At 49.4% G+C, this 57671-nt stretch carries 51 protein-coding genes, 1 tRNA gene and 7 pseudogenes (2 of these 59 only partly in view); 38 read left to right on the top strand and 21 right to left on the bottom strand.

Annotation, left to right across the window (positions count from 1 at the left end; all coding sequences use genetic code 11):
• Both gcvP and ACJBF3_RS11060 read left to right on the top strand, forming a co-directional pair.
• Positions 1–1287: the final stretch of an aminomethyl-transferring glycine dehydrogenase gene (gene gcvP, locus ACJBF3_RS11065; RefSeq protein WP_045329223.1), read on the top strand. 1587 nt of this gene lie to the left of the window's left edge; 1287 of the gene's 2874 nt are visible here — the last part of the coding sequence; the start codon falls outside the window, past its left edge; the stop codon is at positions 1285–1287.
• A gap of 70 nt (positions 1288–1357) precedes the next feature.
• Positions 1358–2101: an SDR family oxidoreductase gene (locus ACJBF3_RS11060; protein ID WP_045329220.1), complete on the top strand. Its 744-nt coding sequence runs from the start codon at positions 1358–1360 to the stop codon at positions 2099–2101.
• Positions 2102–2177: 76 nt separating this feature from the next.
• Here the strand turns inward: ACJBF3_RS11060 and bglA are convergent, their stop codons facing one another.
• Positions 2178–3611, bottom strand: a complete 1434-nt coding sequence (bglA, locus tag ACJBF3_RS11055; protein ID WP_045329218.1) for a 6-phospho-beta-glucosidase BglA — start codon at positions 3609–3611, stop codon at positions 2178–2180.
• Between the two features lie 116 nt (positions 3612–3727).
• Positions 3728–4459 carry a MurR/RpiR family transcriptional regulator gene (locus ACJBF3_RS11050; RefSeq protein WP_045329216.1) on the bottom strand — a complete coding sequence of 244 codons (732 nt, stop codon included), beginning with the start codon at positions 4457–4459 and terminating at the stop codon, positions 3728–3730.
• 265 nt (positions 4460–4724) lie between these two features.
• Between ACJBF3_RS11050 and ACJBF3_RS11045 the strand changes: the two genes are divergently transcribed.
• Positions 4725–5384 (top strand): hemolysin III family protein, encoded by a 660-nt coding sequence (locus tag ACJBF3_RS11045; protein WP_045329211.1) that lies wholly within the window; start codon positions 4725–4727, stop codon positions 5382–5384.
• 84 nt (positions 5385–5468) lie between these two features.
• Here ACJBF3_RS11045 and ygfZ read toward each other — a convergent pair whose 3' ends face one another.
• Positions 5469–6449 carry a tRNA-modifying protein YgfZ gene (ygfZ, locus tag ACJBF3_RS11040; protein WP_045329209.1) on the bottom strand — a complete coding sequence of 327 codons (981 nt, stop codon included), beginning with the start codon at positions 6447–6449 and terminating at the stop codon, positions 5469–5471.
• 294 nt (positions 6450–6743) lie between these two features.
• Here ygfZ and sdhE point away from each other — a divergent pair, with 294 nt between their 5' ends.
• Complete coding sequence (gene sdhE / locus ACJBF3_RS11035; RefSeq protein ID WP_045329206.1) at positions 6744–7010, top strand: FAD assembly factor SdhE; 267 nt, start codon at positions 6744–6746, stop codon at positions 7008–7010.
• Positions 6991–7401, top strand: a complete 411-nt coding sequence (locus ACJBF3_RS11030; protein ID WP_032643262.1) for a protein YgfX — start codon at positions 6991–6993, stop codon at positions 7399–7401. Before sdhE ends, ACJBF3_RS11030 begins: the two co-directional genes overlap by 20 nt.
• A 6-nt stretch (positions 7402–7407) precedes the next feature.
• Here ACJBF3_RS11030 and fldB read toward each other — a convergent pair whose 3' ends face one another.
• A complete protein-coding gene (gene fldB / locus ACJBF3_RS11025; RefSeq protein ID WP_045329205.1) occupies positions 7408–7929 on the bottom strand; it encodes a flavodoxin FldB in 522 nt (173 codons plus the stop codon).
• Between the two features lie 101 nt (positions 7930–8030).
• Here fldB and xerD point away from each other — a divergent pair, with 101 nt between their 5' ends.
• The 5 genes from xerD to lysS all read left to right on the top strand — a co-directional run bounded on the left by xerD (position 8031) and on the right by lysS (position 14124).
• Positions 8031–8927, top strand: a complete 897-nt coding sequence (gene xerD, locus ACJBF3_RS11020; RefSeq protein WP_032643259.1) for a site-specific tyrosine recombinase XerD — start codon at positions 8031–8033, stop codon at positions 8925–8927.
• A 28-nt stretch (positions 8928–8955) separates the two neighbouring features.
• Entirely contained in the window at positions 8956–9669 is a 714-nt protein-coding gene (dsbC, locus tag ACJBF3_RS11015; protein WP_045329203.1) for a bifunctional protein-disulfide isomerase/oxidoreductase DsbC, read from the top strand.
• Positions 9670–9674: 5 nt separating this feature from the next.
• Positions 9675–11408, top strand: a complete 1734-nt coding sequence (gene recJ / locus ACJBF3_RS11010; protein ID WP_406545047.1) for a single-stranded-DNA-specific exonuclease RecJ — start codon at positions 9675–9677, stop codon at positions 11406–11408.
• 90 nt (positions 11409–11498) lie between these two features.
• Positions 11499–12597, top strand: a protein-coding gene (gene prfB / locus ACJBF3_RS11005; RefSeq protein ID WP_096151315.1) for a peptide chain release factor 2 whose coding sequence is annotated in 2 segments (ribosomal slippage) — positions 11499–11573 and positions 11575–12597 — 1098 coding nt in all. Because the reading frame shifts where the segments join, the coding sequence is not laid out codon by codon here.
• Between the two features lie 9 nt (positions 12598–12606).
• A complete protein-coding gene (gene lysS, locus ACJBF3_RS11000; RefSeq protein WP_021242046.1) occupies positions 12607–14124 on the top strand; it encodes a lysine--tRNA ligase in 1518 nt (505 codons plus the stop codon).
• 37 nt (positions 14125–14161) lie between these two features.
• Here the strand turns inward: lysS and idi are convergent, their stop codons facing one another.
• Entirely contained in the window at positions 14162–14704 is a 543-nt protein-coding gene (gene idi / locus ACJBF3_RS10995; RefSeq protein ID WP_047717606.1) for an isopentenyl-diphosphate Delta-isomerase, read from the bottom strand.
• Positions 14705–14867: 163 nt separating this feature from the next.
• On the opposite strand from idi, the gene actS reads away from it, so the two are divergent.
• The 4 genes and pseudogenes from actS to ACJBF3_RS10975 form a co-directional block, all read left to right on the top strand.
• Complete coding sequence (actS, locus tag ACJBF3_RS10990) at positions 14868–15611, top strand: amidase activator ActS (protein WP_045329198.1); 744 nt, start codon at positions 14868–14870, stop codon at positions 15609–15611.
• A gap of 80 nt (positions 15612–15691) precedes the next feature.
• A tRNA-Gly gene (locus ACJBF3_RS10985) sits at positions 15692–15765 on the top strand.
• A gap of 195 nt (positions 15766–15960) precedes the next feature.
• Positions 15961–17154: a phage integrase central domain-containing protein gene (locus tag ACJBF3_RS10980; protein WP_191599845.1), complete on the top strand. Its 1194-nt coding sequence runs from the start codon at positions 15961–15963 to the stop codon at positions 17152–17154.
• A 68-nt stretch (positions 17155–17222) separates the two neighbouring features.
• Positions 17223–17312 (top strand): annotated as a pseudogene (locus tag ACJBF3_RS10975) (integrase); the annotation flags it as partial.
• A 243-nt stretch (positions 17313–17555) separates the two neighbouring features.
• Here ACJBF3_RS10975 and ACJBF3_RS10970 read toward each other — a convergent pair.
• Positions 17556–18071 (bottom strand): annotated as a pseudogene (locus ACJBF3_RS10970) (epoxide hydrolase family protein); the annotation flags it as partial.
• Here ACJBF3_RS10970 and ACJBF3_RS10965 point away from each other — a divergent pair.
• The 10 genes and pseudogenes from ACJBF3_RS10965 to ACJBF3_RS10920 all read left to right on the top strand — a co-directional run.
• Positions 18070–18210: pseudogene (locus ACJBF3_RS10965) on the top strand (IS66 family insertion sequence element accessory protein TnpB); the annotation flags it as partial. The pseudogenes ACJBF3_RS10970 and ACJBF3_RS10965 sit on opposite strands and share 2 nt — an antisense overlap.
• Before the next feature lie 606 nt (positions 18211–18816).
• Positions 18817–19332 carry a GNAT family N-acetyltransferase gene (locus ACJBF3_RS10960; protein WP_406545046.1) on the top strand — a complete coding sequence of 172 codons (516 nt, stop codon included), beginning with the start codon at positions 18817–18819 and terminating at the stop codon, positions 19330–19332.
• 87 nt (positions 19333–19419) lie between these two features.
• Positions 19420–20055, top strand: coding sequence for a DUF2268 domain-containing protein (locus tag ACJBF3_RS10955; protein WP_191599849.1), 636 nt, complete (start codon positions 19420–19422; stop codon positions 20053–20055).
• Between the two features lie 741 nt (positions 20056–20796).
• On the top strand, positions 20797–22035 hold the full coding sequence (locus ACJBF3_RS10950) for an IS110 family transposase (protein WP_191599850.1): 1239 nt from the start codon (positions 20797–20799) through the stop codon (positions 22033–22035).
• A gap of 155 nt (positions 22036–22190) precedes the next feature.
• Positions 22191–23036, top strand: a complete 846-nt coding sequence (locus tag ACJBF3_RS10945; RefSeq protein WP_191599851.1) for an ABC transporter ATP-binding protein — start codon at positions 22191–22193, stop codon at positions 23034–23036.
• Positions 23033–23866 (top strand): ABC transporter ATP-binding protein, encoded by an 834-nt coding sequence (locus ACJBF3_RS10940; protein ID WP_191599852.1) that lies wholly within the window; start codon positions 23033–23035, stop codon positions 23864–23866. Before ACJBF3_RS10945 ends, ACJBF3_RS10940 begins: the two co-directional genes overlap by 4 nt.
• Positions 23867–23892: 26 nt before the next feature.
• Entirely contained in the window at positions 23893–25137 is a 1245-nt protein-coding gene (locus ACJBF3_RS10935; RefSeq protein ID WP_191599853.1) for an MFS transporter, read from the top strand.
• Between the two features lie 10 nt (positions 25138–25147).
• Complete coding sequence (locus ACJBF3_RS10930; protein ID WP_191599854.1) at positions 25148–26674, top strand: ABC transporter substrate-binding protein; 1527 nt, start codon at positions 25148–25150, stop codon at positions 26672–26674.
• Positions 26675–26693: 19 nt separating this feature from the next.
• Entirely contained in the window at positions 26694–28469 is a 1776-nt protein-coding gene (locus tag ACJBF3_RS10925) for an ABC transporter permease subunit (protein ID WP_191599855.1), read from the top strand.
• Between the two features lie 183 nt (positions 28470–28652).
• Complete coding sequence (locus ACJBF3_RS10920; RefSeq protein ID WP_191599856.1) at positions 28653–28883, top strand: hypothetical protein; 231 nt, start codon at positions 28653–28655, stop codon at positions 28881–28883.
• Positions 28884–29284: 401 nt separating this feature from the next.
• Here ACJBF3_RS10920 and ACJBF3_RS10915 read toward each other — a convergent pair.
• The 4 genes and pseudogenes from ACJBF3_RS10915 to ACJBF3_RS10900 form a co-directional block, all read right to left on the bottom strand.
• Positions 29285–29562, bottom strand: a pseudogene (locus ACJBF3_RS10915) (helix-turn-helix domain-containing protein); the annotation flags it as partial.
• Positions 29563–29781: 219 nt separating this feature from the next.
• Positions 29782–30199: pseudogene (locus ACJBF3_RS10910) on the bottom strand (IS66 family transposase); the annotation flags it as partial.
• A 49-nt stretch (positions 30200–30248) separates the two neighbouring features.
• On the bottom strand, positions 30249–30596 hold the full coding sequence (tnpB, locus tag ACJBF3_RS10905; RefSeq protein WP_191599857.1) for an IS66 family insertion sequence element accessory protein TnpB: 348 nt from the start codon (positions 30594–30596) through the stop codon (positions 30249–30251).
• On the bottom strand, positions 30593–30883 hold the full coding sequence (locus ACJBF3_RS10900) for a hypothetical protein (protein ID WP_406545065.1): 291 nt from the start codon (positions 30881–30883) through the stop codon (positions 30593–30595). Before ACJBF3_RS10900 ends, tnpB begins: the two co-directional genes overlap by 4 nt.
• 194 nt (positions 30884–31077) lie before the next feature.
• Here ACJBF3_RS10900 and ACJBF3_RS10895 point away from each other — a divergent pair.
• A pseudogene (locus ACJBF3_RS10895) lies at positions 31078–31152 on the top strand (IS3 family transposase); the annotation flags it as partial.
• A 122-nt stretch (positions 31153–31274) separates the two neighbouring features.
• Here the strand turns inward: ACJBF3_RS10895 and mdtI are convergent.
• Complete coding sequence (gene mdtI / locus ACJBF3_RS10890; protein ID WP_224770506.1) at positions 31275–31616, bottom strand: multidrug/spermidine efflux SMR transporter subunit MdtI; 342 nt, start codon at positions 31614–31616, stop codon at positions 31275–31277.
• Positions 31591–31935: a DMT family transporter gene (locus ACJBF3_RS10885; protein WP_406545041.1), complete on the bottom strand. Its 345-nt coding sequence runs from the start codon at positions 31933–31935 to the stop codon at positions 31591–31593. Before ACJBF3_RS10885 ends, mdtI begins: the two co-directional genes overlap by 26 nt.
• Before the next feature lie 154 nt (positions 31936–32089).
• Here ACJBF3_RS10885 and ACJBF3_RS10880 point away from each other — a divergent pair, with 154 nt between their 5' ends.
• A complete protein-coding gene (locus ACJBF3_RS10880; protein ID WP_406545040.1) occupies positions 32090–32668 on the top strand; it encodes a TetR/AcrR family transcriptional regulator in 579 nt (192 codons plus the stop codon).
• Positions 32669–33003: 335 nt separating this feature from the next.
• Positions 33004–33642 carry a GNAT family N-acetyltransferase gene (locus tag ACJBF3_RS10875; RefSeq protein ID WP_191599860.1) on the top strand — a complete coding sequence of 213 codons (639 nt, stop codon included), beginning with the start codon at positions 33004–33006 and terminating at the stop codon, positions 33640–33642.
• Positions 33643–34393: 751 nt separating this feature from the next.
• Here ACJBF3_RS10875 and ACJBF3_RS10870 read toward each other — a convergent pair.
• Entirely contained in the window at positions 34394–35284 is an 891-nt protein-coding gene (locus ACJBF3_RS10870) for a LysR family transcriptional regulator (protein WP_191599861.1), read from the bottom strand.
• A gap of 274 nt (positions 35285–35558) precedes the next feature.
• On the opposite strand from ACJBF3_RS10870, the gene ACJBF3_RS10865 reads away from it, so the two are divergent.
• Complete coding sequence (locus ACJBF3_RS10865; RefSeq protein ID WP_191599862.1) at positions 35559–36839, top strand: amino acid permease; 1281 nt, start codon at positions 35559–35561, stop codon at positions 36837–36839.
• A gap of 11 nt (positions 36840–36850) precedes the next feature.
• Complete coding sequence (metC, locus tag ACJBF3_RS10860) at positions 36851–38032, top strand: cystathionine beta-lyase (protein ID WP_191599863.1); 1182 nt, start codon at positions 36851–36853, stop codon at positions 38030–38032.
• Between the two features lie 79 nt (positions 38033–38111).
• On the opposite strand, the gene ACJBF3_RS10855 is transcribed toward metC, so the two are convergent.
• Entirely contained in the window at positions 38112–38987 is an 876-nt protein-coding gene (locus tag ACJBF3_RS10855; protein WP_406545038.1) for a LysR substrate-binding domain-containing protein, read from the bottom strand.
• Between ACJBF3_RS10855 and ACJBF3_RS10850 the strand changes: the two genes are divergently transcribed.
• The 3 genes from ACJBF3_RS10850 (at position 38963) to ACJBF3_RS10840 (ending at position 42949) form a co-directional block, all read left to right on the top strand.
• On the top strand, positions 38963–40264 hold the full coding sequence (locus ACJBF3_RS10850) for an MFS transporter (RefSeq protein ID WP_318173680.1): 1302 nt from the start codon (positions 38963–38965) through the stop codon (positions 40262–40264). The two genes, ACJBF3_RS10855 and ACJBF3_RS10850, sit on opposite strands and share 25 nt — an antisense overlap.
• 928 nt (positions 40265–41192) lie before the next feature.
• Positions 41193–41900, top strand: a complete 708-nt coding sequence (locus ACJBF3_RS10845; protein WP_406545036.1) for a response regulator — start codon at positions 41193–41195, stop codon at positions 41898–41900.
• Positions 41901–41902: 2 nt separating this feature from the next.
• Complete coding sequence (locus tag ACJBF3_RS10840) at positions 41903–42949, top strand: ATP-binding protein (protein ID WP_406545034.1); 1047 nt, start codon at positions 41903–41905, stop codon at positions 42947–42949.
• Between the two features lie 51 nt (positions 42950–43000).
• On the opposite strand, the gene ACJBF3_RS10835 is transcribed toward ACJBF3_RS10840, so the two are convergent.
• From ACJBF3_RS10835 to ACJBF3_RS10820, 4 genes are all read right to left on the bottom strand, one after another.
• Complete coding sequence (locus tag ACJBF3_RS10835; RefSeq protein WP_406545032.1) at positions 43001–43525, bottom strand: type II toxin-antitoxin system RelB/DinJ family antitoxin; 525 nt, start codon at positions 43523–43525, stop codon at positions 43001–43003.
• 90 nt (positions 43526–43615) lie between these two features.
• Positions 43616–44707: a porin OmpC gene (gene ompC / locus ACJBF3_RS10830; RefSeq protein ID WP_406545063.1), complete on the bottom strand. Its 1092-nt coding sequence runs from the start codon at positions 44705–44707 to the stop codon at positions 43616–43618.
• 993 nt (positions 44708–45700) lie between these two features.
• Complete coding sequence (locus ACJBF3_RS10825; RefSeq protein WP_406545030.1) at positions 45701–48763, bottom strand: efflux RND transporter permease subunit; 3063 nt, start codon at positions 48761–48763, stop codon at positions 45701–45703.
• Positions 48760–49866 (bottom strand): efflux RND transporter periplasmic adaptor subunit, encoded by a 1107-nt coding sequence (locus ACJBF3_RS10820; protein WP_406545028.1) that lies wholly within the window; start codon positions 49864–49866, stop codon positions 48760–48762. The genes ACJBF3_RS10825 and ACJBF3_RS10820 overlap by 4 nt, the downstream gene beginning before the upstream one ends.
• A gap of 230 nt (positions 49867–50096) precedes the next feature.
• Here ACJBF3_RS10820 and ACJBF3_RS10815 point away from each other — a divergent pair, with 230 nt between their 5' ends.
• Both ACJBF3_RS10815 and ACJBF3_RS10810 read left to right on the top strand, forming a co-directional pair.
• Complete coding sequence (locus ACJBF3_RS10815; RefSeq protein ID WP_406545027.1) at positions 50097–51515, top strand: efflux transporter outer membrane subunit; 1419 nt, start codon at positions 50097–50099, stop codon at positions 51513–51515.
• A gap of 22 nt (positions 51516–51537) precedes the next feature.
• On the top strand, positions 51538–52428 hold the full coding sequence (locus tag ACJBF3_RS10810) for a Mig-14 family protein (RefSeq protein WP_406545026.1): 891 nt from the start codon (positions 51538–51540) through the stop codon (positions 52426–52428).
• A 282-nt stretch (positions 52429–52710) separates the two neighbouring features.
• Here ACJBF3_RS10810 and ACJBF3_RS10805 read toward each other — a convergent pair whose 3' ends face one another.
• Both ACJBF3_RS10805 and ACJBF3_RS10800 read right to left on the bottom strand, forming a co-directional pair.
• On the bottom strand, positions 52711–53898 hold the full coding sequence (locus ACJBF3_RS10805; RefSeq protein WP_213734441.1) for a cell wall metabolism sensor histidine kinase WalK: 1188 nt from the start codon (positions 53896–53898) through the stop codon (positions 52711–52713).
• A complete protein-coding gene (locus ACJBF3_RS10800) occupies positions 53895–54581 on the bottom strand; it encodes a response regulator (protein ID WP_406545024.1) in 687 nt (228 codons plus the stop codon). Before ACJBF3_RS10800 ends, ACJBF3_RS10805 begins: the two co-directional genes overlap by 4 nt.
• A gap of 104 nt (positions 54582–54685) precedes the next feature.
• Between ACJBF3_RS10800 and ACJBF3_RS10795 the strand changes: the two genes are divergently transcribed.
• Positions 54686–54877, top strand: a complete 192-nt coding sequence (locus tag ACJBF3_RS10795; RefSeq protein WP_406545022.1) for a hypothetical protein — start codon at positions 54686–54688, stop codon at positions 54875–54877.
• Positions 54838–55461 carry a MipA/OmpV family protein gene (locus ACJBF3_RS10790; protein WP_247751633.1) on the top strand — a complete coding sequence of 208 codons (624 nt, stop codon included), beginning with the start codon at positions 54838–54840 and terminating at the stop codon, positions 55459–55461. Before ACJBF3_RS10795 ends, ACJBF3_RS10790 begins: the two co-directional genes overlap by 40 nt.
• Positions 55462–55507: 46 nt before the next feature.
• Here the strand turns inward: ACJBF3_RS10790 and ACJBF3_RS10785 are convergent, their stop codons facing one another.
• Complete coding sequence (locus ACJBF3_RS10785) at positions 55508–56392, bottom strand: ATP-grasp fold amidoligase family protein (RefSeq protein WP_213734519.1); 885 nt, start codon at positions 56390–56392, stop codon at positions 55508–55510.
• A gap of 209 nt (positions 56393–56601) precedes the next feature.
• Between ACJBF3_RS10785 and ACJBF3_RS10780 the strand changes: the two genes are divergently transcribed.
• Together ACJBF3_RS10780 and ACJBF3_RS10775 are read left to right on the top strand one after the other, a co-directional pair.
• Positions 56602–57213, top strand: coding sequence for a GNAT family N-acetyltransferase (locus ACJBF3_RS10780; RefSeq protein WP_213734517.1), 612 nt, complete (start codon positions 56602–56604; stop codon positions 57211–57213).
• 419 nt (positions 57214–57632) lie between these two features.
• A pseudogene (locus ACJBF3_RS10775) lies at positions 57633–57671 on the top strand (IS3 family transposase) (its annotated part continues 648 nt past the right edge of the window); the annotation flags it as partial.

Raw genomic sequence — 57671 nt, 5'->3', positions numbered from 1 at the left:
TTCTCCGAGCTGCACCCGTTCTGCCCGCCAGAGCAGGCGGAAGGGTATCATGTGATGATCAACCAGCTTTCCGACTGGCTGGTGAAGCTGACCGGTTATGACGCGCTCTGCATGCAGCCGAACTCCGGCGCGCAGGGCGAATACGCGGGCCTGCTGGCGATCCGCCACTATCACGAAAGCCGCAACGAAGGCCACCGCGATATCTGCCTGATCCCAAGCTCCGCCCACGGCACCAACCCGGCCTCTGCCCAGATGGCGGGCATGGAAGTGGTGGTGGTGGCGTGCGATAAGAACGGCAACATCGACCTGGCTGACCTGCGTGCGAAAGCCGAGCAGGCGGGCGACAAGCTCTCCTGCATCATGGTGACCTATCCGTCCACCCACGGCGTATACGAAGAAACCATCCGCGAAGTGTGTGAAGTGGTGCACCAGTTTGGCGGCCAGGTTTACCTCGACGGTGCGAACATGAACGCTCAGGTGGGCATTACCTCTCCGGGCTTTATCGGCGCGGACGTATCTCACCTCAACCTGCACAAAACCTTCTGCATTCCGCACGGCGGCGGCGGCCCGGGCATGGGTCCTATCGGCGTGAAAGCGCACCTGGCGCCTTTCGTGCCGGGCCACAGCGTGGTGCAAATTGAAGGCATGCTGACCCGTCAGGGCGCGGTTTCAGCGGCACCGTTCGGCAGCGCCTCTATCCTGCCAATCAGCTGGATGTACATCCGCATGATGGGCGCAGAAGGGCTGAAGCAGGCGAGCCAAGTGGCGATCCTGAACGCCAACTACATTGCGACGCGCCTGAAGTCTGCCTTCCCGATCCTCTACACCGGCCGTGACGGTCGCGTGGCGCACGAGTGCATCCTCGATATTCGTCCTCTTAAAGACGCGACGGGTATCAGCGAGCTGGATATCGCCAAGCGTCTGATCGACTACGGCTTCCACGCGCCAACCATGTCGTTCCCGGTGGCGGGCACGCTGATGGTGGAGCCAACGGAATCTGAAAGCAAAGCCGAGCTGGACCGCTTCATCGACGCGATGCTGGCTATCCGCATGGAAATCGACCGCGTGCAGGACGGCGAGTGGACGCTGGAAGATAACCCGCTGGTCAACGCTCCGCACACTCAGCACGAGATGGTGGCAGAGTGGAACCACGGCTATTCCCGCGAGCTGGCGGTCTTCCCGGCAGGCGTGGCGAACAAGTACTGGCCGACCGTGAAGCGTCTCGACGACGTCTACGGCGACCGTAACCTGTTCTGCTCCTGCGTACCGATGAGCGAATACCAGTAATATTATTGGTGTAGTCATGTAGGCCGGGTAAGGCGAAGCCGCCACCCGGCTTTTTTATTGGGAGAAGAAAATGGCAATTGCACTGGTCACCGGCGCCAGCCGCGGCATCGGTAAAGCCACCGCGCTGCAGCTAGCCCGCGAAGGCTATACCGTGGCGGTGAATTATCACCACAATATCAAAGCCGCAAAGGACGTCATCAGCCAGATCGTTGAGGCGGGTGGAAAAGCATTTGCCCTGCGTGCAGACATTAGCGATGAGGCCCAGGTGCTGGCGATGTTTGACAGCCTCGATCGGGAAGGCGAGCCGCTGACCGCGCTGGTTAATAATGCGGGGATCCTGTTTGAGCAATCCACTATCGAGAATCTCTCCGCCGAGCGTATTAACCGCGTCCTGGCGACCAACGTCACGGGCTACTTCCTCTGCTGCCGGGAAGCGGTAAAGCGCATGTCCTTCAAGCATGGCGGGAAGGGTGGGGCGATAGTGAATGTCTCATCTGCCGCATCTCGTCTGGGGGCGCCGGGTGAATATGTTGACTACGCGGCCTCTAAAGGCGCGGTGGATTCGCTGACAACCGGGTTAGCGCTGGAGGTGGCGGCGCAGGGTATTCGCGTCAACTGCGTCCGTCCGGGGCTGATCTATACCGATATCCATGCCTCAGGCGGAGAGCCGGGGCGGGTGGATCGCGTGAAATCATTGCTGCCGATGCAGCGCGGCGGCCAGCCGGAAGAGGTGGCGCAGGCGATTGTCTGGCTGCTGAGCGAGAAGGCGTCGTACGTCACGGGCAGTTTTATAGAGCTGGCGGGCGGGAAATAAAAGCCGGGTGGCGGCTTCGCCTTACCCGGCCTGCTGTTCGTGTAGGCCCGGTAAGCGCAGCGCCACCGGGCAAAAATCACAGCGTCTCGCCGTTGCTGGCAATCACTTCCTTATACCAGTTGAAGCTCTTTTTACGGGAGCGGGACATGTCGCCCGTGCCGTCGTCGTGCTTGTTCACGTAGATAAAGCCGTAGCGCTTGCTGTACTGGCCGGTGGTGAACGACACGCAGTCGATGCAGCCCCACGGCGTATAGCCCATCAGATCCACGCCGTCGTGCGTCACGGCTTTGATCATCTCTTCCACGTGGGCGCGCAGGTAGTCGATGCGATAGTCGTCGTTGATGCTGCCGTCTTCTTCCACCTTATCGTAGGCGCCGAAGCCGTTCTCCACGATAAACAGCGGCTTCTGGTAACGCTCGTACAGTTCGCACAGGGAATAGCGCAGGCCTACCGGGTCAATCTGCCAGCCCCAGTCGGATGCCTTCACGTGCGGGTTCGGCACGCTGCCTTCGAAGCCGGAAATCGCATCGCCGGTGCCGCCTTCCGCTTTCACCGCGTTGGTCATGTAGTAGCTGAAGCCTAAGTAGTCGCAGGTACCTTCACGCAGGATCTGCTCGTCGCCCGCTTCCATTTTGATGGAGAACCCGCGGCGCTCCCACTCGTTCAGCACGTAGGACGGGTAGTAACCGCGCAGCTGGACGTCGGTAAAGACGTAGCGCTCGCGCATGGATTCCTGGGCGAACATTACGTCTTCCGGTTTGCAGGAGAACGGATAGAGCGCCACCATCGCCAGCATGCAGCCGACCTTCATCTCCGGGTTAATGCGGCGTGCCGCTTTCACCGCCAGGGCGCTGGCCACAAACTGGTGGTGAAGGACCTGGTACATGGTCTCTTCCGGGTTTTCATGTTCGGTATAGACCACGCCCGAGCAGCAGTAGCCAAACAGCGGGGCACGCCAGTTACGCTGGTTGTTGATTTCGTTGAAGGTCATCCAGTATTTGACCTTGTTTTTATAGCGCTCGAAGACCACTTCCGCGAAGCGCACAAAGAAATCGACCACTTTACGGTTGGTCCAGCTGCCGTACTCCTTCACCAGGTGCAGCGGCATTTCGAAGTGGGAGAGGGTGATCACCGGTTCGATGTTGTATTTCAGCAGCTCATCGAACATGTCGTCGTAAAACTTCAGCCCTTCTTCGTTTGGCTGGGTTTCATCACCGTTCGGGAAGATGCGCGTCCAGGCGATAGAGGTGCGGAAGCATTTGAAGCCCATCTCGGCAAACAGCTTGATGTCTTCTTTGTAGTGGCCGTGGAAGTCGATGGCCTCGTGGTTTGGATAGTATTTCCCCGGCACCACGTCCTGCGTGATTTCGCGCGGCACGCCGTGCGCGCCGCCGGTTAATACGTCACAAATGCTTGGCCCTTTGCCGCCTTTGTTCCAGCCGCCTTCAACCTGGTGAGCGGCAACCGCGCCACCCCATAAAAAATCTTTTGGTAAGGTTAATTTTTTCATCGCTGCTATTCTCAATAAATGGCTTATTGGCATCGAGTCTAGCAAAGCGAAATTAAATGTCACGATATAACAAGGTGTGCGTAATGTGATTTGTCACATCTAAAAAACAGGGTGTTTTATTCTGTGAGTTTCTTCGCCAGTTTACGTCCGAGAGACTCCAGAATATAAATGACGGGAATTTGCGTGGTAATGTCATAGACGCCTGCAATACGCGTCTGTGGGACATGCCAGGAAAGATTAAAGTCCGCCAGTTTGGCGAGACGCGAGTGCTCGTGGCTGGTAATGGAGAGCACCTTGCAGTGATGAAGGCTAAACTGGCTGGCGAAGCGCAGGATCTCTTCGGTCTCGCCCGAGACGGAAAGCACAATTGCCAGCGCATTTTTCGCCATATCATTGGTGACCGGGAAATAAGGGTCATCAATATGGTTACTGAATTTCCCGATATTCGAAAAGAAACGCGCGCCATATTTTGCCAGCGATCCGGAGGTTCCGGCACCGACAAATATAATGCGTTCTGACGATAGAATAATATCTACCGCATCATCCAATAACGCGTCGAACTCTTCATTATTCACGCTTTTAAAGAAGCTGATAATTTCGCTGGCACCGAAGTTCGCCTGCTGGGGCTCGTTCTGTTCAAGATAAAGCTTAAAGCGCACGCGAAATTCAGAATACCCCTCGCAGTTTAGCTTGCGGCAAAAGCGCAGAATGGTCGTCGTTGAGACGCCAGCCGCATCCGCCAGCTCGCGGATGGTCATGTACATCACTTTGTCACGGTTTTTGATGACATAGTTGTAGACCATCATTTCCAGATTATTGAGACTGGCAATGGCCGCGTGGCTGAACATACTCACAGTGGCATAACTCTCATTCTGAACACATCGTCACATCATAACATGCAGCCAGAGGGCAGGATCCATTTTTATGCCCTTGATTCATAATGATTAAATTTTTATGTGAACAATTGTTAGGTGAAAAATTTATTTATATCTATGATTTTTAGGTATAAATCCCGAAGTGAAATTATTTTAGCTAACAGGTGTTCACTGGAATCATTCTCAGTTAGCATAGCTATGCGATGAATAATCATCTTTAGTTTTCCCGGAGTTTTGTATGGTGAGCAGACCATTAATCGCACAGGGATATTCACTGGCTGAGGAAATAGCCAACAGCATCAGCCACGGCATTGGCCTGGTGTTTGGGATTGTCGGTTTAGTGTTATTGCTGGTTCAGGCGGTGGACGCCAATGCCAGCGCAATGGCCATTACCAGCTACAGCCTGTATGGCGGGAGTATGATCCTGCTGTTCCTCGCGTCGACGCTGTACCACGCGATCCCGCATCAGCGGGCCAAGACGTGGCTCAAGAAATTTGACCACTGCGCTATCTATCTTCTTATTGCAGGTACCTACACGCCGTTTCTGCTGGTGGGGCTCAACTCGCCGCTGTCGCGCGGCCTGATGATTGTTATCTGGAGCCTGGCGCTGCTGGGGATCCTGTTTAAGCTGACCATCGCGCACCGGTTTAAGGTGCTGTCGCTGGTCACCTATCTGACCATGGGCTGGCTGTCGCTGATTGTGGTGTATCAACTGGCCATCAAACTGTCGATAGGGGGCGTGACGCTTCTGGCCTTAGGCGGCGTGGTGTACTCGCTCGGCGTGATTTTCTACGTCTGCAAGCGCATCCCCTATAACCATGCCATCTGGCACGGTTTTGTGCTGGGCGGGAGCGTGTGCCACTTTTTGGCAATTTATTTGTATGTAGGGCAGGCGTAGCTTGTTGTCGGGTGGCGGCTTCGCCTGACCCGACCTACACGATCGGTAGGCCCGGTAAGCGCAGCGCCACCGGGCGATACGGCATCACTCTTCCAGTGAATACGGCAGCGGCTCGATGCTAAGCGTGTTCACATCATCACGCACGCGGAACACGCTGTCGGCTTCCATGTCGTTGTTCATTACTGCCTGCACCAGCAGACGGCCATCATCCAGCTGAACGGCGGCTAACACGGTGCCGGTACGGCGCCAGTTTTCACCCATCTTCAGCTCTAAATCTTCACCCGCTTCAGGTACTCGGCTGGCATGGCCCGCCAGCGTCCATAATGCACGCTTATTTGCCCCGCGGAATTTCGCGCGCGCGACCATTTCCTGGCCGGTGTAGCAGCCTTTTTTAAAGCTGATGCCCCCCAGCGCCTGCAGGTTGGTTGCCTGAGGAATAAACTGCGCGCTGTTTGCGGCGTCAATGATTGGCAGACCCGCTTCGATGTTCAGGGCCAGCCACTGCTGACTGTTATTGAGCTGCGCCTCGCCGCGAAGCGCCTCGGTCACGCGTTCGGCGGTATCGGCATCCGTGACTAACAGAAAACGCTCAGCCGGGTGTTCAAACCACAGGATGGAGGTTGCGCCTTCGCTGACCACCTGCTTTTCGGCATCCGGCAGTTCGCTGAAGAGATTTTTCAGCGCCGCACGCGCCTGGAAACCGGCCACACCCAGCAGGACATGTTCGTCGTCTGGCGCAATGGTCACTTTTGAGAAGACCGCGTACTTTTTCAGCTCTTTTAGCTGGGCCTCCTGCAGACTGCGGCGCTCAATAAAGGCAAAACCGTCCTGACGGCGGAAAAGACGCAGGTTGCTCCACATTTTACCTTTGGGGTCGCAGTGGGCGGCCAGCAGGTGCTGATGTTCGGTCATCTGGCTGACGTCGGCAGTTACCTGGCCCTGCAGGTATTTTTCGGCGTCGGCCCCGGTGAGCGTTGCCAGCGCCCAGTCATCAAGAGAAATAAGCGTCAGCGGCAGACGCGCAGAGGCGGCGGGCTGGCGAGGAGAAAATGGTGTAAAGGCCATAACGATATCCTGAATTGCTTAACGCTTTGATAATGCCTAATGGTAAAAGAGCCTGCAGGCAATGCAAGCGCTTTCAGCAGGCCATTTGTGCCATCAACCGGTTATGCGTAGCGCCACGCAAAGTAATGTAATCCGCTGTCTTTGTAGGGATTATTCTGGAAGCCAGCTCGGCGATCGCAATATTCCAGTAATGAAACGGTCAAAAACACGTTACACTAGCTGGTGTTCCCGTAGAGAAATAAAGAACATTGAACGGGGTACCGACTGTGCCAAACGTAATGCAGGAAACTGAACATGGATATTAACAACAAGGCCCGTATTCACTGGGCGTGCCGTCGCGGCATGCGTGAACTTGATATCTCCATCATGCCTTTCTTCGAATATGAGTACGACACCTTAAGCGATGAGGATAAGCGTCTGTTTGTTCGCCTGCTTGAGTCTGACGATCCGGATTTGTTCAACTGGCTGATGAACCATGGCAAACCCGCCGACACCGAGTTGCAACGGATGGTGCAATTAATTCAAACACGGAATCGGGAACGTGGTCCTGTGGCAATCTGATCTTCGCGTCTCGTGGCGCTCGCAGTGGATGTCTTTATTGCTCCACGGCCTGGTTGCGGCCTTTGTGTTACTGATGCCGTGGCCGCTGAGCTATACGCCGCTGTGGCTGCTGTTACTGTCGTTTGTCGTTTTTGACAGCGTACGTAGTCAGCGTCGCATAAATGCCCGTCAGGGAGAAATTAAGTTACTGATGGATTCCCGCCTGCGCTGGCAGGGGAAAGAGTGGGATATTCTCGGTATGCCATGGATGCTCAACTACGGCATGATGTTACGGTTACGCAACGTGGAGGGCGGGCGCTGCCAGCATCTGTGGCTGGCGGCCGACAGTATGGATGCCGCGGAGTGGCGAGACCTGCGCCGGATGCTGTTACAACAGACGACGCAGGGATAATGCGCGTTAGCTAAACTTTTCCGCCATTTCGCCCAGAATCTGCTCGCACCAGGTTTGCAGGCGTTCATCGCTGAGATCGTACTGGTTGGTTTCATCCAGCGCGAGTCCAACAAACAGCTCGCCGTCGGCAATAATCGGTTTTTTACTGGTGAACTCGTAACCTTCGGTTGGCCAGTAGCCGATAAACGATACCCCTTTCGGCGCCAGCTTGTCATGCAGCATGCCGAGCGCGTCCAGGAACCATTCCCCGTAACCCAGCTGATCCCCCATGCCGTACATGGCAATGATTTTGCCGTCGAGGTTGAGCGCATCAAGCTGGTCCCAGATAGCCTCCCAGTCTTCCTGTATCTCACCGAAATCCCAGGTCGGGATGCCGAGGATCAGCACGTCATACTGCTCCATCAGCGTAAGCGCGTCATCTTTCAGGTTATGCAACGTCACCAGTTCCGGACCAATGATGTCGCGAATTTTCTCTGCCGCCATTTCGGTGTAGCAGGTGCTGGAACCATAGAACAGACCAATATTCATCGCGTAACTATCTCAATTCTTGCGTTGACTTTGCGCGTAGTGTACCAGAAACCGGTCGCAATCAGGCATAATGGCCTGACTGCAGAATCAAAGGGGCTGATGTGGAAAAGGATCTCGCACTGATCGAACAGTTTCTCGACGCGCTGTGGCTGGAGAAAAATCTGGCCGAGAATACCCTCAGCGCCTATCGTCGCGACCTCACCATGCTGGTGGAGTGGCTGGCACACCGGGGGTTATCCCTTGCGAGCGCGCAGCATGACGACCTGCAGGCGCTGCTTGGGGAACGTATCGCGGGGGGCTACAAAGCCACCAGTTCCGCACGCTTGCTCAGCGCCATGCGTCGGCTGTTCCAGCATCTCTACCGTGAGAAGATTCGTGAAGACGATCCCAGCGCGCTGCTGGCCTCCCCTAAGCTCCCGCAGCGGCTGCCGAAAGATCTCAGCGAAGCACAAGTTGAGAGATTATTACAGTCACCGGCAGTTGACCTGCCGCTGGAGTTACGCGATAAAGCCATGCTTGAGCTATTGTATGCTACCGGCCTGCGCGTTTCGGAACTGGTTGGGCTGACCATGAGCGACATCAGCCTGCGTCAGGGCGTGGTGCGCGTCATTGGTAAAGGAAACAAGGAAAGGCTGGTGCCGCTGGGTGAAGAGGCGGTTTACTGGCTGGAAACGTATCTGGAGCACGGTCGCCCGTGGTTGCTCAACGGGGTGTCTATTGACGTCCTGTTTCCGAGCCAGCGCGCCCAGCAGATGACGCGGCAAACGTTCTGGCATCGCATCAAGCATTACGCCACACTGGCGGGTATCGACAGTGAAAAGCTTTCGCCGCACGTATTGCGTCACGCCTTCGCGACGCATCTGTTAAACCACGGCGCCGATTTACGCGTGGTGCAGATGCTGCTGGGGCACAGCGATCTTTCTACGACGCAAATTTACACCCATGTCGCGACGGAACGCCTGCGGCAGCTACACCAACAGCACCACCCTCGCGCGTGAGTGCCGACGAATTGTAACAGGATCAACTATGAAAAAGACTTTTGCGCTGTTCACCCTGCTGGCAGCCTCCTTTACCGGTTTCGCCCATGCGGACGACGCCGCCATCAAACAGTCGCTGGCTAAGCTTGGCGTTACCGGCAGCGATATTCAGCCTGCACCGATTGCCGGCATGAAAACGGTGCTGACCAACAGCGGCGTGCTGTACGTCACCGAAGACGGCAAGCACATTATTCAGGGGCCGATGTACGACGTGAGCGGCGCGCAGCCGGTCAACGTGACCAACCAGCTGTTGATGAAAAACCTGAACGCGCTCGAAAAAGAGATGATCGTCTATAAAGCGGCGCAGGAAAAACACGTCATTACCGTCTTCACCGACATCACCTGCGGCTATTGCCATAAGCTGCATGAAGAGATGAAAGACTACAACGCGCTGGGCATTACCGTGCGCTACCTGGCCTTCCCGCGCGCGGGCGTGCAGAGCCAGCCAGAGCAGGACATGAAGGCTATCTGGTGTGCGAAAGACCGCAACAAGGCGTTTGACGACGCGATGAGCGGCAAAGGCGTTAAGCCAGCCTCCTGCGACATTGATATCGCTAACCACTACGCGCTGGGCGTGCAGTTTGGCGTGAGCGGTACGCCTGCGATTGTCCTGAGCAACGGCTATGTCGTTCCGGGCTATCAGGGACCGAAAGAGATGAAAGAGTTCCTCGACGCGCACCAGAAACAGTTTGGTGGTAAATAATCCGCGTGAAAGCCCCGATAAAATTACGCCGCCGCGAGGCGGTTGAACCGGTTGATTTGCCAGACGATCTCCCGGCACTGCTGAAGCGGCTCTACGCCAGCCGCGGCGTGCGTCGCGCTGAAGACCTTGAGCGCAGCGTGAAAGGGATGCTGCCCTGGCAGCAGCTGAGCGGCATCGAAAAAGCCGCTGAGATGCTCTACAACGCGCTGCGTGAGGGAACGCGGATCGTGGTGGTAGGGGATTTCGACGCCGACGGCGCAACCAGCACCGCGCTGAGCGTGCTCAGCCTGCGCGCGCTGGGCTGCGATAACGTTACGTATCTTGTGCCAAACCGTTTTGAAGACGGCTATGGCCTCAGCCCGGAAGTGGTCGATCAGGCCCACGCCCGCGGTGCGCAGATGATCATGACCGTCGACAACGGGATCTCTTCCCATGCGGGTGTCGATCGCGCCCACGCGCTGGGGATCCCGGTGCTGGTCACCGATCACCACCTGCCGGGTGAAACGCTGCCTGACGCCGACGCGATTATTAACCCCAACCTGCGCGACTGCGATTTTCCCTCGAAATCCCTCGCGGGCGTAGGCGTGGCGTTTTATCTGATACTGGCGCTGCGTACCCTGCTTCGCGATAAGGGCTGGTTCGAATCCCGCGGTATTGCCGTACCGAACCTGGCCGAATATCTCGACCTGGTGGCGCTGGGCACCGTCGCAGACGTGGTGGCGCTCGACACCAATAACCGCATTTTGACCTGGCAGGGCCTAAGCCGCATTCGCGCGGGCAAGTGCCGTCCGGGGATCAAGGCGCTGCTGGAGATAGCCAACCGCGATCCGCTCAAGCTGGCGGCAAGCGATTTGGGCTTTGCCCTCGGGCCGCGCCTGAACGCGGCGGGAAGGCTGGACGATATGTCCGTCGGCGTGGCGCTGCTGCTGTGCGACAACATCGGTGAAGCGCGCGTGCTGGCCAACGAGCTGGACGCGCTGAACCAGACCCGTAAAGAGATTGAGCAGGGGATGCAGGCCGAAGCGCTGACCCTGTGCGAAAAACTTGAGCGCAGCGGCGACACGATGCCGGGCGGGCTGGCAATGTACCACCCCGAGTGGCATCAGGGCGTGGTCGGCATTCTGGCGTCGCGCATTAAAGAGCGTTTCCACCGTCCGGTGATCGCGTTCGCCCCCGCGGGCGACGGCACGCTGAAAGGCTCTGGCCGTTCGATTCAGGGTCTGCACATGCGCGATGCGCTTGAGCGTCTTGATACGCTGCATCCGGGGCTGATGATCAAGTTCGGCGGCCATGCGATGGCGGCGGGCCTGTCGCTGGAAGAGGCGAAGTTCGACGAGTTCCAGCGGCTGTTTGGTGAACTGGTCACCGACTGGATTGACCCGGCCCTGCTGCAGGGGGAAGTGGTGTCCGATGGGCCATTGTCGGCGGCGGAAATGACCATGGACGTCGCGCAAATGCTGCGTGATGCCGGCCCCTGGGGGCAGATGTTCCCGGAACCGCTGTTCGACGGGCGCTTCCGCCTGCTGCAGCAGCGTATCGTCGGCGAACGTCATCTTAAGGTGATGGTTGAGCCCGTGGGCGGCGGCCCGCTGCTGGACGGTATTGCCTTCAACGTGGACACGACGGTATGGCCGGACAACGGCGTGCGCGAGGTCGAACTGGCGTACAAACTGGACATCAACGAGTTTCGCGGTAACCGCACCCTTCAGATCATCATCGACAATATCTGGCCAATTTAGCGGCAGTAATCTCTATAAAAAAGGGCGTGGATTCGGTACAATCCCGCTCTTATCACCGCATTTTGACAAGTCCATAAAAGAAAACAGACCATGTTTGAAATTAATCCGGTAAAAAACCGTATTCAGGACCTCACGGAGCGCTCCGACGTTCTTAGGGGGTATCTTTGACTACGATGCCAAGAAAGAGCGTCTTGAAGAAGTAAACGCCGAGCTGGAACAGCCGGACGTCTGGAACGAACCTGAACGCGCACAGGCGCTGGGTAAAGAGCGTTCCTCTCTCGAAGCTATCGTAGATACGCTGGATCAAATGGCCCAGGGGCTGGAAGATGTTTCCGGTTTGCTGGAGCTGGCCGTCGAAGCCGACGACGAAGAGACCTTTAACGAAGCCGTGGCAGAACTCGACGTGCTGGAAGAGAAGCTGGCGCAGCTGGAATTCCGTCGTATGTTCTCCGGCGAATACGACAGCGCTGACTGCTATCTCGATATTCAGGCGGGTTCTGGCGGTACCGAAGCGCAGGACTGGGCCAGCATGCTGACGCGTATGTACCTGCGTTGGGCCGAAGCGCGCGGCTTCAAAACCGAAATTATCGAAGAGTCTGAAGGTGAAGTGGCGGGTCTGAAATCCGTTACCATCAAGATCATCGGTGACTACGCCTACGGCTGGCTGCGTACCGAAACCGGCGTTCACCGCCTGGTGCGTAAGAGCCCGTTCGACTCCGGCGGTCGTCGTCATACCTCCTTCAGCTCCGCGTTTGTCTATCCGGAAGTTGATGAAGATATTGATATCGAAATTAACCCGGCGGACCTGCGTATTGACGTTTATCGCGCATCCGGCGCGGGTGGTCAGCACGTTAACCGTACGGAATCTGCGGTGCGTATTACCCACATTCCAACCGGGCTGGTAACACAGTGCCAGAACGACCGTTCCCAGCATAAGAACAAAGACCAGGCCATGAAGCAGATGAAAGCGAAGCTTTATGAGCTGGAGATGCAGAAGAAAAATGCTGAGAAACAGGCGATGGAAGACAACAAGTCCGACATCGGTTGGGGCAGCCAGATCCGTTCTTACGTCCTTGATGACTCCCGCATCAAAGACCTGCGTACCGGGGTTGAAACCCGCAACACGCAGGCGGTGCTGGACGGCAGCCTGGACCAATTTATCGAAGCAAGTTTGAAAGCAGGGTTATGAGGAACCAACATGTCTGAACAACAAGCACAGGGCGCTGACGCGGTAGTCGATCTTAACAACGAACTGAAAACCCGCCGCGAGAAGCTGGCAGCGCTGCGCGAGCAGGGCGTACCGTTCCCGAACGATTTTCGTCGTGACCATACCTCAGACCAACTGCACGCAGACTTCGACGCTAAAGAGAACGAAGAGCTGGAGGCGCTGAACGTTGAAGTGGCCGTTGCAGGCCGCATGATGACCCGTCGTATCATGGGTAAAGCCTCCTTCGTGACCCTGCAGGACGTGGGCGGCCGCATTCAGCTGTACGTTTCCCGTGACGACCTGCCGGAAGGCATCTACAACGAGCAGTTCAAGAAGTGGGACCTGGGCGATATCCTGGGCGCGAAAGGTAAGCTGTTCAAAACCAAAACCGGTGAACTGTCTATCCACTGCACCGAGCTGCGTCTGCTGACCAAAGCCCTGCGCCCGCTGCCGGACAAATTCCACGGCCTGCAGGATCAGGAAGCGCGCTATCGTCAGCGCTATCTGGATCTCATCTCTAACGATGAATCCCGCAAGACCTTCAAAATTCGCTCCCAGATCATGGCCGGTATCCGCCAGTTCATGGTGAACCGCGACTTTATGGAAGTGGAAACCCCAATGATGCAGGTGATCCCTGGCGGCGCGTCTGCGCGTCCGTTCATCACCCATCACAACGCCCTGGACTTGGACATGTACCTGCGTATCGCGCCGGAGCTGTATCTGAAGCGTCTGGTGGTCGGTGGCTTCGATCGCGTGTTCGAGATCAACCGTAACTTCCGTAACGAAGGTATCTCCGTTCGCCATAACCCAGAGTTCACCATGATGGAACTCTATATGGCGTATGCGGATTACAAAGATCTGATCGAGCTGACCGAATCCCTCTTCCGTACCCTGGCGCAGGATATTCTGGGCACCACGCAGGTCCCTTACGGTGAAGAAGTTTTCGACTTCGGCAAGCCGTTCGAAAAACTGACCATGCGCGAAGCGATCAAAAAGTACCGTCCGGAAACCAATATGGCGGATCTGGATAACTTCGACTCTGCGAAAGCGATCGCGGAAAGCATCGGTATCAAGGTTGAGAAGAGCTGGGGTCTGGGCCGTATCGTGACCGAGATCTTCGAAGAAGTGGCCGAAGCGCACCTGATTCAGCCGACCTTCATCACCGAATATCCGGCTGAAGTCTCTCCGCTGGCGCGTCGTAATGACCAGAATCCGGAAATCACCGACCGCTTCGAATTCTTCATCGGCGGCCGCGAAATCGGCAACGGCTTTAGCGAGCTGAACGATGCGGAAGACCAGGCCCAGCGCTTCCAGGATCAGGTTGACGCGAAAGCGGCAGGCGACGACGAAGCGATGTTCTTCGACGAAGACTACGTGACCGCGCTGGAGCACGGCCTGCCGCCAACGGCGGGTCTGGGTATTGGTATCGACCGTATGGTGATGCTGTTCACCAACAGCCACACCATCCGCGACGTGATCCTCTTCCCGGCGATGCGCCCGGTGAAGTAAGGCGTTAAGATGCAAAAAAGCCCCGAAAGGGGCTTTTTTATTGCGTCGCGAAGGCTTTGAGTTTTTCGCGGGCGGTCTTCGCTTCCATGACCATCCATGGGCTAAAGGCCCAGGGCGTCGCGTCCAGCGCGCGGAATAGCGCGTCCAGTTCAACCCACTGATAGTCCATTACTTCTTCTACGTTTATTGTTACGTCGTTGGTAATGCGGGCGGCGAATACCGGGCAAATTTCGTTTTCCACGATCCCGGACGGGTCTGTTTCCCGATAGCGAAACTCAGGGGCGACGGCGGTGATATCGGTCAGCTCAGCGCCCACTTCAAAGCGGCAGCGGCGGATAATGGCCTCTTCCGTCTTTTCACCCGACTGCGGGTGCCCGCAGACGGAGTTTGTCCAGACGCCCGGCCAGGCTTTTTTGCTTAATGCGCGTCGGGTGATCAGACACTCGCCTTCGGCGTTGAAAAGCCAGGAAGAGAAAGCCAGGTGCAGCGGGGTATGTAACGTATGCGCGGCATATTTTTCCTGAGTGCCAATCACCATTCCCTGGTCGTTTACCAAAATAACGTGTTCTTGAATACTCATTGATGCTCCAGTGCCAAAACGCCGAATGGTTCAGCACCATCAGCCGGTTCATTATACGGCATTCTTATACGAACGGTTTGGCTCGTAGAGCGGAAAAGGGCATGACCCATCTTCATTTTGGCTGTTATCATAGTGCGCCATTCACGCTGACCGAGGATCTGTTTTGTTTGCAGGAAGCCTGACGAGAAACCCCATCACCGCCACTATTTGCCTGATGCTGACGCTATTCCTGGCGGGCTGTTCAGGAAGCAAGTCGTCGGATATGGGCAGCTATTCCGGTTCGGTCTACACCGTTAAGCGCGGGGATACCCTGTACCGGATTTCGCGCGCAACGGGGACCAGCGTGAAGGATTTGGCGCGGCTGAATAATCTTTCTCCGCCCTACACCATCGAGGTGGGTCAGCAGCTGAAGGTGAGCGGCGGATCGTCCTCGGGGAAAAAATCCTCTTCGAAAGGCAAAACCGCCAAAGTGACGCCATCCTATCAGGTGCCGCAATCGTCATGGCCGCCGGTTGGACAGCGGTGCTGGATTTGGCCTGCCAGCGGTAAAGTGATCGCCCCATACTCACTCTCTGAAGGTGGCAACAAGGGGATTGATATCGCCGCTGCGCGCGGTACGCCGGTTTATGCCTCCGGGGCCGGGAAGGTGGTTTACGTCGGTAACCAGCTGCGCGGCTACGGTAACCTGATCATGATTAAGCATGGCGAAGACTACATCACGGCCTATGCGCACAACGACACGATGCTGGTCAACAATGGGCAGAACGTGAAGGCGGGGCAGAAGATTGCCACCATGGGCAGCACGGGAACGGATACGGTGAAGCTGCACTTCCAGATTCGCTACAAGGCGACGGCCATCGATCCGCAGCGTTATCTTCCTGCTCCCGGCAGTAAGCCGAAGTGCTAAGTGATTATTTTATCGCCGGTTAGTTGCGAATAGGCTTGTATGAAGGTGCGTAAGGTCTATAATGCCTTACGCACCTCAAAGCGGGCGTAGTTCAATGGTAGAACGAGAGCTTCCCAAGCTCTATACGAGGGTTCGATTCCCTTCGCCCGCTCCATTTTCAATTCTACAGAACTCCACGTAATTCAACTTACTGCTGATTTAACACAGTTTTTATCCATTTTTTCATCAACTCAATTCAACCAGAGTTACTCCAAATCAAGAGCCGATGTTGTATAGAAATGTGTATAGCATTTCCTATACACTCTGAAACTATACACACAGGACGATTTCAGAGGAGAAAACTATACATATGCCCCTCACAGACCTTGAGATACGCCGTGCGAAGCCTGCCGATAAAACGTATACCAAAGCAGACGGTAACGGATTATCGCTACAGATAGAACCCAATGGTTCAAAGGGCTGGCGGTTTCGTTACCGTTATGAAGGTAAAGCTAAAATGTTGTCCTTGGGAACTTACCCAAAAGTTTCTTTATCTGAAGCCCGAAGTAAACGCGACGAGGCACGGGACTTATTAGCCGCAGGTATCAACCCAAGTGATATTCGCAAAGAAAAGAAACTGTCCCAGCAAGATAAACTCAATAACACTTTTGAATCTATTGCAAGGGAATGGTATCAACGGCGCTATGATCTTTGGGCTGAGTCTTATCGGACTGAAATGATCGCAACGTTTGAGAAAGACGTTTTCCCTTATATAGGTCATCGCCCGATTGATTCTATTACCCCTATGGAATTAATGGGAGTTTTATCCCGTCTTGAAAAAAGGGGGGCTACAGAGAAGATGCGAAAGGTTCGTCAGCGCTGCGGTGAAGTCTGGAAATACGCAATCGCAACAGGACGTGCGCTATCTAATCCGGCTCCAGATCTCGCAAGTGTGATGATGCCACATAAAAAGGTGAATTATCCGCACCTGCAGGCAACAGAATTGCCTGATTTTCTTACTTTTCTTCAAGCGTATACCGGTAATATCCTCGTTAAGCTCGCCATGAAGCTGCTTATCCTAACAGGGACGCGTCCTGGTGAATTGCGTAAGGCGGAATGGTCAGAGTTTGATTTTGAAAACAATCTCTGGAATGTTCCCGAAGAACGAATGAAAATGCGTCGTCCTCACGTTGTTCCTCTGTCTCGACAAGCCTTGGCTATTCTGGAGGAGCTCAAAACGATGACAAATGCCTATTTGTATGTTTTTCCTGGAAGACTTGAAAAAGTTAAACCGATCAGTGATATGTCGTTGAATGTATTAATTCGGCGTATTGGCTATGGGGGAAGGGCAACTGGGCATGGTTTTCGCCACACGATGAGTACCATCCTCCATGAACAGGGTTTTAATTCCGCTTGGATCGAGCTGCAACTGGCTCACGTTGATAAAAACTCAATTCGTGGGACGTATAACCATGCGCAATATCTGGACGGAAGGCGGGAGATGATGCAGTGGTATGCTGATCATATTGATCAGCTTATTAATTCATCAGCAGGTAATCGTTAATGGTTGATTCCCACCCAGGACGGGGTGGGAACGCCATTCTTTTATTTTTTGTTTGTCCGATAGACTGGAGTTCACTGATCGAGTCGGGCTCATGGTCTAGGGATGCGGTGGAGCACCAGATGAGCCATATGGAACGTAACACAGTACGAGCAGCTTATAAGCGTGCCATCGTAAGAGCGCTTCCAGTCGCTCCAGAAATACAGTTTCTCATAAATCCATGCAGCCAGCCCGGCCGGCGAATCATTCAGGCGGCAGGCAAGCGTAGCCTGGATAAGATTGTAACCGCCCTCCTGTTTGTACCATGCCTGTTGGCGATCCAGAAAAGCCTGCCCAGCGGGGGATAATGGTGCATCGCTTCCGGTATATGGCGAGTAAGAGCCCGGCAGAAAATTAAGGTGTATGGCCTGGACCCGCTCAGGGAAGCGGTGTGCCAGCCAGCTGGTGATATGGGCACCCCAATCGCCGCCTTGGGCACAGAAACTGTCATATCCCAGTTTTTCCATGAGCTCGGCGAACATGCCGGCGATTTCATATAGCCCCGTGCCGCTGTTCCGGGGCGCCGGGGAAAAACCATAGCCGGGCAATGAGGGAACTACCACTTCAAAGGCGTCCAGTTCACCCGCACCGTGTGCGGCCGGGTCGGTCAGCAGAGGAAGGATCGCTTCCATCTCAGTAAACAAGCCGGGCCAGTCGTGTATCATGAGCAACGGCCGGCATGTGGAACCCCGGCCTTTTTTATGAATAAAATGGATTTCCTGTCCACAGTCCAGTGTACAGACGTACTGTGGAAGCCGGTTAAGCCTGCTTTCCTGCGCACGCCAGTCAAACCCGCCACGCCAGTAAGCTATTAATACCTTTAACTCGCTGACCGGCACACCTTCAGACCGTCTTTTATTTTTTTCCGCGTTTCCTACCATGGACACTTTCGCGAACATGGACACTACCGTGGACAGAAACACGCCTTACACCAGTAGACCCTGGATTTTCACAGCATTGAGCCTGCGATTTAATGAGGCGATGACTTATCGTGAAATCGCAGAGCAACTCAATATCAGTACTTCCGCTACACATAAAATGTTTACGCGTTTTCGTCGCACCGGCATTACAGCGAAGGCGCTCTCATACCTGCTGAAGCAGTGGGATGCACTCAACCTGTATTGCGGCAACGGCTGGGGTAAATATTGATGTAAGTTGAGCCAATGGAAGATTTTATCTTGCTGTTTTTTTGCCCTTAGATACCCATTGCCAGCCCAGGCAACAGCTCCTTTTGCCCGCAAATGCCTGTACTGTCTTTCATAGGGGTTCATAGTGAATACACCTTTTTTCAGTAACAATGCCGTGCACTTTATACGCCACTTATCAATATAATGACGTTTATAGTTATAAAAAATGGTTGTAATGGGGATATAACATAGTTCGTTCTTTGCTCATAGCAGCCCCAGTGCCACGTATCCGTCCGCTCTGTGCCCCGGCTGTGTGAAACACCAGATAACATTTTGGTCTAGACGATGATTTCATACGATCAGCCATTTTTTTCAATCCATGTGACGGACTGACTGTTTATTAAAATTATACACATACAAATCAATACTGCGGATAAGGGCTGCAATAGCGCAGAATCCTGACACATCTGTGACGCTTTATTAGCTAAAAGGAGCAAGCATGGAAGTAACAGTAGAACTGTGTCCGCTACATGAATGGGAAACCATGGTAAAAATTTTTACTGAGATGGAAGAACACTATTATGGTAAGGGCAACATTCAGGAACCTCAATTGAAGAATTACCTCCGCAATCGACTGTTCAGTCAGCTGTCCGGTACTCAGGTGATCAGGGCTCGCTGCGACGCTCATATTGTTGGGCTGGCGTGCTGCAGTATTTTATACCCTTCTCCCCGGTACAGTGGTCAGTTGCACGTTAAAGAGCTTTATATCTCCCAGAATGAGAGAGGGAAAGGCACAGGGAAATCTATGATGCGCTTTATTGCAAAACTCGCTCTGGAAAATGAGTGCCAAAGCATCAACTGGAATGCCGAGAAATCAAACGCCGGAGCAAACCGTTTTTATCAGTCTTTAGGGGGGAGAATAAATGATGGCATTGTGAGTTATTATCTCCATGGTGAACTCCTGAGTAAACTGGCTTCCGAAAGTTCAGCAGAACCTGGCGGCTATACTGGTTAGGTTACCACATTGCCGATTATGCTTGCCGGAGTGGTCGAGAGTTGATTAAGATTCAGTCAATGACTTGCGCGTTATAGTGGTACAGAAATGCCTCAAATAACATTCCATTTTCTGAACGCTCATAAAAAACTCACCGTTCACTGTGAATGGCTTAAAACTAAACTGACTGATACCTACATACAAGCTGCAAGGTTGATGCCGACTCCTTCACTGGATGTCGTTGTTAAGGCCGGTAATTATGTTATCCCTGAAAAAGGGCATGGAGGGTTTTGTCCTGAAGCGGGCGTTATCTACATAACTGTCGATCCTGAAAATCCCGCATTCTGCAAAAACGATGCGCACTCTATTGAACGTATGTTTGCTCATGAACTGCACCATGCGGCAAGGTGGACAGGACCAGGATACGGTTCAACGCTGGGCGAGGCGCTGGTCTCTGAAGGGCTTGCCGGACATTTTTCACTTGAGATTTTTGGTGGTGAACCTGAGCCCTGGGAAAACCTCAAGTCCGACACTATTGAGCACTACTGTTTACAAATGCTGGAAAACTGGCATTGCACTGATTACGACCATAATGGCTGGTTTTTCGGAACCGGGGATTTTCCAAGGTGGCTGGGATATACCGCAGGGTTCAACCTGATATCCAGGTATCTCGCAGCATTCCCCCATTTGAAAGCTTCAATGCTTGCAAACATAAAAGCTGAGGAGTTAAAGGCTTTTATATGAAGTGCAGATTCCTGATTTCTCTGAAGCCAGGATTTTACTCATGAGCGAAAGCTGAATAGCCCACCTCTTGCTGTGGGTTCAAAGCTGACAGTTGCCTGCAATCCCGTCCGCTGCGTACCAATACTTTTAATCCGTGTACCCCTCAATCTAAAATTACAGGTAAGAACTCATATCTGAGTACACAGGTAGTTCTTCATATTGGGAAAGCATATACCCAAGCATCATATCCATCTGAAATCGTCCCCCGTGGCAAGTCAGGCTCCCCAAGTGTCCTGTTTTTTATTCATATAGCAAGTGGAGTCTTTAGCTGTAAGCTCCTCTTTTCGTTTAAGGCAGAATATTGATTTAAACAGGGCTGATACACACTCTGGGTAATAATGCGGTCTATATGTGACGCTTACAGATAAACTGTGCAACCGGAAAAATGACCGGACGATGTAGCCCACCTGAGGGGCCCTAAACCCTCGGGTAGAAACTGAAAAAAAGCTGGCCTGAAACCGGTAGCTCTGAGCGAATTATAGTCATTCGCACCCTGAGAATTACACTTTTAAGTGATTCAGGGTATGCGCTTACTGGTCACGAATATTGAGCGAGAATCACGTGATGATCGCCGCTTTTCTTTCGAGCCAGTAGGTGCTCCACGTTCGCTAACGAATACTCAGGGCATGCAGATAACTGCTGGCTATATTTCTTTCGAAGAGCGTGGAATGCATACCAATCCCCGATGAGAAGGAGTTGGTAATGACTGCGACTAATCAATTTGCTGCACATCTTGGTCTGGACTGGGCAGATAAAAAACACGATGTCTGTGTTCAGTTTAATAATGGTGAACGCGTATTGCATGTGATTGAACATACAGCAGAAGCGCTTGATGTCTGGCTTACCGAGTTACACCAGAAGGTAAAAGGCAGGATCGCTATAGCTATCGAGCTGAAGAAGGGCCCTGTGGTATATGCTCTTCAAAAATATCCGTTTATCACTGTTTTTCCTGTCCACGCTTTATCGTTGGCTCGTTACCGGCAGGCCTTCTCACCCAGTGGCGCAAAAGATGACCCGCAGGATGCCGAACTGGCATTAGAGTTAATGCTACGTTATCCCCAAAAGATAAAAGCAATTGAACCTGACAATGCGGATATTCGCTTACTTCAGCAACCGGTTGAGCAGCGTCATCAGTTGGTTGAAGATAAACGCCGTTTTGTGAACCGGCTAATCAACACGCTTAAACAGTATTATCCTCAGCCCCTAGAGTGGTTTTCACATCGGGGTAGCTTGCTACTGTGTGAACTGATTATGCGGTGGCCAAGTCTGCAACAACTGAAACGCGCCAGGAGAGATACGATCCGCAACTTTCTGAATGCCAAAGGTGGCCGCACAATGGTCCTTACCGAGCTACGTGTTGCGAGTATTGATAATGCGATCCCATTAACTACAGACCCGAGTGTTATCGAGGCTAATGCTTTGATGGCAACAGCACTGGTGACACAAATCAAAGTCGTGAGTGAAATCATCAAAACCGATGACGAACGAATCGAAACGTTGTTTGACACTTTGCCAGATGCCGGTCTGTTCAAATCGCTTCCAGGCATGGGGCCGTGTATGGGCCCACGTATGCTTGCTGCACTTGGTGATAACCGTGACCGCTTCAACAGCACAGAAGAAATTCAAAACTATGCAGGTATTGCACCGGTGACAGAGAGAAGTGGCCAGAAATCCTGGGTTCACTGGAGATGGCAGTGTGCCAGGTTCGTCAGGCAGACCTTTGTTGAATGGGCTGCCAGGGCGGTTAACTCATCATACTGGGCCAGACTTTATTACCAGGGCCTGCGAGAAAAAGGGAAATCGCATCAATCAGCTATCCGGGCTCTGGCGTTTAAATGGATAAGGATCATTTATCGCTGTTGGAAGACCAAAACCCGGTACGACGAAGCGAAATACTTGCTGGCACTGGAAACGCGAAAGTCGCCCTTACTTAAGCCATAAAAAGATTGTCGAATGTCTCAGGGCGTGAAGCGGAAATTCGCAAATGTTTCACATCTGATCAAGGCATTACTTAAAGGATGGTGTGGTAGCCAGCGGGGAGTAGGTCAAAGCAATTACAAATTGGTTTGAATTGCAACATCACGCAAGAAAATGTTATGTTATTACATTCCTTAAATGGCATGCGCAGTGACATGAACAACAATCTTCCTTATCCAATACCTGTGCTTGATGTTAAAAGCGTCAGCATTTCTACGGGCCATTCTGCTCTAGTCAGCGATGTCAGCTTTCAGCTCCAACAAGGCGAGCGGGTCTGTATTATCGGCTCATCGGGGTCAGGTAAGTCTCTGACGGCAAAAGCCATTATAGGTACATTGTCTGCCGGGCTGTCATTACAAGGAAGCATTCGTATAAACGGTGCGGATGTCGTTGGCCTTCATCCCACACGGCGACCTCAGTATGCGCTGGTATCCGCCATCTTTCAGGACTCATCCACCGCGCTGAACCCGCTGATGCCGGTGGAGCGACAGCTTGCTCTGGCGTTGAAAACAGGTGATAACGCGATGCTGGCCTCTTTTCTGGATGCGCTTCAGCTCAGCGATATCCCTCAATTGCTCTCCCGCTACCCGGCTGAGCTTTCCGGTGGACAGCGTCAGCGGATTTGCATCGCGCTGGCGTTGCTGGGGAATAATCGCCTGCTGATTGCCGATGAACCGACGACGGCACTGGATGTGATTAGCCAGCAGCAGGTGCTGCAGATATTAGGTCAGGGGTCCACGCTGAGCGCTCCGCCAGCGTTGCTCTTCATCACGCATGATATTGCCGTTGCTACACAGCTGTGCCAGCGAGGTATCGTGATGGAAAAAGGCAGGATTGTGGAGTCAGGCACAATGGCCCAGCTCCTGAACGCGCCGGAACATCCTTACACCCGCAAACTGGTACAGGCCGCACGAGCCGCTGAACAGACGTTGTTAACCCACACCCGTGAGGCGCTCGCCGGATGAGTATTCCCCTGCAGATGGCATCCGACTCCTTCATTCAGGTCGCCAGGATTTCCCGCTACCGGAGTCAACCCGGACTCATCTGGCAGAAGACCCAGCCAGTGAATGCCATTCTTAAAGATTTTTCGCTCACGCTGCGTCAGCATGAGCGTGTAGGCCTGCTGGGATGTTCGGGCTGCGGAAAATCGACGTTACTGAAAGCTATCCTGGCCCTCGATCCGGTGGATGACGGTGAGGTGTATTGTGATGGAAAGGTGGTCAGGCCGGGCTCTGCCCGCACATTGCGCTGGTATCGCCGCCGGGTTCAGTACCTTCCTCAGGAGCCCGCCAGCACGTTGCCGCCGTCAATGCGTGTCAGAGAGATTCTCAACGAGCCGCTAAGACATTTAGGCTGCAACCGTGATGCGTCACCTAATCTTGCCGCCGCACTTGAACAGGTCGAACTCAGCGCGAAAGTTCTCGATCAGCGTGCAGGCTCGCTTTCAGGGGGACAGGCTCAGCGCGTTGCGCTGGCAAGGGCGCTAATCATACAGCCCGATTTTCTGCTGGCCGATGAGCCGGTCAGCGGGCTGGATCTTCCTCTGCGTGAGCAAATCAAATCGCTACTTTTGCGTATAACAGAAGAAAACCGCATGGGGCTTCTGATCGTCTCTCATGACGTTTCTATGCTGGCAGGGTTGTGCGACAGAACGCTGGTCATGGAGGCAGGAAAAATCATAGAAGATCGCCCGACGCTTGAAGTGCTGCATTTACCTCATCATCCGCATACGCGTCAGCTTCTGGACGCGGTACCGGCGCTTGTCACTCATGCCCCGTCGCGGGCAGGTGGCTGAATACACTTTTAACGAATACTCTCCTTATGACTGAATTGATTTCAGGGAAGAAAGCAAACACCTCCCCTTCATTGCTGCTGGTCAGCCAGTTTATTTTTAATACCGGTTTTTATGCGGTAGTGCCTTTTCTCGCTATTTTTTTGCGCGATGACATGCTGTTGTCCGGCGCCGCGATTGGCCTGGTGCTCGGTCTCAGAACCTTCTCGCAGCAGGGCATGTTTCTGGTGGGAGGGGCACTGACTGACAGGTTCGGTGGGCGTGCCATCATTCTGTGCGGTTGCGTGGTCCGAATCAGTGGTTACCTGCTGCTCGCCACCAGCGCCTCGCTATGGGGCGTCATTCTGGGAGCCTGCCTGACAGGGATTGGCGGTGCGCTCTTCTCGCCTGCAATCGAGTCGCTGATGGCACTGGCGGGGACGCAAAGTGAAAGGGAAGGCAAGCGCAGCCGTTCAGAATGGTTCGCGTTGTTCTCTGTTTGTGGCGAACTGGGTTCAGTCATCGGTCCTTTGCTGGGGGCATTGCTGACAGAATACAGCTTCCAGAGCGTGGCCCTTGGCGGGGCAGGCGTCTTCCTGTTTGCGCTGATTATGCTCTATTTCATGCTGCCGACAGGCACCAGCCATCATGGTCAGCTTAAAATTTCCCCCTGGTGGACGGCATTCCACCAACGCCGCTTTGTTGCCTTTATCGTCGCTTACAGCGCGTATTTATTCAGCTATAACCAGCTCTATCTGGCGTTACCCGTTGAGCTGCGCCGCTCGGGGGGAAGTGAAGCGGATCTCGGCCCACTGTTTATGCTGGCCTCCGTCATGATCATTTTCCTGCAATTGCCTCTGGCACGGTTTGCCCGAAAACGCGGCGCATCACAGATTTTGCCTGTGGGCTTTTTGCTGCTGGCACTGTCATTTTTTAGCGTCGCGCTGTTCGCCAGTACCACACCACCAGACACGCTGTGGCGGCTGCTTCCCGCAGTTTCACTGGTCACGCTACTGACGCTGGGCCAGATGATTATTGTGCCTGTCGGCATGGACATGATCCCCGTTTTTGCGCGGGATAAAAATCTGGGCGCGCACTACGGAGCACTTTCCTCCATGGGCGGAATCACCGTGCTGGCCGGCAATTTTGCCCTCGGCGGGCTGCTGGATCGCGCACTTATCCCTTCTTCGCAGGCTTTAGTGCCATGGCTACTTATGGGCTGCATTCCGTTATGCAGCGCGGTGGCCATGCTGTTTATTTTACGAACGTTTAAAACGACCTCCGGGAATCAATAAGGACAGATAAATGAATATGGGTAAACCTTTATGGCCTGTTTATGGTCTCCTGTCAGCCACCTTATTACTGACTGGCTGCTTTAATGAACCGCAGGACGAATCGGTCAGCGCCAGCGAGGGCAGAATTAAAGTGGCGCACCTTCTTCCACCGCGTTCCGGCCTGACGCCGCTCAGTGATGATGCCTTTAAATTATCGCGCTGGAGCACGGCTGAAACCCTGGTCGTACTCAACAGCGCCAGTGACGCACAGCCTGCGCTGGCAATGCGCTGGGAGCAGATCAATGACACAACCTGGCGTTTTGAATTGCGCCCGAACGTCAAGTTTCATGACAACACCGATCTGACCGCGCAGTCGGTGGTTAACGCGCTGAGCGTTGCCGCTAGCGCCAAACCAAAACCCCGTATTCTGGATGGCGTAACGCTCACAGCCAAAGCAGACGGCGAAAATGCTGTTCTGATCGCGACTGAAAAACGCGATCCTCTTCTGCCTCAGCGGCTTTCCAGCCCCCAGTTGGCCATTTTGTCGCTGAATGCTTACAAAGAAAATGGCGTGGTGAATCCGGTTAATGCGGGGACCGGGCCATTCATTCTGCGCAGCGTGAATGGCACCAGCAGTGCCGCGCTCGATCGCTTTGATGGCTACTGGGGCGAGAAGGCGAAAGCCAGCGGTATTGACGCAAGTTTTGTTCCGGACGGGGCCGCGCGCGCAGCCGCATTACGCACTGGCACGGCGGATATCATCGAAGCAATTCCTGTGTCTCAGGCCCCGCTTCTGGATCAATCACTGGTTCATGAAGTGCCGATGCCGAGAACCAATACGCTTTATCTCAACACGGCGCAGGGCGTGATGAAAGATCCCGCGATGCGAGCCGCAGTCCGTGACGTGATTAACCGTCAGCAGATTGTTGATAATGTTTATGAGAAACGTGCCGACGTCGCGCAGGGGCTTCTGGGCCCAGCCTTGCCATGGGCCGCACCCCTGCGCAAACCGGTGACCAACCCCGTTGCGGCGGGGAAACCAGACGGCGCCACAATCACCCTTGCAACGTTCAGCGATCGTGCGGAATTGCCTGAAGTCGCGGTTTATCTTGCACAGCAGCTCACTGCCGCCGGGTTTACCGTAAAACAAGTGGTCCGCGAGTATTCGCAGATTGAAGCTGATGCGCTGGCCGGAAAGTTTGATGCCTTTATTCTGTCGCGTGCAACCGTGCTGGATTCCGGCGACCCGGTTGCCTACATGTACAGTGATTTCGCCTGCGAAGGGTCGTTCAATATCTCCCAGCTGTGCCGCCCGGAAATTGATGCAGCACTGAAAAAAGCCAGTGAAACGCCAGCGGGTGAGGCCCGACGTCAGGCCATTATGGACGCTGAGAACATGATCCTTGCCAGCGATGCTGCGATACCAATGTTGCATGAACGCGTCATTCAGGGAGAAAGTGCGGCACTGAAAAATGCGCTCCGTGATCCTCGCGAGCGCACGCTCATCAATAGCCAGACCCAGTTAGTCGCTGGTGAACAGACGACTGCTGCACAGTAAAACAGGGGGTTATTGATCAATGAGCGAATCGCTGTACTGCCGGACCTGCGCCAGGATCCATCGGGCAAGTAACCTGCCAAAAGGCTTAGTGGCAACGTTGTTGTCGCGGATAATTACGCTGACCGGTATTATCGTGTTGATCGGGATGCTGCCCTGGCTTTCGGGCCAGGATCCTGCCATGGCGCTGCTGAGAGCGCGTTCTGCCGAACAGGAAGCAACCCCGGAAGCGTTAGCAGCGATTCGCCAGTCGCTGGGGCTCGATCAGGGCCCAGTGCAGCTCTTGCTGCACTGGCTCAGCGGTCTCTTGCAGGGTGATGCCGGTGACTCCTGGATATCAGGGCGTCCGGTGCTGCCTGGCATGATCCAGGCAGCCCAGGTGTCACTGACGCTGATGCTGATGTCCGCCGGGGTGGCACTGCTGCTGGCGGCGATGATTTGTCTGCCGACGTTTCGGCGCGGCCTGCAGGGGCGGTTATTTCGTTCGACGGGCTTTTTCGCGTCAGTATTCACCGCATTACCCGAATTTCTTCTGGCGTCATTCTTACTGGTCGTTGGGGCCGTCTGGCTGGAGTGGTTTCCTCCTTACGGCTGGAACGGCCTGCACTATGCGGTGCTGCCCGCGCTGGCAATGGGGATCCCGGCGGGCGGCTATCTGGGGCGGATATTCTCGGATGCATTAGCGGCAACCTTCAGTGAAAACTGGATAATCACCTGGACCGTCTCCGGGATATCTCGCTGGCACATTACCTGCGCGGTAATTAAGCGAACGCTCTCGACCGTTATGCCGTTAATTGGTCTTATTCTGGTGTCATTGACGGGCAGTGCGGTGGCCGTGGAAAAGGTCTTCGCCATTCCGGGCCTCGGCAGGGCAACGCTCGGTGCCGTGGTTGCACAGGATCTTCCGGCGCTGCAAACGGGCGTGCTCTTCCTGCTCATCATTGCATTTATGTTCGGAATGCTGTGTGCGGGGATCAGATACCTCATTCTGGGTCGGGCATTACGCACGTCCTCTCTGCCGGTCACTAATGAACCTGACGGAAAAAAAGGGAAATTGTCGCTGGTGCTTCCGGTCGCCTGTGGCGTTGCGTTGGCCGTGCTTCTGCTTATTGGTCTGCCCCGTGATCCTTACTCGTCTGAGTTTATGCGACTGGCTCATCCTTCCTTTTCGCTTCCCTTTGGGGCCGATGCCATGGGGCGTGATTTGCTCGCCAGGGTGGCCCACGGCACGGTGCATACCTGCATGCTGGCGCTGATGGTGTCGCTTATTTGTCTGCTCCTGGGACTGGTTATTGGTCTTTTCCCCCGGGTGTTTGTGGGGCCAACAGAGATGGCAAATGCGCTGCCTCCGGTGATTGCGGGCTTAATGGTAGTTTCCATCAGCGGCCCCGGCAGTTCAGGTGCGGCCATTGCGATTGCAGCAGTAGGCTGGGCGCCTCTTGCCACACATACCGCTGCGCTGGCGACAGAAATTCGCGCCAGAACTTATATCAACATGCTTCCTGTTCTGGGCGTTGGCTGGCTGCGTCAGAATCTGTTTTATATTTTTCCGGCGCTGATTGGCCCTCTCTTTCGCCATGCGATGCTGCGCTTACCGGGGATCGCCCTGGCTTTAGCTTCACTGGGTTTTCTCGGGCTGGGCGCATCCCCGCCGGAGCCGGAATGGGGAAGGGTGCTTGCGGAAGGGATGCCTTATCTGGAGCGCGCTTATTGGGTCGTTCTGGCTCCTGCAGTCGCGCTTGCGGTTCTGTCTGTGATGGGAGTCAGTCTGGCAGGCCTCACGGGTAAAAAAAAGTGAATGCTTAACACGTTGCTGTCACCGTGACGTCAACGTCGAGCACCTTTAAACAGGTGATTCAGTTATCAGGATTAACCTGAGATTATTTTGAAATAACTCTGCACACTTTTTCACCGAAAATATGCTGGTACCTGTCGACGGGCAAAGCTAGATTGAGATGTTGAGTTAAACAAGGGGGCAAAAATGAAAGTGTTAAGTATTGTCGGGGCAACGTTGTTGGTCACGTCATTCCATGCAGCAGCATTTGTTTCTGTATCGCCGGTGCCTGCGGGGCAAAATGCGAACGTCAGTTCGGCCATAAACAACGGACACGCTATTCCTTCTGAAGCGGCCAATGCTGACATAACAAAGTTCATTCCGATCGCTGGCTGTCACTGTGCTTTCTGTAACTCATTGCGTGCCGCTAACCTTTGAACCCTTCTTCAGGTCTGGGTATATCAACCCTGAATCCGCTCCTGACGTGCAGCAGGCCACGAATGTGATGGCCTGCCGCCGCCTTTCACCTGCACGCTACGTTACCGCGTAGTCGTTTATTTCACCCTTTTCGGGCTGACTTACCGCATCAAATGCTTCCTGCACATTCTGCACATTCCATTCACACATCTCCACGCAGCGTACCTTCTGTCATTTGATCTGCTTTGCACCAGGGCGCGCGCAGATTGCTGATGCCGGGAAGTAGTTACGCCACAAATGTCGAGTTATAACATATCATTTGTGGGCCGTTGATGACGGTACCGGCTGGTGCGTGAAGTCCGGCCCATTCAGAAAGAAGACACATGGCACGTTGCCCCTGTGCATTGATTCAAAGAGAACGCTGTAATCGTTGAGGGTGCTCTCGATAGTTTGTTTGCGATCGCTCTGATGCTGATTTTTGCTAACACCGCTCTGGATATTTCCTCTCTTTCATCAAGTGAAAGAGCCAACGGATGCCGCTTTCGGACAGGGGGACGATATCCACCATAGTGGGCATAATAGAAGAATGATATCTGTCGAACATTCTGGCGATATCATGCAGGGAATCACCTTGCTTATACCTGTCCCAGATAATCGCTTTCTGTTCTGGCGTGTAGTTAATACGCGTTCTTCGTTTCATGGCAACCCCCGTTACCTTATTCATACCCCTTATAATGGGGTGTTAGCCAGCCAGGCCCGGCATGATTACTGCCCCCAGTCGTCCATGATCCGGGGGGGCGGGATGTCATCGGGTCTGGTGGGGCGCTGGTAACCGCTAATAGGGGTCAGGTCAGGCGCTTTTGCCGGGACCGTCTGTAACGTGGATGCCGGTACCTGCTCCCTGTGGTTATCTGGTTAAGGCGCTGCGCATCAGATCCAGCTGTTCGGCTGCATCCTCACCCAGATAACTCAGCAAGCCACCACACTCCGGGCAGCAGGGTTCTGCGGGTAATAACCGTTTTTCATCACGGGGGAGTTATTCGGGGAACGGTCTGACGCAGCGGACGCTGCACTGCCGGACCATCCACTTGACCAGTCAGCGTATCGCTTTCTTTCTGAAGCCGGTTCAGGTCAGCTTCCATCTGTGCGATACGGCGGGATACCTTTTCGGAACGACTGCCGAAGTTCATTCGACGGAGTTTATCCAGTTGCGCCTGCAGAGGGTCTATTTCACGCTTCCGGTTGCTCAGCTTTTCCTGCAGGGCGTGGATCAACGCTTCCTGTTCGGCTAGGCGCTGTTTTAGCAGAAGGATGTCGTCAGAAGATGTATCATTCATAAGTCCATATTTTTCCAAGCTTATTCTGCGACAACCAGGATAAAGAGGCCTACAACATGGTCAGGGATGTCAGCAACCGCTTTGGCTGTCTCCAGTCGATATCTTCCATCAGCATCGCCAGCTGCGCCGGCGTCAGGAACACTTTGCCATCGCGTGCCGACGGCCAGGCGAAGCGGCCGCGCTCCAGCCGTTTTGTCAGCAAGCACAGCCCGTCACCGGTAGACCACAGCAGTTTGACCTGACTGCCGCTGCGGCTCCGGAAGATGAAGACATGGCCGGACATCGGATCGTCTTTCAGCATCGTCTGCACCTTTGTGGCGAGACCATTGAAGCCGTTGCGCATGTCGGTGATACCGGCAACCAGCCAGATTTTTGTGCCTGTTGGTAATGGGATCACCGATTGAGCTCCTGTATCAGAAGAGTCAGTAGCTTTTCGCTGACAGTGCCGTTGAGGCGGAGCGTTCCGTGCCGGAATGCCACATCACAGGTGATATTGAGGGTCTCCGGCTCTTCTGCTGGCAGTTCTGACTGCACAGCCAGTGGTCCAGTTGGGGCGTCGAGTGTTACAGAAAGTAGCTGAGGAAGGTCTGTCGAAGGCAGCAGGAGTTTACCTTCACGCCACTGCTGACGCCATTTGAACAACAGATTGGCGTTAATGCCATTTTCAAGCGCCAGTTTTGAGATGGATATCCCGGGTTCGCAGGAGGCGGCAACGAGCTGATGTTTTAACTCAGGAGAATAATTAGACAGCCCTTACGCCTGCCGGGAGTCACATTTTTCTGCATATCTGACACTTTGGTTCCCACTACTTATTTGGTGGACACCACTTTGTCGGATGCATCAGATTATGACCAGACGGTTCACGCTGTACGCTTACTTACAATCGCTGGCGTCGTCACAGTGCCTGTGGTGGCCTCAGCTCGGAACAATTTGAAAACCAGAATCTCGCTTAGGGCTGTGTCCACATTACGTGGGTAGGAGCAGTGAACAACGTCAGCTTCCTGAGCGTAATGTCCAGAATGTAAGATTATCAAGTCTCTATAGTGTGGGCGCAGCAAGGCTGCCCTGAACGAGACTAATTAACCAGTTTCATGAGAACCATACCCGCAGTGATAAGCGCCAGACCAGCGGCAACTTTTCTGCCAAATCGCTGCCCAAATACTACCCAGCCAATGGCAGCGGTAAGTACCACGCCGCAGCCCCCCCAGATGCCATAAGCTGTCGCCATATCAATCCCCTTGAGGGCCCGGGAAAGGGCGCTAAATGAGGCAAGAATACAAATTATCCCGGTAACACCAGGGACAATGTACTTCATGCCTTCTGAGCGTTTCAGAAAGAAGTTTGCAGTTACTTCCAATACGACAGCAATAAACAAAAAAAAGTAAGACTCATTAAACATCGGTATGCCCGTTTTCATGCTCTCCGGTGTTAACCAGTATCACACCGGCAACAAGCATTATCAGCGCGACAGCTTTAAACGGCGAAATCGCTTCGTTGAACAAAAACAGGCCAATGGCGGCAATACAGATTAGCCCAATTGATTCCCAGGTGGCATAAGCAACAGATAACGGGATCCGCTTGAGCGCGAGAGCCATTAATGTAAAAGATATGATAATGGTCAGGTACATCAGCGCCAGAGATGAGAGGCTGTCACTGTGGGAGGTCATTTTCATGAAGACCACGCTGAACACCTCTGAAGTGATGGCCAGTATCAAAAACAGCCATGCTTTGAGCATAATTTCCCCCTGTTTACGGAATGAGATAATGTCAGTAATAAGCTTTGGGGTAGATGAGGAGAAGACAATAACCTTTACTGATATGACATGATGTTGTAATAATAGTATTAAATTTTATTAGAGCGAGTGCTCAATGTCAACGGTGGTTAAACCCATGCACACCTGTAAAAACATGAGGCAGCTTCTCGTGGATAAAGCGATACGACTGTTTCTTGTTAAGGGACTGGACAACGTTAAGTCCAGAGATATCACTGAGGCCATGAATATTTCCCGCAGCCATTTATATCACTACTTCAGCAATATGAAAGAGCTTCAAACCGAATCGTGCAGGCATTTTCTGGAGGAGGAAACCCGTCACTTTCGCTGCCTGATGGCCGGGATGTCCTACGATGATAAGCTGGCGGCCTTCGTAGACTATTATCTGCCCAGTCATAAGGATGACAGCTGGAATCTTTACGGCGATATCTGGCACAAGGCCGTCCGCGACTCCGATTATGCGCAGCTTGCCAGCCATATTCACCATCTCTGGTCGGCACTTCTTGGCGAGATCTTTTCTGAAATGCATCCCCCCGCACTCGTTTCCCGAATGGCACGAACGGTCATGGCCGCGCTGAACGGATACGCCAGCACCATGATGCTGGGCGAATACGCCAGTAGTGCGCAGGACGCGATGGACGACATCCTCGTCCTTATCTCCGGGCTATCCCGGCCGGGGCTGACTGCCCTGCGCTAAACGGTTCTTTCCCACATCCATTTTCTTCTCCTCCATCGTATGACAACTAACTGTCCATGTCATTCGCGGATTAAAAAAATACAGATAATACCTGATACTGATTCCCATTACCGGGTTGACATTTTTATCTTAAAGAAAATAAAATATTTAGAATATTGAGCGAGCGCTCAAAGTATGTGGGTAGGATAACTCGTTTCGTCAGAAATTTTGAATGATGATGGATATATTGCACCCATTAAAATGGCTATTGGCAGCCTGGTAGTATCTGTTCTCATAAACATTATAGGCAGGCTAAATAGCGGATCGCTCAGTCACACTACAAACCCGGGACATGTATGGATCTGAAACCGCAATACCGAGAACTAGAGGAAAAGGACTACCAGGATGTCCTTGATCTCGTTACAGAAACATGGAATTACGCAGAGTGGGTGCAACCAGATATGATTGCTTCCATGGCTGGATACTTCCTCAATGATGCCTTACTTGTCTCTGACCGCTGTATCGTTGCCGAAATTGACGGGCGCTTCGCGGGGATAGTGACTGCAAGCGTTGGACAATGCAATCGGCTGACAGGTTTTCTGATGCAGCAGCAACTGAACATTCTTATGACCCTGACTGCAGACCTCTCAGGGAGAATCGGGGTATTTTATCAATATCTTCAAACCAAAAAAATTAACCAGAATATGCTCAACAGCGTGACAGGAAGATTTGACGGGCATATTCCGCTGTTCATCGTGAAAAGCGAGTTTAAGGGGATGGGGCTAGGATCTGCTTTATTCTCACAGGTGATGGATATTTTTAGGCTTAACGAAGTTAAAAACTACTTTCTTTTCAGCGACAGCGCTTCTAACCATGATTTTTACCGGCACAAAGGTATGACGAAGATCAGAAATCACACTTTCTTGTGGGATGAAGCTGATCCCGCTACGGCTGAAGATTATTATCTTTTTGAGGGGCGGGTGGCGAAAGGATAACACATATACAATATACTGCTTTATCATTGATATTATTCCCCCAAATGCCGTTTCACGACCAACGGCATTTGACAGGCTTTTATGCCATCAGCAAAGTTGAATGTCGCTCTTTAAGAGCCAGTAAATATTTTGCCTCGACGTTACAGGCTATCTTCTTCCAGCAGCGACAAATCATCTGTATCCACGTAAAAATCAGTGCACGACTCGCGGACTGATGAGATTTTCCATTTTCTCTCGATATCAGATAATCCAGTCTGGCCAGGATGATGTGTTACAGTCATCGCAGCCCTTCAACGGACGTCTGACTGACGACTTAGCCCATTGTTAACTCCAGTGAACCCAGAACTTCTTGCCACTTCGGTCCGATACAAGTGCTATCCTGGCGTAGTTTTGAACTTATTCAGTGCCGTCAAGCCGCTCGCGGTTATTGCCCTGCGCCTCGAACATACGTGGTCCATCCCAGGAAGTGAAATACACAATTCTGCATCGGGGGGATATCGAACAGCGATCTGCTCATCATAGGTTCCAATAATTGGCCGCACCACTTTAATTTTATCGCCAACGGTGTTGCCATCGATGCATTGGTTTCTATGAAGCTTTTGTCTGAGTTGAGTGGGAGCCTACTGGCAAAATTCGCTACTCGCACCGCAGGCCCTAAAACATCGATTATCAGAACACCAACAACTTGTCTAAAAACTATATTAAGATTACATCTTAAAAAGTGACACAATATTTCTGGAGTTTCAAAGAACTAGTCTAATTCCTGTTTTAAATGCTCAATAAATGTTCTTGTGAGTGGGTTGATATATCTTGATTGTTTTTCAATTGCATATAAATAATGCGATAACCCAGAGTGATAGTCAGGCAAAATATGAACCAAAGTTCCTGCTTTAATATAAGCAGTAGCCAGATAGTCTGGCAGGCAAGACACTCCCTGGTGATTTAGTAAAACATTCAGTAATGTCAGGCTTGAATTTGATGTAATCACTGAATCTACCGGAACCAAAACTTCTCCATTAGCTCCTGAAAATATCCAGTTATCATGGTATGCCATCACCGGATTAGTTATGCAACGATGATGGGTTAAATCGCCAGGTATTTGTATTTGTGGCTTTCCTTTAAGATATTGAGGAGAACAACAATATATCCAGTTAATCATACCAAGGTAAATATGACTATCAGACTCATTGAGTTTTTTTGTAATCCTAAGCACCATGTCAAAATTGGTTTCTGATAAGTTAATGATATTATCATTCAGGTCAACATGAAACTTCACTTGAGGAAATTTCGTCTGATAAGACATAATATACTCAGGAAGAACCTTTGAGCCATAGGCAACAGAGCAGGATAATCTAAGATGCCCCTCAGGTTCGGAGAAACTACGCACCTGTGTAAACATATCTTCACATTCCTGCAATAGCAGGATTGCGCGGTTAAAAACTGCTTCGCCATGCTCAGTAAGAAAAATATTCCGTGTGGTTCTTCTTATGAGTATTTTCCCCAGTTGCTCCTCCAGTTTAGACAGACTTTTGCTAACAGCTGAACGAGAGAGGCCAAGTTCTTTGGCTGCTTTCGTAAAACTCCCCGTTTCGATTATTCTGACAAATACACTTAGTTGATTTAATGTACCTGAACTTAACATGTTATTCTCCGGTTTATCATAATTAATGAGTTTAACAAATGTTAATGATGATGTCCTTCCGTTTTTATGATCTATTCCGCATGAAAATGATAAAAGCCATAACAAAGAAACTGTGTTTCCAATTATTCAACAATGAGTTGAGTGTTATTCATCAAACCATTGGCTTATACAACTTCGGTCACAAAATAAAGTTTTAGTATTGGCGGAAATTAAAGCTATGTGGTTATGTAAAAAGCGAAGATGTTTCTTGTTTAACTAACTTAATGGTAACATCATGAATAGCAGCTCTGAAATTTCCGTAAGAATTACGCCAAAAAAAATACCCTTTACAACTTACGATACAGGATGGGTTATTCTTTGCATTGGAATGGCCATAGGGGGCGGGATTATTTTTCTGCCAGTTCAGATAGGACTGAAAGGTGTTTGGGTATTTACGCTATCCGTTCTTATTGCTTACCCGGCACTCTATATGATGCAAACTCTTTATCTTAAAACATTATCGCAAAGCCCTGAATGTAAAGATTACTCAGGAGTTATAACATTCTATCTTGGAAAGAACTGGGGGTTCTTCCTTGGCGTGGCATATTTTATAATGCTTCTCAAAGGAATGTTAACCTACTCACTGGCAGCTACCTTCGATAGCGCATCGTATTTCCAGACATTCGGAATAACCGCTGATAAATTGTCGGATAACTGGTGGTACGGACTCGCGGTGTTAGCCTTACTCGTCAGTATTGCAGCCCAGGGGGAGAAATTGCTGTTCAAAATCTCAGGCCCCATGGTACTGGTAAAGTTGGCAGTGGTGGTGCTGTTGGGGCTGGTTATGATCCCTCACTGGGATATGCGGAACATCAGTAACATTCCTCCTATTGGAGAATTACTGGTGGGCACAGTTCTGACCCTGCCGTTTACATTGTTTTCGATCCTTTTCGTTCAGATCCTCAGTCCCATGAATGTTGCCTTCCGCAAAATAGAATCAGATCCGCAAATTGCAACCCTGAGGGCCTTGCGAGTTAGTCGTATTTCGTATGGAATACTGGTGTGTGCCGTACTCTTTTTCGCATTTTCATTTACCTTTTCCCTTAGCCATGAACAGGCAACTGAAGCTGCACAAAACAATATTTCCGCGATGGCCATCGTGGCAAAAGTTATCCCAGGAGAAGTTGTCCGAATAATGTCGGTTCTTCTGAATATCTTCGCCATCGTTACTGCTTTTTTTGGTATATTCCTTGGTTTCCAGGAAGCAATGAAAGGAATTGTAGTGAATGTTCTTTCGCGCTTTGTAGATGAAAAGTCGATAAATGAATCGGGAGTCAGCATCGGAGTTTCAATTTTTATCGTTCTCTTATTGTGGGTGTGGGTACTGACGCACTTCCCTGTCTTGTTGTTACAGCAAATAGGTGCGCCTGTTTACGGAATTGTCTCTTGTATCATTCCTTGCTACCTCGTGCTCAAGGTTACCCAACTCAGAAAGTATAATTCCTGGCGAGTGCTGTTTATCTCAGCAACAGGTGTGCTGCTCTGCCTTTCGCCATTTTTTAAATTGTTCGAATAATAGGATATCCAATGAAACAAAATTCCGAACTGCAAAAATTTAAAGTAAGTACGCAATTATCAATGCTGGGCAGAAATCCGGATGAGCAGAGTGGTTTTGTTAATGCACCAGTCTACCGGGGGTCGACTGTTGTTTATAAAAGCTGCGAAGATATTCGTAATAAAAAAGCGCGATTTTCCTATGGAACAGCAGGGACACCAACAATTGAGAATCTGGAAAATGCATGGTCTGTTCTAAGCGATGCAGCTGGAACGGTTATTTCACCATCAGGACTTGGTGCCCTGGCGCTGGCCCTTTTTTCAGTGACCAAAGCTGGAGACCACATTCTGGTTACTGATTCCGTTTATCGTCCAACGCGAAATTTCTGTAATACGCTACTGGCAAAATATGGAGTATCTGTTTCCTATTATGACCCACTTATCGGGAGTGATATTGAAGGACTCGTTCAGGATAATACCCGGGTAATTCTTCTTGAATGCCCGGGTTCACAAAGCTTCGAAGTTCAGGATATTGGAGCTATTGTTGCCGTAGCCAAAAAATATCGTATTAGCACAATTATAGATAATACCTGGGCAACACCTTTATTTTTCAGCGCTCATAAACACGGTATTGATCTTTCCGTTGAAGCAGGAACAAAATACCTCAGTGGTCATTCAGATCTGCTGATGGGACTGGTATCGGCAAACGCATCTCACTGGCCAGCATTACGTGAAGCATATGATGCAATGGCTATGTTGCCCGGTGCCGAGGACTGTTTCCTTGCGCTTCGGGGATTGCGTACGATGCACCTGAGGGTAAAAGAAGCAGAAACGCGTGGTCTGGAAATGGCAAACTGGTTAAAGAGCCAGCCAGAAGTCAGCAGGGTATTACATCCTGCCCTTGAGGATTGCCCGGGGCATGAAAACTGGAAAAAATTTTTCACTGGCTCCACGGGTCTTTTTTCAATCGTACTTAAGGACCAGTTTAACCAGGATAATGTCGATAACATGCTGGATAACATGAGTATTTTTGTGATGGGGTTCTCCTGGGGAGGATTTGAAAGTCTCATTATTCCTTTTAACTGCGCTGAATACCGGACGGCTACTCAGTGGTCTCCTGAAGGTATGACCCTGAGGCTTCAAATTGGTCTTGAGGACATGGATGACCTGAAACAGGATTTGAAGGAAGGTCTGAAACGACTGTATAACAGGTAAATCAGGTCTCTGCAGAACCTTGTGAGCACAGCTGACAGGGTTCTGCACAACATTATAAAAGCTATTGATCCGACTCTTCTTAAACAGTGTCCACATTCCTCTTGAGCCAGCGGATAAACTCATGCATGGCCGACGTTTCGCTTTTTTGCATAACTAGGAAATAGCTGCCGGATATCAGGGTTCCGAAGCTGTCCAGTCGGACGAGTCGGCCGCTCATTAGGTGTTTCGCACAAAATATAACTGGAACAAGAGTGATACCCAGGTTCTCCTCAGCAGCCTGAATTGCGGCAAAAGTATGGTCAAAGTAAAGATGACGGGTGACATTTTGTGGTAATGTCAGACCCTGGGCAGACCATTTACGCCACAAATCGTTGCGAACGCGGATATGGATGAGTGTGTTATCTGCTGGTTGTCCTTTCTGCTTCAGAAGATAAGCAGGGCTGCACACCAGCACACTTTTTTCTTCAAGAAAAGGTATAGCTTCCATGTCCGGAAAATGAGTGGGGTCGCGTCGAACAGCAATATCGGAACCAGGAGTTACCATACCCGTGCTGGTCATGACGTTGATATGAATATGTGGGCAGGCCTGATGAAAATCAGCTAGTCTCGGTATTAACCAGTACATGGCAAAAGTGGGCAGGCAGTTAATGGTTACATGCTGAATTGCGACTCTTTCCATAAAAGACGCTTCAGCCGCTGCCAGATCACCCAGTATTGTTCTGCAACTCAAAGCAAATGCTTTTCCCTTCTCTGTCAGTTTTACCTTTTTATGCCCCCGGTAAAACAACTCCTCGCCCAGCTTAACTTCCAGGTTTCTGATATGGCGACTGATTGCTCCGGTTGTCAGACAAAGCTCTGCCGCGGCCAAAGAAAAGCTCTCGTAACGAGCCGCAGCTTCAAACGCAAGCAAATGTGGGATGGTGTGAACTCGTGTCATTGATTGATTATAACTCAACCACTGTGTTGCTAAAAGATCGATTGTCGCCGTCTTCGGTACTTACTAAGGTTTTGTATCCAACTCTAAAAAGTATATTACTGGTGGCGAAATTGAATGTATTTTATCTCTTTTGTATTGGACGGGCTTCATGCTGTATAGGCGCGATGGTTTTTGCAGGGGGGCTCCCCGTAACGCGAAACGAGTGGCATATGGATGCTTCTTCAGCAGGTTCGCTGCAGACGATATTGAATTTCAGCAATGCACTTGCGCTTTTTGCCACGTCCTGGCTAAGTGACTATTTTGGTCCCCGGAGAGTATACCTTACATTTTCATGGCTCGGGGGGAGCGCGTTACTTTTATTCGGAATTTTTGCCCATTCTTATATTTCTGCTGCGTTACTGATAGGATTTATTGGTCTGACGCAAGGAGGAGCATATACCCCTGCAATTATGCTCGCGATTCAGATGCACAGCGCTGCTAAACGAGGTTATGCCGTGGGTATGATTCTGGCTTGCGGTTCCCTTGGATATCTCCTTTCTCTTTTTATTTCATCGTGGGGGGCTTCAAACTGGGGAACAGCGATGGCATTTTATCTGTGTGCCGGTTGTGTTTTTGTCGGCGGCATTACGAGTAGCCTTGCGCTAAACAAATTTTCTGATCTTGAACCCTCGAAGCCACCACATTCCCGGGATAAAGATAAAATTAATAGATGGAATACGATGACTTTACTCTTGTTAACTGGATACATCGCGCATTGCTGGGAGCTCCTGGGGAGTTGGGCGTGGACACCAAGCCTTTTATATACAGCTCTAATCCCTGTTCAGAATAGCCCGGTGGTGAATAGTATGTTGATTGCGACAGTCATTCATCTGTCAGGTATGCTCTCGACAATTATTGTTGGAACCATTTCGGATTATTTTAACAGAACAGCTGTGTTAATTGTAATGGGGGGGATGGGGGCTTTGTGTTCAGTGCTTACCGGCTGGTCAATTGTATGGGGGACGGGTTGGGTTCTTGTGTGTGCTTTCATCGGAAATTTTTTCATTCTGGGAGATTCAGGCGTACTTTCTGCAGCTATTGCAGACAACGTCGAACCGAAGGTTCTTGGTCGAATAATGGGTATCCGCTCCCTGTTAGGGTTCGGTATTGGTTCCTTCTCTCCATTGTGCTTTGGTCTTGTTATGGATTTAACAGGTAGCTGGGAATTTTCCTACAGTCTACTGGCCGCAGGGGGAGGCGTGGCATTTTTAGCTGCGATAATGATGACTTGTAATAAAATAAAGAGCTGCGCCTGACAATATCAGTAAAGTCTTCAACGATAGCACCGTGATTTCCATCAATGGCGTAGGATAATGATTCTAATATTACAACCTGTGCACAGTGAGAAATGAAACTCACTTGTGCCAGCAATGTTACTTTTTTCAGGTATATTTCATGGGGCGATTTAGCTATCTCACTAATCGGGTCCTTTCATGACTGTTGTCGGGTAAATATATGCGGCATTGGTATTTAAAACAAAAGGTTGCTGAAGTGCCTCAGCAACCTCTTCTTTCGTAGTATCCGTTTTGCATGCGAAAGAAACAAGAGAGGCAATACATCCGTCATTGTTAATGATTCAATGAAAGATTCTTCGGGATAATTTTACCACTTATGGATACTTCTCTTTACGCCATCTTAAACGACTCTGAGGTATCTGTTAACGCCGTGGCGAACCTTATACTTCGATGGGGAATCATTTTTTGCCTCAGGAAGAGGAATGAGGCGAATGTGATCGTTATTTCGGCTCTAACCACATAATCAGTATGAAGGCCGGAAATAATACTGAGGCATTCTGGTTTATAACTCTTTGCACCCGATGTTTTTCCCAGTTAACGCCAGTGATATAGGAATCACTAATCCCGATCATTCTTAGATATTCACTGGCGGATCAAAACTAGTCCTGAGGTACTCATCAACCTAAGATGTTGACTTTGATACAAAGGTGCTCTGTAATAGTTTGATTTAAAACAGATAGCCAGAGGGTGCAATCACGGTGTCATATTTGATAAATTATATTCAATAGTACAATGAAATTATATAGCGTAAATATATTGCCAGCGTCCTTCCATCATTTATACTTATCGAAAAAAGTTGATCGAGAATAGTTTTCCTTCAACCATACCGAAAACCTTTAACATAATTATGTGTAGATTGTATGTATTTTATGTAAATTTAGGAGGAATTATGAATTCCATGGCTGTCGAAAGAAAAATCCTTCTTGCCGAAGATGACATTGACATTGCCAGAATTGTTGTTGCTTATCTGGAACGTGAAGGGTTTGGTGTTCTCCATGCAACGGATGGATATGCCGCGATGAAAATCGCTGAGCACAATCACCCTGACTTTGTTATTCTCGATATAAAAATGCCTAAAAAAGATGGCTGGCAGGTATTAGCCGAGTTACGTAGATTTACTGACGTACCAATAATGATGTTGACTGCTATCGATACTGATATTGATAAAGTCTTCGCTCTGAAAACCGGCGCAGATGATTACCTGGTTAAGCCATTCAATCCTGCTGAATTAATGGCGCGCATTCATGTCATTTTAAAAAGGAGTCATTATCATCAGCATAACGAGAGCATGACTACTTTTAAAAGTAAAAATATGGAGGTGAACAAAATAACTCATCAAGTGTTAGTCGGTTCAGGAAGGGTTGACATATCAGCAGAATTGACTTCAACTGAATTCAAAATATTATCACATCTTATTCGGCATCCAAAAAGAGTATTTACACGAGAAGAGCTCATTAATGCATGTCTCCCGGAGGGTAATGCAAGTGAGCGAACCGTCGACAGTCATGTCAGTAAACTCAGAAAGAAAATTCAACAGGCAGGGGTCTATTTTGTGCCTGAGAGTGTCAGGGGTTTTGGCTATCGTTTAGGGGATTAATAATGAGAAAAACAACTATATTATATCGACTCTTTCAGTTGTTGATTATATTAACGCTTTTAGTAATATTCCTTTCAACCGTCATCTTTTATATCTATGCGTTTCTTTTTTATAGCAAATATGATGATCTTCTCCCTGATTTATCAGATTATCTGATTACATTAATATCTACCCTTGCATCCATATTTCTTGCATTCTTTTTTGCTTTAATATTCACTAAGCGGTTATCTCCGCCTCTAAGTTCAATCGCCAGTGCAGCAAGGGCAATTGCAGAGGGGAATTTAATTGCAAGGGCACAAGCTGGCGACTATAAGTTATTAGAACTAGATAATCTGGTAAGAGATTTCAATTTAATGGCGGAAAAACTTGAAATAATGTCGAAAAATATGCAAATCTGGAATGCTACTGTTGCACATGAGTTAAGAACGCCGGTGACTATTTTAAGGGGGAATTTACAAGCTGTTCTTGATGGTGTGATAACTTCGGACACCGAACATACATTATTACTCCTAAAACAGACTGATAATCTCGCTTCCATCATTGATGATTTACGAATAGTCAGCCTTGCTGATACTGGTCAATTCAAACTGTACCGGGAGCATATTGCTATTGATGAATTGTTGAGTGACATCTATAGATACATGAAGTCAGAATTCAAGCACCACAATAAGATCTTAAACTTAGTTGTAGAACAGAGTATTGGATATGTTGATGAATTACGTTTAAAACAAGCAATTATGGCCCTTCTACATAATGCTTTACAGTATTCAGTAGAGGGAATTGTATCGTTTGGATGTCGTGTTATTGATGAGGAATTGATAATCACGGTTGAAGACGAGGGGCCTGGTATACCTGAGGGTTATCGCAAAAAAATATTCGAACCTTTTTACCGTATTAACGAATTCCAGTTCGTAGCCAGAAGTTCATCCGGGCTTGGATTATCCGTGGTGAAAGCCATTGCAGATGCACATGGTGGTAAAGTGCGATGTTCAGAAAATTCAATGGGGGGGGCTGCATTTAGCATTGTACTTTCAATGAATTATAATTGATAATGAATGCCATATGAGCGCTTATGGGTCTTGTATAAATATAATTTAGCTCTAAAGAGCAGCGGTCTGACGCTCTAAAGAATCCAGTATTGCATTGATTTTTACAGCCATCGAGTACTCAATCATAAAGTATTCTTTAGATTGCCCATTTATAATTTCACAGTGAGCTATCGCCGAATCGATATTTGAAATGACTTCACAAGCCCTCATCAGATAAATTGTATTATTGTCGCATAATGGTATGGTGTCGCAATCGGTTTTCAATTTATCACGAAGCATTTTTAAGTCGGCGATAGCCAAATTAATACATGATTTCTCAATGCCGCCTTCTTTGATAATCAAATTAACTATGCTGGCGAGGGCTGTTACAGCAGAAGCAGAATTATCATCGATGTTTTTCTTAATCTCATCGCTGGTTCTTAAGACGGTGTTGGCATTGAAAGGTAAACGATTATGTTCTGAAATGTAATGATAAAGTAAAGTAATGGCTTTAGTAGGCGTAATATTCAATGCTTTCATTTTTGCATCAGTAGATTCTTTCAGTCTGCCATCAATTTTTATATTCAACACGGCCATGATAATGTCTCACAATAATTCTACTAAGTATTTTTTTGGCTTTCATGCCCGTAATAAAACAAGGCCAGTAGTTGCTGGCCTTGGATAACATTAGAACTGATACACAGCGCCAAGACCAACAACGTTATCGGTATTAATACCTAGAGCACGTATGGCATCATTGTCTTTTTTAAGTAGGTTAATCTTATAATCTACATAGACCGACATATTTTTATTAAAATAATATGTAGTGGCTAAATCAATGTATTTAACCTGATAAAAGTCACCATAGCCATCTTTCTGCGCTTTGGATTGCAGATATCCAATGGATGGGCGTAGGCCAAAATCAAATTGATATTGTGCTAACAACTCAATGTTTTTGGTCTTATCCGTAACTCCCGTAATGTTCCCTCCCAGCGCGGTCATGTTACGAGTTTCAGCATATGTTGCAGCCAGGTAGATGTTGTTTGCGTCATATTTCAAACCCGTAGCCCATACCTCAGCATGTTTTGCATTATTTAAAGTATTTGCTCGTTGATCCAGGGTTCGGTTGGAGCCGGAATAAGCCGCTGATGCAGAAACTCCCATACCAAAGTTGTAGGATACCGATCCCCCCCAACCATCGCCATTCTGTGCTAGTACGTTTGCACGGCCATTAGTATTCTCACTTGTGCTACCATTTTTGCCCTGGTACTGAATAGCAAAATTAAGGCCATCAACGAGGCCAAAAAAATCGGTGTTACGATAAGTAGCAAGATTACTCGCACGACCGGTCATAAAGTTATCAGCGGCTGTGTAAGTATCACCACCGAAGACAGGGATCATATCAGTCCATGCCTCAACATCATAAACAACGCCGTAGTTTCGCCCATAATCAAAAGAACCAAAATCGCCTAACTTCAAACCTGCAAATGCCAGACGTGTCCAACTGGTGTTATCAGATTTTTCAGCTTTGTTCCCCTGGATATTGTACTCCCAACGACCATAACCGGTTAATTGCTCGTTGATCTGAGTCTCCCCTTTAAATCCCAAACGGACATATGTTGCATCACCGTCGACACCTTTATTTTTGGACATGACATGGCGCGCATCAACTTTGCCATAAAGGTCCAGTTTATTTCCATTTTTATTATAAATCTCAGCAGCATTTGCAGCCTGTGCAGCAGTCAAAGCCACTAATACAGCCAGTATTGTTCTTTTCATCATGCGATCTCTTTATATTAAGTATATTAAGCCACTGTGGTATACCTTACACAACATCGCTGACATAGCTGATGTGTGAAAGAGACTTATTTATATCCTTTGAAAAAGCAAAATCAATGGATTCTTTTATGCTAGATAAAAGAGGGCTTAACTATTTTTTATAGAATCAAAAAATAATCAATTGTACGGAATTATAAATCATAACAATGGCCATCTTCTGGCATATTACGCTAGTTAAAGATAAATGTAAGGGCAATAATACCGCCCATGGATATCGTAACATCCTGAAAGTTGTGTTGCGATTTGATGGAGTGCAACTTGTTTTTTATTTATTATAATGACATTACATTGCCACAAAAGTTCATAAATGCGAGTGACTTTTCCATGTCATTGTTATCATCGAAAGGTAAAGTTAACGACAGCATTAAAAGTTTGCTATCTGATGTGTCCTGGTTTTCTTGAAATTGTCACACAGTACTAAGGAACTTCCGAACAAAAAATCTATTAATCAGATAAGTAAAATGATTCTCTATAGGTGTGATTTTTTATTGTTTAATGGTCTGTTATTAAATTTTTTTGAAATATACTAGAAAAATACATAAGTGAACACCTGAATAGCATAAAATATTGATCAACAAACACCCTTGAGTTCTGTAAGCGTTCAGCCATCCGATCAGGGAAAACCCGGGCGACAATTAGCAGCGTTTGGTGAGGGTTATTTATATACAGCAACAATTTTTGTTTTGATGTGAAATTTAATCGCTGCATGGAAATGTTATTATTGCAATACAATGATTTTTTAAAATCATCGGTGCTTTAATAAAGTTATTTTATTTTTTTGTATCGGGCGATTTTATGCCGGACAGGCTACCCAACAAAGAATGGTTACTATTATTGCCTCGAATCTACACAAACGTAACACAGACCCACAATGTCAAATTACATTTGATTCCTAAAAAGGTAGCTGAAACAGCTACCTTTTGCCTGAGTTAACTAGCTTTCATTTCGCCGTCTGGACTCATGATCCAGTAAATAGGTGAGCAAGACCGGCAGGAGGGTTAAAGTAAAGAATGTTGCTGCGATGAGGCCTCCGATAATCGCAAAAGCCATTGGCCCCCAGAAAACCTGCCTTGCAATGGGGATCATGCCGAAAATCGCCGCACATGCAGTCAGCATAATGGGCCGGGCTCTGTGCTTCGCTGCGTTCACAATGGCATCATGGTTTGCAAGTCCCGCTTTAAGGTTTTCATCAACCTCACTGATCAGGATAATTGCATTACGGATTATCATCCCACTGAGTGCTATCACGCCAAGCAATGCAACAAAGCCCAATGGCGTACCTGTTGGCAGTAAAGCGCCTACCACGCCAATGAAACCAAACGGAGCCATCAATGTGGCGAGGATAACTCGCGAATAGCTCTGTAACTGAATCATCATCACGCCAAGCATAACGATAACGGTCACCGGCAATACCGACATCAGAGAATCGTTGCCTTTATCGGACTCCTCAGATGCACCGCTCACCGAAACGTTATACCCGGTCGGTAGTTCTGAACGGAATTTGGTGATCACCTGCTCAAGTTCAGCACCGACGCTATCAACATTTTGCCCCTTGACCACATCCCCCTGGATAGTTACAGATGCTTCCCGGTTACGGCGTTGTATTTCCGGGCTCTTTAAATCCCATGAAAATGATGCCACCTGCGATAACGGGATTTTCGTACCCGATTCAGTGGTGATTAGTGTCCCTTCTAAACCGGAAAGATTATTCCTGTCATCTTCGTTACCTTGTAAAATGACTTCAGTACGGTGATTTTTTTCTCTCAACTCTGTGACAGGAAGACCGGAATAAAACATGTTCAGCATGTTAGCAATACGCTCCGAGGTCAGTCCCGCCATCCCTGCTGCAGCCTGGTTTATCTGAATATTGACCGTACGCTGCGGATCACCAGCCGTCATATTCAGCCCTGTCACTCGCGAGTCCTTTGCCAGCAGGCCGGAAAGTTGCCGGGCATAAATTCGCGTCTGATTAAAATCCGGGCCGGTGACCCTGTATTTAAGCGGCCAGCCTATCGGGGGACCTAGTTCCAGCGGTGAGACACGGGTAACGATATCGCTGAACTGCTCATTCATAATTCTGGTCAGCCTGGCCTGCAGCTTCTCCCTGGCCTCAAGGTCTTTTGCCACGACGACAAGCTGGGAAATATTCTCAGCATCAGAAAGAATATCCATTGGCAGATAGAAACGAACCGCGCCAGTACCAATATAAGAGGAATATCCACTGACCCCTTCGTCTTTATCCAGAATATTTTCAAGACGTCGGGTCTCCTGTTCCGTAACATATTGCGTTGTATTTTGCGGCAATGTCAGACTCACAAGCAGCTCGGGGCGATCCGATGCCGGGAAAAACTCACTTTTGAGCCATTGGCTGCTAAACACTGAAACGCCGAAAAGCAGTACGGATGAAATGACAACAGCGGGACGATGGCGGAACGAAAACGCGAGCAGGCTGTGATACATGCCTGCCAGTCGTCCGGTTTTGGTTTCATCGTGTTGTTGCAGCTTTGCCCCTTTCAGCAGCCATACACCACTGATTGGTGAAAAAAGCACAGCAACAACCCACGAGCTGAGCAGAGAAATAAAGATAACGGCAAATAATGAATAGCAGTATTCACCCGCCATTGATTTGGCGAACCCCACAGGGATGAATCCGGCAATCATAACCAGTGTCCCGGTTAACATCGGAAACGCGGTTTTCACAAAGGCACTTGATGCCGCCTTTCGCAGAGGCTCGCCTTTCTCAAGGTGCGATACCATTGACTCGATAGTGATCATCGCGTCATCCACGAGCAATCCCAGCGCAATAATTAACGCGCCCAGCGAGATTCGTTGCAGCCCAATACCTGCCAAATCCATCCCGGTAAAGGTCAAAGCCAGAACAATTGGAATGGCCACGGCAACGACCAGACCTGCGCGCAGCCCTAAAGAAACAAATGAGACCGCTATCACGATGATAATGGCCTCCATCAGCACATGCAGAAACCCATCCACGGCTTCGTCAACAATAGCTGGCTGGTTGGCGACTTTCGTTATGGTAATGCCATGCGGAAGTCTGGCCTTAATCTGCTCAAGCTTTTGATCAAGAGCCTCGCCAAACTGCAGCATGTTTCCACCTGATAGCATAGCTATACCGATGCCAAGCGCCGGATGTCCATTAACATGGAAAACCGGCTGAGGTGTTTCTGAGGCTTTTCTGGTCACGGTGACAATATCAGCCAGGGAGAGTATACGCTCCCCGGAGCGCAGGCTGATACGCTTGAGAGCATCTTCAGTAAGTTTTGCACCGCTGACAAGAAGACTCATCCGGTCATCACGTGTTCGCAGCTCGCCTGAAGGCGTAACGGCATTACTGCTTTTCAGTACAGCCATAATTTCATCAGGAGAAATGCCCAGTGTGGCCAGCTGGCGTGCTGAGAAGCTAAGAATAACCTGTTGCTGCTGTACGCCAAGCTGCACAGTGCGTCCAATATCTTTCACAGAACGGAGATCGCGCTGAACCTGGTCAGCAATGTTTCGCAACTCATCACTGGAAAAACCGTCCCCGGTAATGCCGTAAATGGTACCGTAGGTGGCATCATATTCATCATTCACCACCGGCTCATTAACCCCTGCAGGAAGCGTGGCGGCGAGATCCCGAATTTTTTTGCGTAGCTCCTGCCATGACGGTTTCACTTCCGACGGAGGTGTGGCATCCAGCAAATTGACAGTGACTTTTGTATGACCATTTCGGGTCTGACTGTCAACACTGTCAAACCACCGAAGCTCCTGAACTGTCTTCTCAATTGGATCGGCAACGAGGTTCACCATGTCCGTCGGCGTTGCACCGGGCCAGTCGGCACTGATAACAGCTGTTTTTATCGTAAACGCAGGATCCTCATCCCGCGACAATGCGGTAAACGAGAGGCAGCCCGCCGCCATGATGATCAGCAGGAAAAAACTGACCATCTGCTGATGGGCCAGTGCCCAGGATGAAAGGTTATGTTTATCCAGATTCATTTCATTGCCTCAGCGCTGACATCCACCTTTTCGCCGTCCTGTAGCGTATTAACACCGGCAGTAACCACTTTTTCGCCTGCTTTGAGGCCAGAGGATACATAGGCCTTATCGTCAGAGAAACGAACAATATTTATCGGACGGATGACGAGTTTTCCGAGTTTCGGATCAACGATAAATACAGCGGGCTGGTTACCTGCCCGGGTCAGTGCAGAGGCAGGTAGAGGAATAACGGTATCGTCATACGCACTCAGTTCGACTGATACAGCAGATCCAAACACAGGTTCGTTTTCCGCTGCTGAGAGCGTTGCACGGACCAGACTCGTACGTGTGCTGCTATCAAGCTGGGGTGTGATATACCTTATTTGCCCTTTGATCCGGGAGACCCCGTCATTGACGGATACCGGGTCTCCGGCATGTAATTTTGAAGCCAGCCCGGACGAAACACTGAACTGTACCTCAGCCTTCGAAGAGGAAACTTTAAGGATATCCTGGCCCGCAGCGATGGTTTGTCCGGAATAAGGGAGATACGCCGTGACCACACCATCAAAAGGCGCTCTCAGCGTACTGAAATCCGATTCGTTGAGCGCTGCATCTTTTTGAGCCTGAGCCCGGGCTTTACGTGCGTTCAATGCGGCAACAGAGGACACCGCCTCCTCAAGCTGTGCTCTGGATGCCGTTCCTATAGCGAACAGTTTTTTTGTTCTCTCAAGTTCCTGACGTCCTTTTTGTTCCGCTGCTACGGCTTCCTGATATTCAGCCACCGCCGCCGCTTTCTCGCCCTGGCTCATGGAGCCACTCAGCAGAGCAACGGGCTGGTTTTTTGTCACTTTCGCGCCGACATCTACCAGTTTTCTGGCCAGTTTTCCGTCAATACGAAACTGGAGAGTAACCTCTTCTGAGGGCTCGATGGTGCCAGTCCAGGTTAATGGAGGGACATGTTGCGCTTCCTGAACGACCCAGGTTTTAACCGGCCGCAAAGAAGCAGGTGCAACCTGGCTATCATCACAGCCCGTTAGCAGCAGTAACATGCTAAATGCACATACGGCCAGACCTGAAACCGGTGTGAGCGGCTTCTGAATGATGTGTTTTTTGTGATATTGCATCGTGTAGATCCCGGTTTATTCCATATCGTTATCTAACCGCACAAAGAACAAGGAACGCTTCAGGAATTATCAAGATACAGTCAATGGATATAAAAAAGTCATCCTTTCCTGGCATATTGCATCAACCTTGAATTGCCCTTGACCGTTTATTGATAAAGGTCTGGATAATCTGTCTGAGGGACGGATATGGCCGTCGGCTATGGTAATTAACATGACTTCGGGGAAGAGTAATGATACCGGAAACTACAAGATTTTCATCCTTAACCATCACATTGTTTTCGGCATTACTGCTTTCAGGCTGTGGCCTGATGCCGGATTATCACAGGCCGGAAACAGCGATCCCGTTGAAGTGGAATCAACAGGAAGTTTCTCTTCAGGGAACAAACGTTGCCCGTTCTTCTGCGCCTTATTTCAATGACGAAAAACTGCAACAACTGATCAAACTGACCATCGCAGGCAATAAAGATTTGCAGGTATCTGCTCTGAATCTTAAAAAGGTCGGGGAACAATATGGTGCAGACCGTTTGTCCACGCTTCCTAATATTGGTATGACTGTCGAGAAAACAGCTGCACATGAACCCGCAGGAATTTATGACACAGTCGATACAGGAGCTGTTACGTATCATCAGTTCGATGCAAAACTGGTTTCAGCGTCATGGGAAATTGATTTCTGGGGGCGTCTGCGCAGCCTGAAAGAAGCATCTCTGAATGAATATCTTGCCGCCGGTGCAACATCCCGGGCGTTGCGAATCAATTTAATAGAACAAACAGTGAGCGCATATTTCAATTATCTGTCCAGCCGTGAGGCTGCAGAAATATCCACTCAGCTTCTGAAGAATAAACTGACAGAAAAAGAAATGGTGCATCAGGCATACCTGGAAGGTGCTCTGACACAGAGTGATGTTATTGATGCCGATAAAGGCGCTGACCGCGCCCGATCAGAACTGATGGCATTTAAATTGCAGGCACAGCAGAATTACAATGCACTACAGCTTTTAGTCGGTCAGCCGCTGCCCGCTTCGTTATTCAACAGCGTCACGCTCAGTCAGGACTGGCGCTTCACTCTTCTTCAAAGCGGACTTCCTTCGGATGTACTGCTAAGACGCCCGGATGTTGTTGCAGCAGAATATGCTCTGAAAGCAGCTAATGCCCGAATCGGCGCCGCGCGTGCCGCATTCTTCCCGTCGGTTTCAATAACCGCGGCGGGTGGCTCAACCTCAGCAGAGCTGAGCAACCTCCTGTCCGCCGGAACGGCAAGCTGGAGTTTTGTCCCCTCGCTTAACCTGCCGATTTTCGATGGCGGGAAAAATGCCGCAAATCTTAGCATCGCTGAACTGAATAAACAGGTCGAAATTGTCAATTACCAGAAGGCGATACAGCAGGCTTTCAGGGATGTATCCGATGCACTTGCAGGACAGGCGGCAATGAAAGCCCGGTATGGCGATAGTGAGGCGATTTACACGGCTGCAATGACACAATACCAGATGTCGGTAATGACGCAGACGGCAGGCCAGTTGAGTACAGAAGGTCTGGTACAAAAGAACAATGAACTTCTTGAAGCACGTAAACAGTTACTGGAATCACGTCTGAAATACCTTATCCAGGGCGTAAAACTGTATTCTGTTCTGGGCGGCGATAGCGCTATCTGATTATTTTGGGGGACACAGGATTATGAGTCTTAAACATACCATTATGGGGTGGGTTCCCTGTAATTATGATGTTTACGCTGCAGCGTATTATAAATTTGGCGGTAGCGTGAATATGCACCCCGACATGGTCATGTTTTTTATGAACCAGGGCCGAATGAAGTTTCAATTCTGGCATTATTGTCAAAATGGGATAACTACGGCAGCTTATTTCACCGTTGATAATAAGAATATTGGTTTAAATGTCTGGCGCGAATACCCGGTCTCTTTCGACGAAATTATGCTTCCTGTTGCGGCAGAGCAAAAAATCTGGCTACCGGAAAAGACAAACCGGCTGTCATCTGATAATCGGGCAAACATAATTAACTCTGCTTTTATCTACAGAACGAAAAGGCAGGTGTGTCGCGTTAAAGACTCCTTTTCGGTTAAAACAACCAAAAAGAGAAATAGCGAACTCAGAAAGTTTTTATATCAGGGAGGCGAAAGTTATCGACTTGCTGACATATCAGCAGGAGAGATTGCGCAACTTTATGTGCATCTGTTTAAACTGCGTTTTGCTGACAGAGTCAGATGCTATGACCGACAGAAAATTTTTGAACTGCTGTCCTCTGTTCGCCATATGATTTTTGGCAATGTTATGTTTTTTGCAGGCGTACCTTGTGCCATCGATCTGGTTCTTGCAGCATCGAGTGAAAATATGATCTATTTTGATGTGCCGAATGGGGGGGTGGACCCACAGTTTTCGCAGTACAGCCCTGGAAGCCTGCTCATGTGGTCAAATATATCTGATGCCCGCAGATTATGCGCCATACAGAATAAAAAGATGGCTTTTTCAATAGGGATGTACGAAAAAAACTGGGAATACAAACTGAGATGGTCAGAGGCCACTAAAACAGGAAAAGTGCTGTGCTATTAGCTATCCGGCATCGCCCAAAATAAACGTATCGATGGAGTCTATTTTTTATTCCGGTTTGAGTGATTTGTGTCCAGGAGGATAGCCACAAAAAGTTGAATGACAAAAATTATAATCGCGATAATGATAATCCAGACACAGCTATCATCAAATTTATCGCATGCTGACAAGAAGCTCTCAATAAAACCTGACAACATGGTAAACCTCCGTTTACCATGCATTTAATCAGACGATAATCAAGGAACTGTACACGTATTGTTAAGAATGCTTCAATGGCTGAAATATTTAATGCCTGGGAAGGATTATGCAGAAAGATAATCCTTTTTCTTTGTTTTTTTCAGCGCTTAGCCTTCCACCATGAGCTTCACAGATTGCCCGCGCAATTGATAAACCGAGTCCTGACCCCCCGCTATGACGCGAGCGGGATACATCTTCACGCACAAAAGGAGTGAAGATACTGTCAAGGAAGTTATCAGCAACTGCCGGGCCGCTATCTCTGAACACTACAACAACAGCTTCAGAGGAAGAACGATAGCTTATATCAAGGACCCCGCCGTCAGCTGCATAGCGTAGCGCATTATCCATCAGTATCAGGAACACCTGGCCTATACGGTACGGATCAGCCATGCAAGTGATTGTTTGTTTCTGATGGTGGATAATGTCCACCCCAACTTTTTTTGCGGAAGGCGTTATCCACGCGATTTTTTCCCGTATAATATCACTGAGGTTTACTGGCATAACATCCAGGTTAAGCTGACCGGCATCGGCCAGTTTAAGAAGATGCAGATCTTCGACGAGCCTGTTCAGCTCGTTAAGCTGACGCATCACCATCTTCAACTGGTCTTCGTCTGGCTCAAATATTCCGTCAATCATACCCTGCAGGCGGCCTGTAGCAGCGGTTAGTGGGGAACGAAGCTCATGCGCCAGCGTTACATGGGCCTTTTTTAAATCCTTTTCATAACGTTCAAGCTTCACGGACATGCCATTGAAGTTTTCACTGAGCCGTTGCAATTCAAGCGGCAGGGTATACGGAACGGGCACTTTAAAGCCGAATCCCCCTTCAGCAACTGACCGGGCTGCGCGGTCGAGCCTGCCGATATGCCGCGAAACAGGGCGCGCGGCTTTAAGGGTAATCAGGACGATCACCGGTATGAAGAACAGTATCAGGGCTCCTAATATTAGCCAGTCCGTTAGACCCATTGAGGGGTCGGAATAAGAAAGGCCATACCAGGTATCAATAATCTCGTGATAACGATTTATATTCAGGCGCGGATTTTTTATCAGTACGGCAAGTTCAGCCCGTACATCTTCCGGCATGTGGTATTCATGCCATTTGTTCTGCACATAAAAGCGTAACCACATCAAAAAAGCGATCAGAATGATACAGCCAACAGCAAGGGATATCAGACGGCCGCAAATCCAGGACCATAAGGTTCCTGGCTCCTTTTTTTGTCTGTTTTGATCCATCTTCATATGTTTGCAAACCTGTAGCCAATGCCCCTGATGTTAATAAGGATATTTGTCTGACCTGCGGACTCAAGCTTTTTGCGTAAATTATAAATATGCGTGTCCACAACACGTTCGAGTGCATAACTGTCAGGCAGGCAAGCTTCCAGCAATGCCTGCCGGGTAAACGCCTTATTGGGCGATTTAAGGAAAGTCACAAGAAGTGAGAATTCCGTTGGAGTCAGATCCAATAATGTAAATGCACCCTGTTCATCTTCAACCGTTGCCTGCATCGACTCCATATCCGCTTTAAGGCCTCTGAACTGAATAATATTGGTGACTCGCTCACTCGAATATCTTCTGAGAACGGCGCGTACACGGGCAACGACCTCGCCCGGGTTGTAGGGTTTTACGACATAGTCATCAGCACCAAAACGCAGCGCACTGATTTTGTCGCTACCGTCGCTCACGGCGGTGATCATGATCACTGGTACATCACTCCGGCGGCGTACAGCCAGCAGAACGTCCGTTCCGCTCATTGCAGGTAGCATGACGTCCAGCAAAACGAGGTCCGGTTTCCAGCTAAAGACCAGTTCCAGACCACGTTGACCATTACTGGCTACCGCAGTCACAAACTGATCGTGTTTAAGGTAAGCCTCAAGCACATTCGCAGCATCGAGGTCGTCTTCAATAATTAAGACACGTTTCATATTCGCACCTTGACTGAATCTTGATTAAATCTTGCGGGTTTTTTGATTATCTGCATGCATACTACGTTTCCTTTTGTATAAGCATAATTCATTCCGGGAGTTTTATGAAGGAAATAAAAATTGCCATCGCGACATTAGTTATCTTGTCATTTTCATCGCAAGCAGCATCTGAAAATGCCACGCCATCCGTAACGATTGGACTGGGTGCACAGTATGCTCCGGAATATACGGGGGCTGATAAATATAACACGAACGTTTGCCCTATATTGAATGGAGTAACGACACCTGGTTTCTGAACTCCGAAAAAGGGGCGGGTTATACCCGGCAGTTTGATAATGGTATTTATATTGGTCAGGCTTTAGGATATTCTGTCGGGAGAACTGATAAAGGTAGTTCCTGGATTCAGGAGGGGTCGAAGAAACTGAAAGGCATGGGGAAAATCAAGCCTGCATTAACGAGCACGACTACTGCTGGATGGTGGATAACCCCCTGGGTCGGTTTTGAAGGGAATGTTATTGCACCACTGACTGACAGTCAGGGTATGCAATATAACGTTAAAGTTAATCTCGTCCTCTTTAATAATGATACAGATACGCTGACGGTTAGTTCGGAAGGTAAATACGGTGATGCGCGATTTAATAACACCTGGTTTGGTGTTAATGAAAGGCAAAATACGAATTCAGGCTACAGAAAATACAATGCCGGAAGCGGAATGAGCAGTATTGATTATACTATTAACTGGCAGCATGCTTTCACTGACTCCTGGTCAGGATATGCTGATTTTCGTTACACCACTCTACCTAACCGTGTAAACAGAAGCCCGATTGTTAAAAAGGATGATTACATCACTTTTACTATTGGCGCATTATATAATTTTTAAACGCTGGCATCAGTTATCTGACGGCATTGTGCCGCCAGATAATAATTTAAAGCACCCAAAACCGACCAAGTTTTGCGTCCCATTCTGGAGGATTAAACTTTAGCTGACCGCTTTCTGGCGTCAGTGTGATTTCACTAAAAAATATCGCGTCGTCAGATGCCATAAAGTCCAGACGGCAATAGTCAAAATCAATAGCTATCTTACTGGCTAAGCTAAGCATTTTACTGAAGGATTCTGACCTGTCGATTGGGTTCGGTGTGTTGGCATACCCCAGAGTAAATGGCTGCAACTCCCATTCTGTATTATAGATGTTTACATACTCACTGCCATTGCCCGATGTGAAGTCGACCTCAATAAAGTGTGGCCTGCCATGGAAACAATGTATTCTGAACATTTCTGGTGTGGTATCCCGCGATTTACCACGAAACAACTCTACTTTTTCTTCAATTAAGATACGCGGCTTTATGTTTTTGTACTGCCATTCACGGTTTGTGTAATACGGGTTTCTTTTGAGATGCTGTTTAAAATGACGCATGACATTTTCCAGATCAAGGTCATATTTATTATTGCATATGATTGCGCTTCCACTGTCATGATTGCACTTCATAACGAAACTCAGTGGAAGTCTGCTAAAATCAATTTCTTCTGGCTTTTCGAAAACGCCCAACAAAGGAACAAGATACTCAGGACCAATGGCAAGTTCAACATAATCTCGTACGGAAATTTTATCTGCAACTAGCGTAAAGAAATCACTTCGCTGATTAACCATTCTGTAATTAATTTTTTCGTTCAGCGTTTTCGGTGATATCAGGGAGACTTCTTTACCAAAAATTTTTTTAAATTTTTTCCTGCGATACTCTTCATCGCTAATAAAGAGTGTTCTGAAAACCTTAAACTGATACTCAAGCATTTTTAATTTACTTAAAAACATGATAAATCCCCAGGGCAAATGAAAGAGACAATTTAGCCTGCGTCTGTCAATTCTTAGTCAAGGCACTGTTGAGAAATCGTTAAGATCGGGGGTATTTTCGTAAACATACGTAAATAATAAAAAGTGGCAATGAAAAAATTACGCGGCAGTTTATTATACGTCAGCCACACTGTTTAATAAACGGGATTCCATAAGAATAAGAGTTGAGCATGGACATAATCATTAAAGAAATTCATAAGAAAGACCATCACAGAGCCAGGCAGTTTGCCATTTCTGGCATGCATCTCAGTTGGTACACATCAAGTAGACTGCATCTTTTTTTGTATATACAACACTACTGGAATTATGAGTTATTACATGCGACTCATCTTGTGGGGGCTTATTCAGATAACAAGCTGTCCGGTGTACTTATAGCAAAAATGGACGATCGGCCAGCAGTCTGTAGTTCCATTTTTCGGAGGATTTTCGTTGCGATATTAGAGTGGGTTATAAGCAAATTATACGGCCATTCCGGTGAGGAACTGGACAGCCTCAATATGGAAATGTTACAGGAAAATCCATATTGCTCTCAGTTCGATGGTGAAATTACTTTTTTTACCGTCGACCCTGAAACGAAGGGGGCGGGGATTGGATCCCTGCTGCTCAAAGAGCTTGAGAACAGGGAGAAAGGAAAGAAAATATATCTTTTCACTGATACAGGCTCCACGTTCCAGTTTTATCAGAAAAGAGGTTTTCAGGAGGCTGGCAAAAAGAGAGTGCACCTGAAAATAGGCTCACGTACCCTGGACGTAACGTCTTATCTATTTTGGAAAAGGCTATGATGCTTTTTGAAAATTGACTGAACAGTGCATCAGCTAATCCTTGATTTTTGCTGCGGCGATTTATTCCAACAATTCTTCTGATGAAGAAAGAAACTGAGCGTTATCGTTACGCTGGGTTGCTTTCCTGTCAATATGGATGGCCAGTGGCTAAATGGGAAATGAGGAGTATACCTGTTGCGACATCTAAGTATAATGCCCCGGTTACGGCGCGGTGGTCTGTTTCAAGAAATCTCTCACCCTGGATCCGGGCGGTGGTGGATGGTCTGTATGTAATAGCCCCCGTTTAAACCGAACACTTCACCGGTAAGACATAGGTATAGAGTTATGTTTAGGGAGTGTCCTGTGCAAAGAATCGAAGTGTGGACTGACCCTACCCCGGTAGACGATCCAGCCTTATAGTTTGAGCATAGGGGGAACATATGGGCACACCACGATTTACACCTGAATTTAAGGAAGAA

The sequence above is a fragment of the Enterobacter sp. PP-008-ECC_S150 genome (assembly GCF_045257065.1).
Classification (GTDB): domain Bacteria; phylum Pseudomonadota; class Gammaproteobacteria; order Enterobacterales; family Enterobacteriaceae; genus Enterobacter; species Enterobacter chengduensis.
This window is presented reverse-complemented; position numbering and strand designations above follow the sequence as displayed.

Bases quoted from the DNA above. Each gene is read 5' to 3' on its own strand.
- ACJBF3_RS10825 (WP_406545030.1), bottom strand. From the start codon at position 48,763: ATGAATCTGGATAAACATAACCTTTCATCCTGGGCACTGGCCCATCAG.
- ompC (WP_406545063.1), bottom strand. From the start codon at position 44,707: ATGAAAAGAACAATACTGGCTGTATTAGTGGCTTTGACTGCTGCACAG.
- ACJBF3_RS11050 (WP_045329216.1), bottom strand. From the start codon at position 4,459: ATGTTCAGCCACGCGGCCATTGCCAGTCTCAATAATCTGGAAATGATG.
- ACJBF3_RS10935 (WP_191599853.1), top strand. From the start codon at position 23,893: ATGACTGAATTGATTTCAGGGAAGAAAGCAAACACCTCCCCTTCATTG.
- ACJBF3_RS10870 (WP_191599861.1), bottom strand. From the start codon at position 35,284: ATGTTAAGTTCAGGTACATTAAATCAACTAAGTGTATTTGTCAGAATA.
- mdtI (WP_224770506.1), bottom strand. From the start codon at position 31,616: ATGAAAACGGGCATACCGATGTTTAATGAGTCTTACTTTTTTTTGTTT.
- ACJBF3_RS11060 (WP_045329220.1), top strand. From the start codon at position 1,358: ATGGCAATTGCACTGGTCACCGGCGCCAGCCGCGGCATCGGTAAAGCC.
- ACJBF3_RS10795 (WP_406545022.1), top strand. From the start codon at position 54,686: ATGAAGGAAATAAAAATTGCCATCGCGACATTAGTTATCTTGTCATTT.
- fldB (WP_045329205.1), bottom strand. From the start codon at position 7,929: ATGAATATTGGTCTGTTCTATGGTTCCAGCACCTGCTACACCGAAATG.
- ACJBF3_RS10805 (WP_213734441.1), bottom strand. From the start codon at position 53,898: ATGAAGATGGATCAAAACAGACAAAAAAAGGAGCCAGGAACCTTATGG.
- ACJBF3_RS10820 (WP_406545028.1), bottom strand. From the start codon at position 49,866: ATGCAATATCACAAAAAACACATCATTCAGAAGCCGCTCACACCGGTT.
- ACJBF3_RS10780 (WP_213734517.1), top strand. From the start codon at position 56,602: ATGGACATAATCATTAAAGAAATTCATAAGAAAGACCATCACAGAGCC.
- ACJBF3_RS10980 (WP_191599845.1), top strand. From the start codon at position 15,961: ATGCCCCTCACAGACCTTGAGATACGCCGTGCGAAGCCTGCCGATAAA.
- ACJBF3_RS10955 (WP_191599849.1), top strand. From the start codon at position 19,420: ATGCCTCAAATAACATTCCATTTTCTGAACGCTCATAAAAAACTCACC.
- ACJBF3_RS10945 (WP_191599851.1), top strand. From the start codon at position 22,191: ATGTTATTACATTCCTTAAATGGCATGCGCAGTGACATGAACAACAAT.
- lysS (WP_021242046.1), top strand. From the start codon at position 12,607: ATGTCTGAACAACAAGCACAGGGCGCTGACGCGGTAGTCGATCTTAAC.
- ACJBF3_RS10815 (WP_406545027.1), top strand. From the start codon at position 50,097: ATGATACCGGAAACTACAAGATTTTCATCCTTAACCATCACATTGTTT.
- metC (WP_191599863.1), top strand. From the start codon at position 36,851: ATGAAACAAAATTCCGAACTGCAAAAATTTAAAGTAAGTACGCAATTA.
- ACJBF3_RS10950 (WP_191599850.1), top strand. From the start codon at position 20,797: ATGACTGCGACTAATCAATTTGCTGCACATCTTGGTCTGGACTGGGCA.
- ACJBF3_RS10925 (WP_191599855.1), top strand. From the start codon at position 26,694: ATGAGCGAATCGCTGTACTGCCGGACCTGCGCCAGGATCCATCGGGCA.
- ACJBF3_RS11045 (WP_045329211.1), top strand. From the start codon at position 4,725: ATGGTGAGCAGACCATTAATCGCACAGGGATATTCACTGGCTGAGGAA.
- dsbC (WP_045329203.1), top strand. From the start codon at position 8,956: ATGAAAAAGACTTTTGCGCTGTTCACCCTGCTGGCAGCCTCCTTTACC.
- ACJBF3_RS10960 (WP_406545046.1), top strand. From the start codon at position 18,817: ATGGAAGTAACAGTAGAACTGTGTCCGCTACATGAATGGGAAACCATG.
- sdhE (WP_045329206.1), top strand. From the start codon at position 6,744: ATGGATATTAACAACAAGGCCCGTATTCACTGGGCGTGCCGTCGCGGC.
- ACJBF3_RS10785 (WP_213734519.1), bottom strand. From the start codon at position 56,392: ATGTTTTTAAGTAAATTAAAAATGCTTGAGTATCAGTTTAAGGTTTTC.
- idi (WP_047717606.1), bottom strand. From the start codon at position 14,704: ATGAGTATTCAAGAACACGTTATTTTGGTAAACGACCAGGGAATGGTG.
- ACJBF3_RS10875 (WP_191599860.1), top strand. From the start codon at position 33,004: ATGGATCTGAAACCGCAATACCGAGAACTAGAGGAAAAGGACTACCAG.
- ACJBF3_RS10930 (WP_191599854.1), top strand. From the start codon at position 25,148: ATGAATATGGGTAAACCTTTATGGCCTGTTTATGGTCTCCTGTCAGCC.
- ACJBF3_RS10835 (WP_406545032.1), bottom strand. From the start codon at position 43,525: ATGGCCGTGTTGAATATAAAAATTGATGGCAGACTGAAAGAATCTACT.
- ACJBF3_RS10810 (WP_406545026.1), top strand. From the start codon at position 51,538: ATGAGTCTTAAACATACCATTATGGGGTGGGTTCCCTGTAATTATGAT.
- ACJBF3_RS10885 (WP_406545041.1), bottom strand. From the start codon at position 31,935: ATGCTCAAAGCATGGCTGTTTTTGATACTGGCCATCACTTCAGAGGTG.
- ACJBF3_RS10840 (WP_406545034.1), top strand. From the start codon at position 41,903: ATGAGAAAAACAACTATATTATATCGACTCTTTCAGTTGTTGATTATA.
- bglA (WP_045329218.1), bottom strand. From the start codon at position 3,611: ATGAAAAAATTAACCTTACCAAAAGATTTTTTATGGGGTGGCGCGGTT.
- ACJBF3_RS10920 (WP_191599856.1), top strand. From the start codon at position 28,653: ATGAAAGTGTTAAGTATTGTCGGGGCAACGTTGTTGGTCACGTCATTC.
- ACJBF3_RS10865 (WP_191599862.1), top strand. From the start codon at position 35,559: ATGAATAGCAGCTCTGAAATTTCCGTAAGAATTACGCCAAAAAAAATA.
- ACJBF3_RS10845 (WP_406545036.1), top strand. From the start codon at position 41,193: ATGAATTCCATGGCTGTCGAAAGAAAAATCCTTCTTGCCGAAGATGAC.
- ACJBF3_RS10940 (WP_191599852.1), top strand. From the start codon at position 23,033: ATGAGTATTCCCCTGCAGATGGCATCCGACTCCTTCATTCAGGTCGCC.
- ACJBF3_RS10880 (WP_406545040.1), top strand. From the start codon at position 32,090: ATGCACACCTGTAAAAACATGAGGCAGCTTCTCGTGGATAAAGCGATA.
- ygfZ (WP_045329209.1), bottom strand. From the start codon at position 6,449: ATGGCCTTTACACCATTTTCTCCTCGCCAGCCCGCCGCCTCTGCGCGT.
- ACJBF3_RS10800 (WP_406545024.1), bottom strand. From the start codon at position 54,581: ATGAAACGTGTCTTAATTATTGAAGACGACCTCGATGCTGCGAATGTG.